Source organism: Micromonospora sp. NPDC047756 (assembly GCF_055587245.1).
The window spans coordinates 568,580-623,939 of sequence record NZ_JBVJGQ010000003.1 but is presented as its reverse complement, the minus strand read 5'-3'; the positions used below and the strand labels follow the sequence as shown (position 1 = coordinate 623,939).

The 55,360-nt window shown below is 69.7% G+C and carries 52 protein-coding genes (2 of these 52 cut by a window edge); 28 read left to right on the top strand and 24 right to left on the bottom strand.

From position 1 onward, the window contains the following. Positions 1-290, top strand: the final stretch of a protein-coding gene (locus ACZ6NZ_RS12205) for a hypothetical protein (RefSeq protein ID WP_465858217.1). It extends 391 nt beyond the left edge of the window; only the last 290 of its 681 coding nucleotides appear in the window; its start codon lies beyond the left edge, outside the window; the stop codon is at positions 288-290. After that, positions 287-694 carry a nitroreductase family deazaflavin-dependent oxidoreductase gene (locus ACZ6NZ_RS12200; protein WP_366607595.1) on the top strand — a complete coding sequence of 136 codons (408 nt, stop codon included), beginning with the start codon at positions 287-289 and terminating at the stop codon, positions 692-694. Before ACZ6NZ_RS12205 ends, ACZ6NZ_RS12200 begins: the two co-directional genes overlap by 4 nt. Before the next feature lie 87 nt (positions 695-781). Here ACZ6NZ_RS12200 and ACZ6NZ_RS12195 read toward each other — a convergent pair whose 3' ends face one another. Beyond that, positions 782-1,609, bottom strand: coding sequence for an SAM-dependent methyltransferase (locus ACZ6NZ_RS12195; protein ID WP_366607597.1), 828 nt, complete (start codon positions 1,607-1,609; stop codon positions 782-784). Positions 1,610-1,921: 312 nt separating this feature from the next. On the opposite strand from ACZ6NZ_RS12195, the gene ACZ6NZ_RS12190 reads away from it, so the two are divergent. Beyond that, positions 1,922-3,115 carry a cellulose binding domain-containing protein gene (locus tag ACZ6NZ_RS12190; RefSeq protein WP_465858214.1) on the top strand — a complete coding sequence of 398 codons (1,194 nt, stop codon included), beginning with the start codon at positions 1,922-1,924 and terminating at the stop codon, positions 3,113-3,115. 9 nt (positions 3,116-3,124) lie between these two features. Further along, positions 3,125-4,264, top strand: a complete 1,140-nt coding sequence (locus tag ACZ6NZ_RS12185) for a glycoside hydrolase family 53 protein (RefSeq protein WP_465858212.1) — start codon at positions 3,125-3,127, stop codon at positions 4,262-4,264. 72 nt (positions 4,265-4,336) lie between these two features. On the opposite strand, the gene ACZ6NZ_RS12180 is transcribed toward ACZ6NZ_RS12185, so the two are convergent. Continuing rightward, positions 4,337-4,723 carry a hypothetical protein gene (locus ACZ6NZ_RS12180; protein ID WP_465858210.1) on the bottom strand — a complete coding sequence of 129 codons (387 nt, stop codon included), beginning with the start codon at positions 4,721-4,723 and terminating at the stop codon, positions 4,337-4,339. Positions 4,724-4,823: 100 nt separating this feature from the next. Between ACZ6NZ_RS12180 and ACZ6NZ_RS12175 the strand changes: the two genes are divergently transcribed. Next, a complete protein-coding gene (locus ACZ6NZ_RS12175; protein ID WP_465858208.1) occupies positions 4,824-5,081 on the top strand; it encodes a DUF6221 family protein in 258 nt (85 codons plus the stop codon). Between the two features lie 52 nt (positions 5,082-5,133). On the opposite strand, the gene ACZ6NZ_RS12170 is transcribed toward ACZ6NZ_RS12175, so the two are convergent. Further along, complete coding sequence (locus ACZ6NZ_RS12170; RefSeq protein ID WP_465858206.1) at positions 5,134-6,429, bottom strand: GAF domain-containing protein; 1,296 nt, start codon at positions 6,427-6,429, stop codon at positions 5,134-5,136. A gap of 195 nt (positions 6,430-6,624) precedes the next feature. Next, complete coding sequence (locus ACZ6NZ_RS12165) at positions 6,625-7,137, bottom strand: MarR family winged helix-turn-helix transcriptional regulator (protein WP_465858204.1); 513 nt, start codon at positions 7,135-7,137, stop codon at positions 6,625-6,627. Positions 7,138-7,222: 85 nt separating this feature from the next. On the opposite strand from ACZ6NZ_RS12165, the gene ACZ6NZ_RS12160 reads away from it, so the two are divergent. Beyond that, positions 7,223-7,813, top strand: coding sequence for an NADPH-dependent FMN reductase (locus tag ACZ6NZ_RS12160; protein WP_465858202.1), 591 nt, complete (start codon positions 7,223-7,225; stop codon positions 7,811-7,813). A 106-nt stretch (positions 7,814-7,919) separates the two neighbouring features. Here the strand turns inward: ACZ6NZ_RS12160 and ACZ6NZ_RS12155 are convergent, their stop codons facing one another. From ACZ6NZ_RS12155 to ACZ6NZ_RS12140, 4 genes are all read right to left on the bottom strand, one after another. Continuing rightward, the gene (locus ACZ6NZ_RS12155) at positions 7,920-8,279 is read right to left on the bottom strand and encodes a hypothetical protein (RefSeq protein ID WP_366607613.1); all 360 of its coding nucleotides are present in this window, start codon (positions 8,277-8,279) and stop codon (positions 7,920-7,922) included. Positions 8,280-8,446: 167 nt separating this feature from the next. After that, positions 8,447-9,310 carry a TIGR03620 family F420-dependent LLM class oxidoreductase gene (locus ACZ6NZ_RS12150; protein WP_366607615.1) on the bottom strand — a complete coding sequence of 288 codons (864 nt, stop codon included), beginning with the start codon at positions 9,308-9,310 and terminating at the stop codon, positions 8,447-8,449. A gap of 87 nt (positions 9,311-9,397) precedes the next feature. After that, complete coding sequence (locus ACZ6NZ_RS12145) at positions 9,398-10,045, bottom strand: response regulator transcription factor (protein WP_366607617.1); 648 nt, start codon at positions 10,043-10,045, stop codon at positions 9,398-9,400. Then, a complete protein-coding gene (locus tag ACZ6NZ_RS12140) occupies positions 10,042-11,148 on the bottom strand; it encodes a sensor histidine kinase (RefSeq protein ID WP_465858199.1) in 1,107 nt (368 codons plus the stop codon). The genes ACZ6NZ_RS12145 and ACZ6NZ_RS12140 overlap by 4 nt, the downstream gene beginning before the upstream one ends. Positions 11,149-11,286: 138 nt before the next feature. On the opposite strand from ACZ6NZ_RS12140, the gene ACZ6NZ_RS12135 reads away from it, so the two are divergent. Together ACZ6NZ_RS12135 and ACZ6NZ_RS12130 are read left to right on the top strand one after the other, a co-directional pair. Then, positions 11,287-11,880, top strand: a complete 594-nt coding sequence (locus ACZ6NZ_RS12135; protein ID WP_465858197.1) for a CDP-alcohol phosphatidyltransferase family protein — start codon at positions 11,287-11,289, stop codon at positions 11,878-11,880. After that, positions 11,877-12,347 (top strand): hypothetical protein, encoded by a 471-nt coding sequence (locus tag ACZ6NZ_RS12130; protein ID WP_465858195.1) that lies wholly within the window; start codon positions 11,877-11,879, stop codon positions 12,345-12,347. The genes ACZ6NZ_RS12135 and ACZ6NZ_RS12130 overlap by 4 nt, the downstream gene beginning before the upstream one ends. Positions 12,348-12,416: 69 nt before the next feature. On the opposite strand, the gene ACZ6NZ_RS12125 is transcribed toward ACZ6NZ_RS12130, so the two are convergent. Then, positions 12,417-13,259 (bottom strand): LysR family transcriptional regulator, encoded by an 843-nt coding sequence (locus ACZ6NZ_RS12125; RefSeq protein WP_366607623.1) that lies wholly within the window; start codon positions 13,257-13,259, stop codon positions 12,417-12,419. 72 nt (positions 13,260-13,331) lie between these two features. Between ACZ6NZ_RS12125 and ACZ6NZ_RS12120 the strand changes: the two genes are divergently transcribed. Continuing rightward, positions 13,332-14,543 carry an MFS transporter gene (locus ACZ6NZ_RS12120; RefSeq protein WP_465858193.1) on the top strand — a complete coding sequence of 404 codons (1,212 nt, stop codon included), beginning with the start codon at positions 13,332-13,334 and terminating at the stop codon, positions 14,541-14,543. Here the strand turns inward: ACZ6NZ_RS12120 and ACZ6NZ_RS12115 are convergent. Beyond that, positions 14,540-15,742 carry an MFS transporter gene (locus ACZ6NZ_RS12115; RefSeq protein WP_465858191.1) on the bottom strand — a complete coding sequence of 401 codons (1,203 nt, stop codon included), beginning with the start codon at positions 15,740-15,742 and terminating at the stop codon, positions 14,540-14,542. The two genes, ACZ6NZ_RS12120 and ACZ6NZ_RS12115, sit on opposite strands and share 4 nt — an antisense overlap. 130 nt (positions 15,743-15,872) lie before the next feature. Next, complete coding sequence (locus ACZ6NZ_RS12110) at positions 15,873-16,742, bottom strand: fructosamine kinase family protein (RefSeq protein ID WP_465858189.1); 870 nt, start codon at positions 16,740-16,742, stop codon at positions 15,873-15,875. Between the two features lie 98 nt (positions 16,743-16,840). Here ACZ6NZ_RS12110 and ACZ6NZ_RS12105 point away from each other — a divergent pair, with 98 nt between their 5' ends. Further along, positions 16,841-17,887: a serine hydrolase domain-containing protein gene (locus ACZ6NZ_RS12105; RefSeq protein WP_465858187.1), complete on the top strand. Its 1,047-nt coding sequence runs from the start codon at positions 16,841-16,843 to the stop codon at positions 17,885-17,887. 21 nt (positions 17,888-17,908) lie between these two features. Here the strand turns inward: ACZ6NZ_RS12105 and ACZ6NZ_RS12100 are convergent, their stop codons facing one another. The 4 genes from ACZ6NZ_RS12100 to ACZ6NZ_RS12085 all read right to left on the bottom strand — a co-directional run bounded on the left by ACZ6NZ_RS12100 (position 17,909) and on the right by ACZ6NZ_RS12085 (position 21,891). After that, positions 17,909-18,763 carry a DUF4253 domain-containing protein gene (locus tag ACZ6NZ_RS12100; protein ID WP_465858185.1) on the bottom strand — a complete coding sequence of 285 codons (855 nt, stop codon included), beginning with the start codon at positions 18,761-18,763 and terminating at the stop codon, positions 17,909-17,911. 17 nt (positions 18,764-18,780) lie between these two features. Beyond that, a complete protein-coding gene (locus tag ACZ6NZ_RS12095; protein ID WP_465858183.1) occupies positions 18,781-19,371 on the bottom strand; it encodes a DinB family protein in 591 nt (196 codons plus the stop codon). 71 nt (positions 19,372-19,442) lie between these two features. Then, positions 19,443-20,648, bottom strand: a complete 1,206-nt coding sequence (locus ACZ6NZ_RS12090) for a cellulose binding domain-containing protein (protein ID WP_465858181.1) — start codon at positions 20,646-20,648, stop codon at positions 19,443-19,445. 280 nt (positions 20,649-20,928) lie between these two features. Continuing rightward, a complete protein-coding gene (locus tag ACZ6NZ_RS12085) occupies positions 20,929-21,891 on the bottom strand; it encodes a PaaX family transcriptional regulator (protein ID WP_465858179.1) in 963 nt (320 codons plus the stop codon). Between the two features lie 93 nt (positions 21,892-21,984). Between ACZ6NZ_RS12085 and ACZ6NZ_RS12080 the strand changes: the two genes are divergently transcribed. From ACZ6NZ_RS12080 to ACZ6NZ_RS12065, 4 genes are all read left to right on the top strand, one after another. Next, positions 21,985-22,482 carry a YcxB family protein gene (locus tag ACZ6NZ_RS12080; protein ID WP_366607638.1) on the top strand — a complete coding sequence of 166 codons (498 nt, stop codon included), beginning with the start codon at positions 21,985-21,987 and terminating at the stop codon, positions 22,480-22,482. A 120-nt stretch (positions 22,483-22,602) separates the two neighbouring features. Beyond that, positions 22,603-22,977, top strand: coding sequence for a cupin domain-containing protein (locus ACZ6NZ_RS12075; protein WP_355006953.1), 375 nt, complete (start codon positions 22,603-22,605; stop codon positions 22,975-22,977). Positions 22,978-23,042: 65 nt separating this feature from the next. Beyond that, entirely contained in the window at positions 23,043-23,255 is a 213-nt protein-coding gene (locus ACZ6NZ_RS12070; protein WP_465858176.1) for a hypothetical protein, read from the top strand. A 99-nt stretch (positions 23,256-23,354) separates the two neighbouring features. After that, complete coding sequence (locus tag ACZ6NZ_RS12065) at positions 23,355-23,771, top strand: VOC family protein (protein WP_465858174.1); 417 nt, start codon at positions 23,355-23,357, stop codon at positions 23,769-23,771. 84 nt (positions 23,772-23,855) lie between these two features. Here the strand turns inward: ACZ6NZ_RS12065 and ACZ6NZ_RS12060 are convergent, their stop codons facing one another. Both ACZ6NZ_RS12060 and ACZ6NZ_RS12055 read right to left on the bottom strand, forming a co-directional pair. Continuing rightward, positions 23,856-25,310, bottom strand: a complete 1,455-nt coding sequence (locus tag ACZ6NZ_RS12060) for an alkaline phosphatase PhoX (RefSeq protein WP_465858172.1) — start codon at positions 25,308-25,310, stop codon at positions 23,856-23,858. Between the two features lie 340 nt (positions 25,311-25,650). Continuing rightward, positions 25,651-27,129: an arabinofuranosidase catalytic domain-containing protein gene (locus ACZ6NZ_RS12055; RefSeq protein WP_465858170.1), complete on the bottom strand. Its 1,479-nt coding sequence runs from the start codon at positions 27,127-27,129 to the stop codon at positions 25,651-25,653. A 205-nt stretch (positions 27,130-27,334) separates the two neighbouring features. Between ACZ6NZ_RS12055 and ACZ6NZ_RS12050 the strand changes: the two genes are divergently transcribed. Continuing rightward, positions 27,335-28,348, top strand: coding sequence for a LacI family DNA-binding transcriptional regulator (locus ACZ6NZ_RS12050; RefSeq protein ID WP_366607650.1), 1,014 nt, complete (start codon positions 27,335-27,337; stop codon positions 28,346-28,348). A 10-nt stretch (positions 28,349-28,358) separates the two neighbouring features. On the opposite strand, the gene ACZ6NZ_RS12045 is transcribed toward ACZ6NZ_RS12050, so the two are convergent. The 4 genes from ACZ6NZ_RS12045 to ACZ6NZ_RS12030 all read right to left on the bottom strand — a co-directional run bounded on the left by ACZ6NZ_RS12045 (position 28,359) and on the right by ACZ6NZ_RS12030 (position 33,173). Beyond that, entirely contained in the window at positions 28,359-30,071 is a 1,713-nt protein-coding gene (locus tag ACZ6NZ_RS12045) for an amylo-alpha-1,6-glucosidase (RefSeq protein WP_465858168.1), read from the bottom strand. 56 nt (positions 30,072-30,127) lie between these two features. Beyond that, positions 30,128-30,952, bottom strand: a complete 825-nt coding sequence (locus ACZ6NZ_RS12040; protein ID WP_366607654.1) for a carbohydrate ABC transporter permease — start codon at positions 30,950-30,952, stop codon at positions 30,128-30,130. Next, positions 30,949-31,812, bottom strand: a complete 864-nt coding sequence (locus tag ACZ6NZ_RS12035; RefSeq protein ID WP_465858165.1) for a carbohydrate ABC transporter permease — start codon at positions 31,810-31,812, stop codon at positions 30,949-30,951. Before ACZ6NZ_RS12035 ends, ACZ6NZ_RS12040 begins: the two co-directional genes overlap by 4 nt. Positions 31,813-31,934: 122 nt before the next feature. Beyond that, the gene (locus ACZ6NZ_RS12030) at positions 31,935-33,173 is read right to left on the bottom strand and encodes a sugar ABC transporter substrate-binding protein (protein ID WP_465858163.1); all 1,239 of its coding nucleotides are present in this window, start codon (positions 33,171-33,173) and stop codon (positions 31,935-31,937) included. 338 nt (positions 33,174-33,511) lie between these two features. On the opposite strand from ACZ6NZ_RS12030, the gene ACZ6NZ_RS12025 reads away from it, so the two are divergent. Then, positions 33,512-35,308 carry an RICIN domain-containing protein gene (locus tag ACZ6NZ_RS12025; RefSeq protein ID WP_465858161.1) on the top strand — a complete coding sequence of 599 codons (1,797 nt, stop codon included), beginning with the start codon at positions 33,512-33,514 and terminating at the stop codon, positions 35,306-35,308. Positions 35,309-35,571: 263 nt separating this feature from the next. Beyond that, positions 35,572-37,077, top strand: a complete 1,506-nt coding sequence (locus ACZ6NZ_RS12020; protein WP_465858159.1) for an arabinofuranosidase catalytic domain-containing protein — start codon at positions 35,572-35,574, stop codon at positions 37,075-37,077. A gap of 82 nt (positions 37,078-37,159) precedes the next feature. Here ACZ6NZ_RS12020 and ACZ6NZ_RS12015 read toward each other — a convergent pair whose 3' ends face one another. Further along, on the bottom strand, positions 37,160-38,509 hold the full coding sequence (locus ACZ6NZ_RS12015) for an extracellular catalytic domain type 1 short-chain-length polyhydroxyalkanoate depolymerase (protein WP_465858157.1): 1,350 nt from the start codon (positions 38,507-38,509) through the stop codon (positions 37,160-37,162). A gap of 253 nt (positions 38,510-38,762) precedes the next feature. Here ACZ6NZ_RS12015 and ACZ6NZ_RS12010 point away from each other — a divergent pair, with 253 nt between their 5' ends. The 3 genes from ACZ6NZ_RS12010 to ACZ6NZ_RS12000 all read left to right on the top strand — a co-directional run bounded on the left by ACZ6NZ_RS12010 (position 38,763) and on the right by ACZ6NZ_RS12000 (position 43,499). Then, positions 38,763-39,770 (top strand): PaaX family transcriptional regulator, encoded by a 1,008-nt coding sequence (locus ACZ6NZ_RS12010; protein WP_465858155.1) that lies wholly within the window; start codon positions 38,763-38,765, stop codon positions 39,768-39,770. Between the two features lie 457 nt (positions 39,771-40,227). Beyond that, positions 40,228-41,685, top strand: a complete 1,458-nt coding sequence (locus ACZ6NZ_RS12005) for an endo-1,4-beta-xylanase (protein WP_465858418.1) — start codon at positions 40,228-40,230, stop codon at positions 41,683-41,685. 425 nt (positions 41,686-42,110) lie between these two features. Beyond that, positions 42,111-43,499: an RICIN domain-containing protein gene (locus ACZ6NZ_RS12000; RefSeq protein ID WP_465858153.1), complete on the top strand. Its 1,389-nt coding sequence runs from the start codon at positions 42,111-42,113 to the stop codon at positions 43,497-43,499. 60 nt (positions 43,500-43,559) lie between these two features. Here the strand turns inward: ACZ6NZ_RS12000 and ACZ6NZ_RS11995 are convergent, their stop codons facing one another. Continuing rightward, positions 43,560-44,330 carry a FadR/GntR family transcriptional regulator gene (locus tag ACZ6NZ_RS11995; RefSeq protein ID WP_366611339.1) on the bottom strand — a complete coding sequence of 257 codons (771 nt, stop codon included), beginning with the start codon at positions 44,328-44,330 and terminating at the stop codon, positions 43,560-43,562. A 146-nt stretch (positions 44,331-44,476) separates the two neighbouring features. Between ACZ6NZ_RS11995 and ACZ6NZ_RS11990 the strand changes: the two genes are divergently transcribed. From ACZ6NZ_RS11990 to ACZ6NZ_RS11955, 8 genes are all read left to right on the top strand, one after another. Continuing rightward, positions 44,477-45,739: an ABC transporter substrate-binding protein gene (locus tag ACZ6NZ_RS11990; protein ID WP_465858151.1), complete on the top strand. Its 1,263-nt coding sequence runs from the start codon at positions 44,477-44,479 to the stop codon at positions 45,737-45,739. A gap of 4 nt (positions 45,740-45,743) precedes the next feature. Further along, entirely contained in the window at positions 45,744-46,724 is a 981-nt protein-coding gene (locus tag ACZ6NZ_RS11985; RefSeq protein WP_465858149.1) for a carbohydrate ABC transporter permease, read from the top strand. Then, positions 46,724-47,551 (top strand): carbohydrate ABC transporter permease, encoded by an 828-nt coding sequence (locus ACZ6NZ_RS11980; RefSeq protein ID WP_366611345.1) that lies wholly within the window; start codon positions 46,724-46,726, stop codon positions 47,549-47,551. Before ACZ6NZ_RS11985 ends, ACZ6NZ_RS11980 begins: the two co-directional genes overlap by 1 nt. A 1-nt stretch (position 47,552) precedes the next feature. Further along, positions 47,553-48,776, top strand: coding sequence for a mandelate racemase/muconate lactonizing enzyme family protein (locus ACZ6NZ_RS11975; protein ID WP_465858146.1), 1,224 nt, complete (start codon positions 47,553-47,555; stop codon positions 48,774-48,776). Between the two features lie 106 nt (positions 48,777-48,882). Next, on the top strand, positions 48,883-49,908 hold the full coding sequence (locus ACZ6NZ_RS11970) for a zinc-dependent alcohol dehydrogenase (protein WP_465858144.1): 1,026 nt from the start codon (positions 48,883-48,885) through the stop codon (positions 49,906-49,908). Further along, on the top strand, positions 49,905-50,666 hold the full coding sequence (locus ACZ6NZ_RS11965) for an SDR family NAD(P)-dependent oxidoreductase (protein ID WP_465858142.1): 762 nt from the start codon (positions 49,905-49,907) through the stop codon (positions 50,664-50,666). The genes ACZ6NZ_RS11970 and ACZ6NZ_RS11965 overlap by 4 nt, the downstream gene beginning before the upstream one ends. Continuing rightward, complete coding sequence (locus ACZ6NZ_RS11960) at positions 50,663-51,541, top strand: amidohydrolase family protein (protein WP_465858140.1); 879 nt, start codon at positions 50,663-50,665, stop codon at positions 51,539-51,541. The genes ACZ6NZ_RS11965 and ACZ6NZ_RS11960 overlap by 4 nt, the downstream gene beginning before the upstream one ends. Continuing rightward, the gene (locus tag ACZ6NZ_RS11955) at positions 51,538-52,539 is read left to right on the top strand and encodes an aldo/keto reductase (RefSeq protein WP_465858138.1); all 1,002 of its coding nucleotides are present in this window, start codon (positions 51,538-51,540) and stop codon (positions 52,537-52,539) included. The genes ACZ6NZ_RS11960 and ACZ6NZ_RS11955 overlap by 4 nt, the downstream gene beginning before the upstream one ends. Positions 52,540-52,624: 85 nt before the next feature. Here the strand turns inward: ACZ6NZ_RS11955 and ACZ6NZ_RS11950 are convergent, their stop codons facing one another. Continuing rightward, positions 52,625-55,360, bottom strand: the 3' portion of a protein-coding gene (locus tag ACZ6NZ_RS11950) for a ThuA domain-containing protein (RefSeq protein WP_465858136.1). The gene runs 813 nt beyond the window's last position; the window shows 2,736 of its 3,549 coding nt (coding positions 814-3,549); the start codon falls outside the window, past its right edge; its stop codon occupies positions 52,625-52,627.

Below are 55,360 nucleotides of genomic sequence, written 5' to 3'. Positions count from 1 at the left end.
TCCGGTTGCTGGCGCGGGTCAGGAAGCTGCTGGGTGTGGATTGGCACTTCGGGGATCTCCTGGGCCTGCTCGCCACCCAACCGTTCCTGGCGGCGAGGTCAGCTCAGCTGTACGCGCTGCGCCGCGACCTGGAAGTCGCCCCCGAGTTGCGGCCATTCCTGCTCTACGCCACCGACCACGGACTGGAAGCGGTGTGGTCGACCGGCGACGCGTTCGCTGTGTCACGCCACTGTCGAAGCTGTGAGAATCTTGTCGACGAGGCCGGTACGCGGGGCGAGGAGAAGACATGAGCGACTTCAACGACAAGATCATCGCTGAGTTTCGTGCCAACGGGGGGCAGGTCGGTGGTCAGTTCGCTGGCGCTCCGCTGCTGCTGTTGCACACGCTCGGTGCCAAGAGCGGCCAGCCTCGGCTGAACCCGATGATGTACCAGAAGGTGGACGGCGGCTATGCCGTGTTCGCGTCCAAGGGCGGTGCGCCCAGCAATCCGGACTGGTACTACAACCTGCTCGCCCACCCCGAGGCCCAAGCCGAGATCGGTACGGACAAGGTCGAGTTGATCGCCAGAGTTGCCGTCGGGGACGAACGGGAACGGATCTGGAGCGCGCAGAAGACCGCATATCCAGGCTTCGCCGACTACGAGCGGAAGACGACCCGACAGATCCCCGTCGTCGTACTGGAACCCGCACCGTAGCCAGGGTCGGTCCAACCACGTTCAGATCTGACACGTGAGCACGTCGGCGGGGGCACCCCCGCCGACGTGCTCACGAGAAGACGGCCCCTACGGTTTGCGGGCGAGGAGCCCGACGAAGGTGTGATAGGTGTCGGTCTGCACCGTGGCCGGCGCGTCCGGCTCTGGGCGCCACTCGGCCAGCGGCACCAGCCCCGGCTCCAGCACCGTCAGCCCATCGGCGAACGAGAGGATTTCCTCGTCCGTGCGCCAGCGACCGGTGCCGAGCGACTCGTTGAAGACCCGCTCGACCTCGCGGGCCTTGCGGGAGCCCTCCGGATCTCGCTCACCCGGGTCGCGGAAGTGCGAGATCGCCACGTAGCTGCCGGAGGGCAGGGCGTCGATCAACGCGGCCGCCACCGCCTTCGGGTCCTCGTCGTCGCCGAGGTGATGCAGGATGGCGAAGAGCAGCAGGCCGACCGGCCGGTCGAAGTCGAGGAACCGGCGTACGTCCGGGTGGTTGAGAATGTCCTGCGGCTCCCGGATGTCCGCCTGGATCACCGTCGCGGTGCCCTCTGCGGCGAGCAGGGCCCGCCCGTGCGTCAGGACTATCGGGTCGTTGTCCACATAGACGACCTGAGCCTTCGGGTTGTGCTCGGTGGCGACCTCGTGCACGTTGCCCTGAGTGGGCAGCCCCGAGCCGATGTCGAGGAACTGGTCGATGCCCGCCTCACTGACCAGAAAGCGAATGACTCGACGCAGGAAGGCCCGGTTCGCCTGGCCGGCTGCCGGCCCGTCCGGTGTGATCCGCAGGGCGTGCTCGGCGACCTTCCGGTCGACCTCGAAGTTGTCCTTGCCGCCCAGGAAGAAGTCATAGACCCTGGCCACGCTGGGAATGTTGGGGTCGATGCCGGGGGGTGCCGCCTTGTCGCGGGTCACAGGCGTCTCCATTCGATCGGGATTGGCGCGGGCTCGGCTCTGCGGGCGGTGCCGGCGTTGCGGCGAGTGTAGCGATCGGAGGGATTGGATTTTGCCCCACTGGTATCGCTCCCAACGAATTGCCCGACCGCGACCTGTGGCGTCGGCCAAACACAGTGGATCGTCAGCGGCGCACGGCCACACCGTGCCGGAGTGACGCGACCCAAGCGGCGGGGGAGAGGAGCGGTGAGGGCGCACAGCGGGCCGGGTCGATCAGTGGCCGAGGCGTGAGACACGTTGGCGTTCATCGATACGTTGTCGCATCGTCGACCTATGACAGGTGCTCCCTCCTCCTCGCTCATCCGCCGTCTGCGGCCGGGCCTGCTGGCCGCCGTCGTGCTGTCGACGGCGGTGCTCGGCAGCGCCCTGAGCGCCGTGCCGGCGGCCGACGCCGGCACCGTGACGCCGGCCGCGTTCCCGGGGGTCGCCCCGGCGCCCGCTGGGGCCGCGGAGTCCGTCGCAGCGCCGGCCGGGACCGTCCCGCCACCGTCGACTTCGCCGTCCAGTACGCCGAGCACCTCGCCCGTCGCGCCGAGTGCGCCCGCGAACCTGACCGCCAGCGAGGTCCGCAGCGCGTCGGTCACCCTCACCTGGACGGCCGCCGCGTCCGGCTGCTGCGCCATCACCGGGTACGACATCACGTACTACCAGGAGTTCGGCGACATCGTCTTCAGCGCCACCGTCGGGGCCGTCACCAGCACCACGATCACCAACTACCTCGGGCCGGGTCAGCAGTACACGTTCCGATTGATCGCCCGGGACAGCCTCGGGCAACGCTCGAACTGGTCGAATGCGCTGACAGTGGTCACCCCGGTGACGGACACCGGCCCGGACACCACCCCGCCGAGCGCGCCGCAGAACCTGACCGTCGGCGAGGTGACCGCCTCGACCGGCACGTTGTCCTGGTCGCCGTCGACGGACGACGTCGGCGTGCTCGGCTACAACGTCTACCGGTTCGACGGCTGGTTCACCTCGCAACTGGTCGCCACCGTGCCGGGTACCACGTACACGGCGCCGCTACCCGCGTCGACGCCGCTGCGCAACCTGTACTACGTGCGCGCCCGGGACGCGGTGGGCAACGTGTCGATCGCGTCCAACACCGTCACCCTGCCCACGACGACGACTACTCCGACGCCCCCGCCGCCCTCGACCTGCCAGGTGACCTACCGGAACCAGTCTCAGTGGCAGGGCGGCTTCGTGGCCACTGCGACAGTCCACAACACCGGGACGGCAGCGATCGAGGGTTGGATCGTCACCTTCAGCTTCCCGGGAGACCAGCAGGTCACCTCGGGGTGGAACGCCACGATCGGCCAGACCGGGGCCGCCGTGACCGCTCGAAACGTCGACTGGAACCGCGTCCTCGCGCCAAACGGCTCTGCGACCTTCGGCATGCAGGGGCGGTGGGGTGTCAGCGACGCGCCGCCGACCGGCTTCTCGCTGAACGGCGCACCCTGCACGGTGAGCTGAAGGAGTCTCGTGAACACCAATCCGGCCACACCCCACCGCCGCGCCAGGGCTCTGCTCGGGGCCGTCGCGGTCGGCGTCCTCGCCGTCGCCGGCACGCTCGGCGGCGCGCCCGCGCCCGCCTCGGCCGCGAACACGCTCACCATGCGGGGTGCCGACGTCTCCTCGTTGCAACGCAGCCTGGATCTGGGTGCCAGGTACTACGACGCCGGCGGCGTCGTGCGCGACCCACTGGACATCTTGAAGTCCGTTGGCCTCAACTACGTCCGGTTGCGCGTCTGGAACAACCCGGTCAGCGGCTACAACAACAAGAACGCGGTGCTGGGTCAGGCGAGGGCGGCCAGGGCGAAGGGCCTCAAGGTGCTCATCGACTTCCACTACTCCGACACCTGGGCCGACCCGGGAAAGCAGTACAAGCCGGCCGCCTGGGTCGGGCACAGCCTGAGCCAACTGCGTACCGACGTCTACACCTTCACCTACGACGTCTGTTCCAGCCTGCGGGGGCAGGGCACCCCGCCGGACAGCGTGCAGATCGGCAACGAGATCAACGTCGGGATGCTGTGGAACGAGGGCAAGGTCGTCAACAACGACTTCGCTCCGCTGGCCGGCCTGCTGAAGCAGGGCTACAACGCGACGAAGGCGTGCGGCAGCGGCATCCCGGTGATGATCCATACCGCCAACGCGGACAGCAACGCCAACGCCCGGTGGTTCTACGACGGCATCCGAGCGCAGGGTGTGCAGTGGGACATCACCGCGCAGTCGTACTACTGCATGTGGCACGGCAGCCTGGCGAACCTCTACAACAACATCGTCGACCTGCGTGCGCGCTACGGCAAGCCGGTGGTGATCGTGGAGACCGCGTACCCCTTCACCCGGAACAACGCGGACAGCGAGCCGAACGCCATCGGCGACGCGACCTGTGACGGCATCAGCGCGACCTGGTCCGGGCAGGCCCAGGAGTTCGACTGGGTGCAGAACACCGCCCGCAACGCGGGGGCCATCGGGGTCTTCTACTGGGAACCGACCTGGTACGCCGTCCGCGGCAACGGCTGGGACCCGGCCAACATCAACGGCACCGGAAACCAGTGGGACAACATGGCGGTCTTCGACTGGTCGGGGCGGGTGAACCCGGGCGTACGGTGGACGCCCTGACCTCCTCGGAGGTGCGGCGACGGCTCCCGGCCACTGCCACGATCCGTCGCCGAAATCCGCCGCGGGCAGTGATCAGCAGGTGCGCGGCTGCCAACTCACCTTCGTCACGAACATGGGCACGTACAGATCCCCGCCGCCGGGGCGGGCGCAGATCGCGCCGGAGAGCTGCGTCCCGAGATAGTTGTAGGACCAGGTGATCTCGGCGTTGCGGGAGGTGCGGTTGTAGTAGTTGAAGGCCGGGACGTTGCCGGACCATTCAGTGGTGGTCACCAGGGACGGAGTCGAAATGGGGCCCTCCGCCGGATGATCCCAGTTGGGCCAGATGCAGAACGTGCCCTGCGGGCAATTCCCGGGTGACCAGTAGTCGGCCGAGGCATTGGGGGTTGCCGCCGAGGCGGCGGGGACGGTGGCCAGCACGCCGGCGACGGACGCGGCGAGGGCGATGGATTTCCACAGCATGGTTCACCTACTTAAATAGATGAGCATGGATGCCTGCCGAAAGGCTACCGGTGGAAATTTGAAGGGTCAAGCACTTATGGTCGTGGGCGAGAATCGGCGGATGGAAGATCTCCTGCGATTCCTTCATCGCCGGTACGAGGCGGACTGCCACGCGTACACCGACGTGTTTCACCGGTTCGGCAGCGATGCGCTCCTCGACAGCCACCTGCCGATGCTCGACCTGGTCGACAGCCTGGCGAAGGAGTACGAGGCCATGGCCCCCGGCGACGAGCGCTCCGTTGGTCTCGCCTACGCGCTGCGGGTGCTCGGGCAGTCGTACAACGAGCATCCCGACTACCGCAAGAAGTGGCGGCCCTAGCTGCTCGGGGAGCCGCCCCTGTAGCCGAACCCGATCGCGGCATCGGAAACCGTCAGCGGTTGAGGTAGGCGGTCAGGCCGCCGAGTTCCTCGCTGGCGATGAACACCGACCGCACGTTGAGGATGGCCTCCTCGACGTGGGCGGGGCAGCCCCACGCCGCATCACCCCACGAGTCGGCGACCTTGACCTCGGCGGGCGCCGTGCATCCGGCGGCGCCGCCGAGCTGGCAGTGCTCGGGGTGCGGCGCGGCGGCCTGCGCGGCCGCGGCGGCGCGCATCCGGGTGGCGAGTTCCGCCGCGACGGTGGCGCGCTGCTCAGCCTCGGCGCGTAGCTCACGCTCCACGCGCAGTACCTTGGCCAGCTCGTCACTGGCGGATTTGGCGCGTGCCTCAGCGGCGAGTTTCGCCTGCTCGATGTGGTGGCGTTCGATGGCCAGGGCGGCGGTGCCGGCGAAGAGCCGGGTGAGGGCGAGGTCGGTGTCCTGCGGGACACGCGGGCTGCGGTGATACATCGCGAAGGTGCCCAACAGGCCGCCGTCGCGGGCCAGGATCGGCGTGGACCAGCAGGCCGCCAACCCGGCCTGCTCGGCCAGCCCCCGGAAGTCGTCCCAGAACGGGTCGGTGGCGATGTCGGTGACGATCACCGGTTCCCGTCGGTGGGCGGCGGTGCCGCACGAACCGACACCTTCGCCGGTCGCGATGCCGTCGATGGCCTGGTTGTAGAAGTCCGGCAGGCTCGGCGCGGCGCCGTGGCGCAGGTGCCGGGCGTCGGGATCGGCCAGGAGTACGGAGACGAGCACCTCCTGCGGTGCGAGGTTCTCGATGCAGCGGGCCATCCCGTCGAGCACCTCGGTCAGGGGCGCCTGGCGGGCGATCTGCTCCAGCAGGGCGCGGTGTTCGGCCATCAGCCGTTGAGCATGCTTGACCTGTGTGGTCTCCACGCCCAGCACACGGACGCCGGTCACGTTGCCGTCGGCGCTCCGGCGCGGCTCGTAGGTGAAGTCGAAGAACGCCTCCCGCGCCTGCGGGCCGCTGCCCAGCACCACCCGGACGTCACGGCCGGTGTAGGGCTCGCCCGTGCGGAGGACCTGGTCCAGGAGCGCGATGAATCCCTGACCGGCCAGTTCAGGCATCAGCTCGGCGATCGCCACACCGACCCGGGCCCGCTCCTCGCCGATGGTGGCGAAGAACGCGGGATTCGCCGTCTCCAGCAGGTGCTCTGGCCCGGCCAGAGCGGCGAAGACGGCGATGGACTGCCCGAACAACGCACGCAGGTCGTCCTCCGCCGCTTGTTCGGCAGCGGCCGGACGCGCAGCGGCGGTAGACCGTTGGCCTGGTACCGCGGTCATGGTGGGGGTTCGCCTCTCGTCTGCGGGATACGGGCAACGTGTCACCGGTCGGTGCGGGTCGCCACCGCCGCCCGGAAGGGGTCACCGCCGGTGCAGCGTACCCATGTGCCCGAAATTCGGGTCTTACCCCACCAGCCACCCACCGTAACCGGGAGCCCGACCGGTGGCGTGATCCGGTCAGGCGGAGTGGTCGGGTTACTCCGACGGGCGAAGAGCCTTGCGAATCGTCGGCGCGAGAGGCAGATCCGTCGTGCTGAGCGCGGCGACGATCCGGTCCGCCGCGCTTTGGAGTTCCCGCAGGCCAGTAGCGTCGAGGCCGTCGAAGAGCAGCTTGCGTACGGTCGCCACGTGGGCCGGCGCGGCCAGTTGGACCTTCTCCCAGCCCTGCTCGGTGAGGACGGCGTTGGTGTACCGGGCGTCGTCGGGGTCTGGACGACGTAGCACCAGGCCGCGCTTCTCCAACCGGGCGATCAGGTGGGAGATCCGGGACAACTCTGCCCCGGTCAGGATCGCGAGGTCACTGAGGCGCAACGTGCGATCCGGCCGATCGGAGAGGCCGGCCAGCGCGTAGTACTCCAGGTGGCTGATCTGGGCGTCACGCTGCAACTGCACGTCCAGCGCGACCGGCAGCACGACAGCGACCGCGTGCAGAGCGCGCCAGGCGCGCATCTCGTCGGCGGTCAGCCAGGTCGGACCTTCGGTCGTCACGGCGTCGAGTCTAACGTCACATGAACGTTCACGTATCAGGCTGTTAGTGTCTTACATGAAAGTTCACGTAACCAGAGGAGCAGGCATGTCCGCCCTGAAGATCGCCGTCATCCTTGGCAGCACGCGCCCCGGCCGCAACGGCAAGGTGGTGGCCGACTGGGTGCTGGCCCAGGCTGCCGGTCGTACCGCCGCCGAGTACGAGCTGCTCGACCTGGCCGACTATCCGCTGCCGCACCTGGACGAGCCGGTCTCGGCGAAGGCGGGCCCCAGCCTGTACTCGAAGGAGCACACCAAGGCGTGGGCCACGAAGATCGCTGAGTACGACGGCTACGTGTTCGTCACCCCCGAGTACAACCACTCCACCTCAGGCGTCCTCAAGAACGCGATCGACTACCTCTACAACGAGTGGACGAACAAGGCGGCCGGGTTCGTCAGCTACGGTGCCGTCGGCGGAGCCCGGGCCATCGAGCACCTGCGCGGAGTGTTGAGCGAGTTGCAGGTGGCGCACGTTCAGCAGCAGCTGAGCTTCTCGCTGTACACCGACTTCGAGAACTTCGCCGACTTCACGCCAGCGGACATGCACGCCGGCAGCGCCCGGCTGCTGTTCGACCAGTTGGAAAGCTGGGCCGGCGCGATGCGGGCCGTCCGTGCGGTCAGCCTCGTGACGGCTGCCTGATCGGGCGAGCGGCGGACGGCGTCCAGTTCGGCACACCGCGAGCTGCCGCCGTTCGCCGACGGCGGCTCACACCACAGGCCGGCCAGCCGTCCGCTCGGGTCAGGGGTCAGTTCGTGGTCTGGTTGCGCTCGGCGAGTTGCTTCAGGTTGAGCAACTGCCGTCGCGCCATGATCAGGTCGCCGACGGACAGCCCGGGCGCGGCCCAGCGGGGCGACTGCATGACGACCTTGAGGAGCAGACGCGTGGTGTTCCGCTCCCAGGGCACCAGGACGTAGGACATGAAGGCGCCCATGATGGTGCTCGTGAGCTGCCTGCCGGGGTCGACCGAGACGATCCTTCCCAGCTTCCGCCAACCCGCGGTGGTGAACGCCTCGCCGACGTGCGGCTCCGGTAGGCCTCGCAACTGTCGAGGTGAGCGGCGACCCAGGTTGTCGATCCAGTCATATGAGTACGGGGCAAGCCTCACCTGGGTCACCCACGGCCACACCGCTGCGGGGGGTGCCGCTATCGACACTCCTCGCCATGCCTGGAGAGCGGGTGAGACGACGAACTCGTCGCAGGGATAGGGCCGTGTCGTCTCGTTCCTGGTCACCCCCCACCGGTCACCGATCACGCGTTCGTCCCTCCCGGAGGTCAGATCAGGGCTGCGCCGAGGGCGCGGAACGCGTCGGCGGGGAACGCCGTGTCGTCGCCTCCGTTGAGCACCTGGATCGCCACCTCGTCCGCGCCGGCCTGGTAGTGCTTCTCCAACCCGGCCACCACCTCTTCGACGGTGCCCCACGGGATCAGGGCGTCGACGAGGCGGTCACTGCCGCCGTCGGCGAAGTCCTCGTCGGTCCAGCCGAATCGCCGCAGGTTGTTGGTGTAGTTCGGTAGCGCGAGATACCCCCTCGTGTACTGGCGGGCGGTGGCGCGGGCCGTGGTGGCGTCCGCGTCGAGGACCACGGCGACCTCGGGGGCGAGCAGCCGGTCGGGCCCGATTGCCGCCCGGGCCTGCGCGGTGTGCTCGGCAGGGACGAAGTACGGGTGCGCGCCGGTCGAGCGGTCGCGGGAGAGTTCGAGCATCCGGGGGCCCAGCGCCGCCAGGATGCGCCGCTCGGGCGTAAGCCCGGCCGCGTCGAGGCCGTCGAGGTAATCGACCATCCGTGAGTACGGCTTGCGGTAGTCGGTGCCGCCGCTCTCCACGACCACCGCGTGGCTGGCGCCGAGACCGAGCAGGAACCTGCCGGGATGCGCCTGCTCAGCGTCCTGGGCGAACGCCGCCGCCTCGGGCGGCGACGAGTGCCAGATGCTGACGATCCCGGTCGCGACCCCGATGCGCGTGGTCCCGTCCAGGATCTCCCGGAAGCGGGGGGCGACGTTCTCGCCGAAACCACCGGAGAACCAGATTCGGGAATACCCCAGGCCCTCCAACTCGGTCGCGGCGTCGATGGCCGCGCTCCGACTCTCGCTAGCAAGGAAGAACGGTTGCCATACGCTCACGAGTCGTTGTGCCATACCGCAACCCTACGACCCTCAGCCGCTGACCGGGTGGCGGCAGACAGGCCAGCCCGGGAAGCCGGCTGGCACGCGCCGGCTCCTGAGTCACGGTGTGAGGCCAGCCTGGATCGCCAGGATGGCGGCTCCCACACGATCACGGCTGCCGGTCTTGGCCAGCACGTTTGTCACGTGGGTCTTGACGGTGCTCATCGACAGGTAGAGGCGCTCGGCGATCTCGTTGTTGTTGAGCCCGGCGCCGATCAGGGCGAGCACGTCGGTCTCCCGAGCGGTCAGCTGGTAGGCCGTCAACTCCACCCGGGTGGCCGGCCCGGTGGCGCGGACCCGGTCGAGTACGGCGCCGGTGACCTCGGCGGAGAGGACCGCCTCGCCGGCCGCGACGGTGCGCACGGCGGCGATGAGGTCGCGGGCGCTGGACCGCTTGAGCAGGAATCCGCGGGCGCCGGCGGCGATGGCGTCCAGGACGTAGGCGTCGTCGTCGAAGGTGGTGACGACGATGACGGCCGGCGCGTGTGGGATTCTGGCCAGCTCGCGAGTGGCTTGCAGGCCGTCGAGTACCGGCATGCGGATGTCGACGAGTGCGACGTCGATGCGGGAGTCGCGACGTACGGCGTCGAGGAACTGCCGCCCGTCGGCCGCCTCGGCCGCGACCTGGATGTCGGGTTGAGATCGCAGGATCAGGCTGAAGCCGTCCCGAACCAGTTCCTGGTCGTCGGCGATCGCGACCCGGATCACGGGTTCGCCACCGGCAGGTTGGCCTGGAGCATGGTGCCGCCACCGGGGCGCTGGCTCAGCTCCCAGCTTCCGCCGCGTGCGGACACGCGTTCGCCGATGCCGAGCAGGCCCGAGCGGTTGGTGGGGGCATGGGGGAGCCCGATTCCGTCGTCGCTGACCCGCAGGCGGGCGTGGTCGCCGACGCGGACCAGCTCCACCCAGGCCGCTGTGGCTTTCGCGTGCCGGGCGATGTTGGTGAGGGCTTCCTGGGCGATGCGGTAGGCGGTCAACACCCCGATCTCGTCCAGGCCCGGGTCGGCGTCCAGCTCGACCCGCACCGCCACGCCCTGCTGGCGCAGTGGCTGCGCCAGCAGCTCGTCGATGTCGGACAGGCGCGGCGGCGCGCTCACCGCGATAGCCGCGTCGGGATCGCGCAGGTGCACGACGAGCGCATCGAGCTCGCTCAGTGCGGTGCGTCCGCTGTCCGCGACCGCGCGCAGCGCCGCGCCCGGGTCGTCACCGAGCTGACCCGCCTCCGCCTGCACCACCATGGCGGTGACGTGGTGACCGACCACGTCGTGCAGCTCACGGGCAAGGTTGGTGCGCTGCTCGAGCCAGGCCGCCTGGCCGCGTAGCTGGTCCGTCTCCTGCGTGAGGGCATAGCTGTGCGACCACGATCGCAACAGGGTCGCCAGGAGATAGCCGGCCGCCACGAAGACGAACGGCTGCTCGTACAGCCCGCGCTGGTTCATCAGCGCGACAGCGAGGGCGCCGGCCGCGCCGATCAGGCCACCCACCCAGCCCATCCATGGCCGTCGTGCCGGGTCTTCACAGGTCGAGACGAACACGAGGGCGGCGGCCACGAGGCCCAACTGCACCGATTCTCCGGTGCTGACCAGCGCCGCGAACCCGGCGCAGACCGCGAACACCAGTGCCCGGTAGCGGGGGCGCAGCGTTATCGCGCCGAGGCCGACCGGCAGCACCAGCCACGCCCAACCCGCCGCAACGGCGAGACCTCCGTCGACAGTGGTGACCACAGCGGCGATGATCAAGGCCGTCGCAGCGTACGCGAGCCGGCGCACCCGCCCGGGGTCGCGCAGCCGTTCGCGGATTCCAGTCAGCACCAGCACAGTCTCCGTGACGGGCCGGAAGACCGGCCAGTACCCGGGTACCGGATCGTCCGGCACCCCGGTACCGCCCTCGGAGCTGGAACGGCACCACGGCTCGTTCCGCGAGAACGCTTACCGGACGAGTCTGCGGAGGTGACTCTCGTCGACTCCCGCATCGCCATCACCGTCGGCCCGCTTCGTACGGTTCCCAACTACATCACCGCCGTTCGCACGGTCGCCGCTGTCACCGTCGGGATCCTGGCCCTCGTCTCCGGGTCGGTGGCATTGATGGCGGTATCGTACGGTATCTACTGGCTCGGTGACGTGCTCGACGGCTGGGCCGCCCGCCAACTCGGCCAGGAGACCCGGGCGGGGGCCGTCTTCGACATCGTGAGCGACCGGGCCTGCACCGCCGTACTCTGCGTGGGCCTGGTTTCCCTGGTGCCGGACGTCGCGGTCGTGGCCCTGGTCTTCCTGCTCTCGTTCCTGGTGCTGGACACCATGCTGTCGCTGGCGTTCCTGTGCTGGCCGGTGCTCAGCCCCAATTACTTCCACCTGGTCGACCGACGGGTCTGGGCGTTGAACTGGTCGCCGCTGGCCAAGGTCGCCAACACCGCCGGCGTCATCGGCGCCATCGCGTTCGGGCAGTACCTGCTCGCGCTGGGCGTCGCCGTCGCCGTCGTGGCGGTCAAGCTGTGGTCGGTCGCAGCGGTGGCCCGGCTGCTCGAACGGGACGGCCGGGCATGAGCAGCCTCGCCGAGGCCGTGGTGGCGCTCGGCTACGGTGTCGCGTCGGCGCTCGTCCCGATCGTCAACGCCGAGGCCTACGCCGTGGTCGCCGGGCAGCGTGGCGGCCACGCACTCGTCGCCGTGCTCGCCCTGGCGCTCGGGCAGACCGCCGGCAAGCTGCTGCTGTTCGAGTCGGCGCGTCGTGGTTCGGGGCGGCTGGCCCTGAAGGTCGCGAAGCGGGCACAGTCACCTCGCGCGGCGACTCGGGCCGCGCGGTGGACCGAGCCGATCCGACGCTGGCTATCCCGCCGCCGCACGGCCCTGCCGACAGTGCTGGCCTCCGCCGCGGTCGGGGTTCCGCCGCTGGCCGTCGTCAGCCTCGCCGCCGGCACCGTGGGCCTTCGACGCTGGGAGTTCGCCGTCGCCTGCCTCTCCGGGCGGGTGATCCGCTTCGCCCTGCTGGTGCTGCCAGCGGTGCTGGCCTGACCTCGGCTTCCCGTCAGAGGAGCCGACCGTCGTGGGTGAGCAGGGCGGCCGGGCCGCCCAGGCGCGTACTCAGACGAGGCGACGGAGCACGGTCTCCACGGCGTCGATCAGCGGATCACCATCGGTGCGGGGGTGCCGGGCGAGACCGAACTCGACGTCCGGCAGGACGGGCAGGGCATCGGTGTCCCGGCAGATCATGGCCGGTTCGAGGTTCGCGGGCATGAGCGCCGCCACGCCGAGCCCGGCCCGTACCGCGGCGAGCACCCCGACCAGGCTGTTGCTCTCGAAGGCCACCCGCCAGCGCCGATCGGCGCGCTCCAGGGCGTCCAGCACCGACGTACGCCAGGAGCACGGGTTGGAGAAGAGCACCACCGGCAGCGGGTCGGCGGACACGTCCACACCCTGCCCGGTCGCCCAGACCAGCGGGGCGCGCACCGTCCAGCGCGGCGGCCCGGGGATGTCCGGTACCGCGTCGAGCACGAGTTGGACGCGCCCCGCGTCGTACGCCTCCCGCATGGCGGCGTTGGAGCAGCTGAGCACCTCCAGCGTCGCGCCGGGATGCAGCCGGGCGAGGTCGGCGAGGGCCTGCGGAAGGTGGGACGCGGCCAGGTCTTCGAGCAACCCGACGCCACAGTGGCCGGTGAGCGCCCGGCCGGTCTCGGCGAGTGCCTGTGCGGAGAGCGAGAGGATGCGTTCGGCGTACGGCAGGATCTCTTCGCCCGCCCGGGTCGGCGAGACACCGGTCGACGACCGGTGCAGCAGCGGTCGACCGACGACGGTCTCGAGCTTGCGCAGCTGTTGACTGAGACCGGGCTGGGTCTGCCCCAGGGCGGTCGCGGCACGGCTGATGCTGCCTTCCCGTACGGCGGCGACGAACGACCGCAGCAATGCGGTCTCCAGGTCCCTTGCCATAAGCAGTCATTATGCCAGCCTCAACAAGATGGCGTCTTCTTATGGCGTGCGGACGGGGCTAGCGTCGGGCGGGTGACCAGTTACCGGCAGGTGCTCGCCGTGCCAGGGATGGCACCTCTGCTGGGTGTCTCGCTGCTCGCCCGTACCGCGATAACCGCCGACGTGATGGCGCTCACCCTCTTCGTCGTCCTCGGCCTGGAGCTGAGTTATGCGGCAGCGGGTGGGGTCGCGGCGGCCCTGACCGCCGGAGTGGCACTGGGCGGGCCGCTGCTCGGCCGCATGATCGACTCGCGGGGGCTGCGTCCCGTCCTGCTGGTGACCGCCGGCGCGCAGGTCGTGTTCTGGCTGGCCGTGCCGGTCCTGCCGTACGGGTTCCTGCTGGTCGCCAGCTTCGTGGCGGGCCTGCTGATGGTGCCGGCCCAGGCGGTGAGCAGGCAGGCGATCGCCGCGATGACGACGTCGAAGCAACGCCGGGCCGCGTTCGCGCTGGAAGCCGTGCAGGGCGAGCTGTCGTACATCGTGGGGCCGGCGGTGGTGATCCTCGGCGCGGCGACGGTGTCCCCCGACGTGGTGGCCTGGGGGGTCGGCGCCGCGATCCTGGCCGGCGGCGTCGGCATCGCCCTGCTCAACCCACCGATGCACGCCCGGGACGAGGCGGAGGCCGCCGCGGCGGAACGACCACCACGGCGGCAGTGGTTGAGCGCGAGGATGATCGCCGCGCTGACAATGGCCTTCGGGACGACGACGCTGCTCAGCGGCGTCGACCTCGCCATCGTCGCCACGCTGCGAGAGGTGGGTCAGGTGTCCTGGGCCGCCGTGGTCGTCGTGGTGTTCGGCCTGTCGTCGGTCATCGGCGGGCTGGTCTACGGCGCGCTGCCCCGGCCCCTGCCCACCTGGCTGCTGCTCGCCCTGCTCGGGCTCGTGACGATTCCCGCCGGGCTGGCTTACGACTGGCCCTGGCTGTGCGTGGCCGTCGTGGGAAGCGGTCTCCTCACCGCGCCGACCCTCGGCTCGGTCGCCGACGCGGTGAGCCGCCTGGCGCCGCCCGGCGCACGCGGCGAGGTGACGGGTCTGCAGTCGTCGGCGCAGAGCGCCGGTTTCGCGCTCGGATCCCCGCTGGTCGGTGTGGCGATCGACCTCTCCGCGCCGGCGGCCGGTTTCGCGGCGGCCGGTCTCGCCGGCCTGGCCGCCGCCGGGACCGGCTACCTGGTGTCCCGCCGATCACCCGCCCGACGACGCCGCCGGGCGATGCCGGGTACCACCGCGGGCCGGCCGGCGCTCTAGGTGCTCCGCCCAGAGGGGTCGGAGACACGGCTGGCGGGTGCGGTGTGGTGGCGACGGGTGTCCACGGCGAGCAGAGTGAGGGCGGCCAGCGTCAGCAGTCCGCCGGCGAGCGCCAGCGGGCGTGCCCCCGAGGTGGGCAGGAGCGCGCCGCCGAGCAGTGACCCACCGGCGATGCCGGCGTTGAAGGCGACGCTCACCCCGGCCGACGCGATGTCGGTGCTGCCCGGGGCCAGGTGCAGCATCCGGTTCTGTACGGCGGAGCCGAACGCCGCGTACGCGAGGCCGATCCCGGCGAGAAGCGCGACCACGCCCGGCTTGAGCGCGCCGAGCACGTGCAGCCCGAGCAGCGAGGCCGTGCCGATACCGAGCGGCGTCAGCAGCGAAGCGATCGGTCGGGTGTCCAGAGTGCGGGCCGCGACCAGGGTGCCGACGACGCCGGCCGCGCCGGAGACGAACAGCAACGGCGCCAGCACCGCGTCGGCGAAGCCACTGACGTCGAGCAGGAACGGTGTCACGTAGGTCTGCAGGGTCATGAAGCCGCCGATGCCGAGGGCCGTGGCGGTCAGCAGGACCGCAAAGCGACGGCCGTCCGGGGCGCTGCCCCGGGCGGCGCCGCCGGCGGCCGGGGGATAGGAGGGCAGAAGGAACAGCACCGCGGCGGCGATCGCCACCCCGATCCCGGCCAGCACCGCGAACGCCGCCCGCCAGCCGGCCTGCTGCCCGAGCCAGGTGCCGAGAGGTACGCCGAGCACCGGGGCGAGCGTCGCCCCGGTCGCGAACAGCGCCACCGCCCGACCGCGCACCGCGACCGGGAACGGTCCGATCACGGTCGCCGTGGCGACGGACCAGAACAGCGCCTGGGCGAGGGCGGTCACCAGGCGGGTGCCGGCCAGTGCGGCGTACGTCGGCGCGAGCGCGGCGCCGGCGTTGGCGGCGGCGAACAGGAGCATCGTGACGCCGAGCAGGTGCCGCCGGGGGACCCGCTGGGTCAGTCGGGTCAGCGGCACGGACGCCAGCACCACCACGACTGCGTACCCACTGACCAGCAGGCCCACCTGTGAGCGGGACCGGTCCAGATCGGGTGCGATGCGGGTCAGCAGACCGACGGGCAGCAGCTCGGTCGTGATGAACGCGAACGCGGCCAGGGAGAGCGTGACGAGCACGGCCCTGGCCCTTCGTGGCGACATCTCCGGTGCCATGATCCACCCCCCATTCCAGTGGGTCACCGTAAACGAGGGCCCGGCCCCGCTCCGCTCGCGGGTCTCGGCGGCCGTCGGGCGACATCGGCTGGCCGGGCCGGTCTCCGTGGTCGGCCGCCGGGCACTTCGATCAGGATCGCGTCCGGAACGGGGCAAGGACGCCGCGGATCTGGTCGGCCGCGCCCCAGTCGTCGTCGAACTGGGCCAGCACGGCGAGGTGTTGTCGCAGCTGGATGACCGGCATCCGGGCTTCCCAGTCGGCGTCGAGCGAGGTCAGCTCCGCGTAGACGTCGAACATCCGTCGTGCCTCGGGCGGAGGCGAGGTGGACCAGACGTGCGCGAGGTCGACCTCGGCCCAGACGTACGACACGGCCGGGTCGATCAGCGCCGGCTCTCCGTGCGCGGTGGCGAGGACGTTCTGCGCCCACAGGTCGCCGTGCGTCAGGCACGCCGGGCGCTCGGGAAGCAGGTCGGGCAGCCGGTCGCAGAGCCGTTCCAACGCCGACCGGTCCTCCGCGTCGAGCGCGGCCTCGACGCGGGGCTCGTCGAGCCAACGCAGCAGCCGGTGCTCGGCGAAGAAGGCGAAGCCGTCGTCGTTCCACGTGTTGACCTGACGGCGTCGGCCCAGCCAGTTGTCCTGGTGCCAGCCGAAACGGGGATGGGTGGTGTTCAGGTGCAGGCGGGCGAGCAGGTGGGCGAACTGCTCCCAGAAAGCCTCGCTGCGCGGCCTCTCGCTCAACACCGACAACACCAGCACGTCCCGATCCGCCAGGATGACCTCGGGTGTCGCCACGCCGCCCAGGTCGCGCAGTGCGGCCAGCCCCTCGGCCTCGGCGGCGAAGACGTCGTCGGCCGGCGGGTCGGCGAATGCCTTGACGAACACCGGCGGGGCATCGCGGCGGGTGGCGATGCCGGCGAGAGCCGCGAGCCCACCGGTCACCGGTCGCACGGCGACGACCTCGCGCATACCGGCCAGGTGCAGACGTTCCAGCAGGGTCACGGGGACGCTCCTCATTCCCGGCGTACGAGGTCGCCCGATCCTATGTGGCTGATCACGGCCCGCTCGGCCGGCGGCGGGGGTGGTGGACACTGCTGGGCATGGGTGACGTGGCGGTGGATAGGCAACGGCTGGAGCGGATCCTCCAGGAGTTCGGTGCCCGGTGGACCAGAGACGCCGCCGACATCAGGGCCTACCTGGCCGCACAGGTCGCCGACGCGAGCCACCGCGAGGTCGTCGGCCCGCTGCGTGCCGCCAGCGGAGCCAGTGGTGTCGTCCGGGTCGGCGGTCGGGAGGTCGCGGCCTGGGGCGACCCGGACGTCCCGGAGATGGCGTTCAGCGTCACCAAGTCGGTCGTGTCGGTGGTGGCCGGCCTGGCCTTCGACGACGGGCTGCTGGTGCCGGACCAACCGGTGCACCAGGTCGTCGACGTACCTGAGTTCCGGGGGCCGCACAACGAGCAGATCACCTGGCGTCATCTGCTGCAGCAGTCGAGCCAGTGGGAGGGCGAGCTGTGGGGCAAGCCGACGAGCGTCGACGCGCAGAGCTTCCGCGAGCGGACCGAGGTGCACGGCACACCCCCGGGCCAGGGGTGGGCGTACAACGACGTACGGATGAACCTGCTCGCCTACGCGCTGACGCTGCTGTTTCGCAGGGCGCTGCCGGAGGTGCTGCGGGAGCGGGTCATGGACCCGATGGGCGCGTCGGACCGGTGGTCGTGGCACGGGTACTCGACGAGCGTCGTCGACCTCGACGGACACCGGGTCGAGGTGGTCTCCGGCGGCGCGCACTGGGGCGGGGGACTGATCGTCCCGGCCCGGGACCTGGCCCTGATCGGTCAGCTCTTCCTGGACCGCGGCACCCATGAGGGGACCCGGCTGCTCAGCGCCGGATGGGTCGACCAGTCCTGGGCCCCGTGCCCGGTCAAACAGGAGTACGGCTACCTGTGGTGGCTCAACGACGAGCAGGTGCCGTGGCCCGGCGCTCCGGCGACCGGCCGCAGCGCCCGGGGCAACGGCGGACGACACCTGCTGTGGGTCGACCCGGCCCGGGAACTCGTCCTCGCCTCCCACTGGACCGAGGAACCGCTCGATCTGATCCGGGAAGTCTCCCGTACCGTCACGGTCGCGGGGGTTGACGAGGGCTGAGCCGCGTGGGGACCGTGTCGATCAGGGTCGGTTGTGGACGAACCAGGCGTCACCGGCCGGCAGGGCGACGGCGACCTCCCATCGGCTCAGTTCGAGGTTCGGAGCGAGCGCCATGAGCTGACCGGCGGCAGCCCACGCCTCGTCACCGGGCGTGGGGCGACGCCCCACCTGGAACTGCAGCATGGTGTCCCACGAGGCGACCAGGCGGGCGTCCCACCGGTGCCGCCACCGCGCCAGCACCTCGGCGAGCCGCTGGCGGTCCTCCTCGGTGAGCGCACCGTGGAAGTCCACCCAGTACGCCGAGCCGCGGACGTCGGTGGTGGGTAGCAACATGAGCAGGACGCTGTCCGGCGTGTACCAGTACTCGGTCTGCGTCACGAGCCGCACGTTGCCCAGCACCTCGGCGTGCAGGTCGGCGTCGGCGAGCAGCCGGTCGTACAGCGCCCGCTCCAGCACCGGCAGCGGTGTCGGCACCACCACGTCCGGCACCAGGGCGGTCAGGTCGACGCCGGTCGTGCCCCGCGCGTAGAACCCGATCTCGTCCTCGTCGACGTGTTGGTCCTCGCTGTAGTGCCGGAACGTCAGCCAGGGTTCGGAAGACGCCGCCGCCTCGACGAACGCCCGCAGCTCCGACTCCGACGGACCCTGCTCGGGCTCGGACCGGATCGTCAGCGCGTCGTCGAAGTCGTCGGTGACCATGACGGGCCGGCGTCCGGTGACCGGGACCAGCGCCTCGGCGGCCTGCCAGACCTCGTACAGGCGGTCGGGGTCGACGTCGGCGACGAGGATCGTGCCCGACGGGCCGTGCCCGATCGGCAGGCCGGCCAGTGGCGTGCCCCGGAGAGCCGCTTCGATCTGGTTGAGGTCGTCTTGCACGTCGACAGCTTCGCCGATCACCCGAAGCGGTCCGCGAGCTTCGTCAGCTTGCTGACATACGCCGGCCAGTCGTAGTCGTCGGGGATGCTGCTGCTGTCCTCCCGGAGGCCGACCGCCGTGTCGTGCTGTTCGCGCATGATGTCGGCGTGCCCGGCGTGCCGGGCGAGATCGCAGGTCACGTGGAGGATGATCCGCTGTAGCGTCACGTCCTGCCGACCTGGCTGCCACCACGGCACCTGCCCCGGCGCGTCGAGCGGGAGCTGGTCGATCGTTTGGTCGGCGAACGCGCCGACCCGGCGGTACAGGTCGATCAGCCCGTCCTTCGTCTCGTCCTCGCGGGCGTACCAGTCGGCCTGCGGGTCCTCGTCGAACGCCGACAGGGGGACCAGCTCGTCGGGCGTCGCGAACTCGCGGCCGAAGGTGACCCCGAAGTAGCCGGCCTCGACGTTGAGGCAGTGCTTGACCGCACCCAGCAGGTTGTTGCCGGTCGCCGTGCGGGGCAACCTGACCTCCCGTTCGCTGAGCCCGTCGAGCTTCCAGACGAGGCCTTCGCGCTGCCGCCGGAGGTAGTAGTGCAGGGCGGCCTTCGCATCACTCAGTTCAGCCATGCGCGCCAGTCTTCCCCATCCGGCGGGGTTCGGCGGGCCGGTGCCGGGGCGCCCGCCCGCCGAACCACTCGTCAGCTTGCGGCGCAACTCGCTGTGGTTCCGCTGCCGCTGCCGGTGCCCTGGAAGCCGAAACTGGTGGCCTGACCTGCGGCCAGTCGTCCGTTGTAGCTCTGGTTCGCGACGGTGATGGTCCCGCTGGTGCCGCTGCTGACCCCGTTCCACAGCGAGCTGACCGATGCGCCGCTCGGCAGGGTGAGGGTGACCCGCCAGCCGGTCAGCGCGGCGTTCCCCGCGGTGACGCTGACGTTGGCGACGAAGCCGCCGTTCCACTGGTCCTGGACCGCGAAGACCGCTGCGCAGCCAGGCGTGCCGGTCGGCGGGGGCGTGGTCGGTGGCGGTGTGGTGGGCGGGGGCGTGGTGGGTGGCGTGCCGTCGTCGAGCGTCAGGTTCTTCTGCTGGACGCTCCACTGAGTACGGCACAGACCGCAGTCGGCGCCGACGAAGTTGCGGCCGGCGGTGGTGTCGCCCTTCAATCGCCACTTGAAGTAAAGGGTCGCGACGCGGCCGAACTCACCGCCGTTGGTCTGGTCGTAGGTGCCGCCATGACCGACGTTCAGGTTGCCCATGAAGGCGGGCAGGCCGGCGGGCAGCTTGCCCCAGTCGTCGATCGCGTTCGGGTAGGCGATGTCGCTGGGCCCGCCGACGAAGTAGGCGATCGGCTTGGTCAGCCGCCGGAGCTGGTAGTCGTCGGCGTCGTTTAGCAGACCGCTGCTGAAGATGCCGGTCGTGGTGACGCGCGGGTCGTTCGAGACGGCGTACGCCTCCAGGCCCCCGCAGGAGAAGCCCGCGACCGCGACCTTGCTCGTGTCGATCTTGTTGTAGTACTTGCTGCCCTGCCGGGAGTTCTCCGCGATCGCCCAGTCGATGGACTGGGTGAGCATCTGGGAGTTGGTGGAGCCGGAGGCGTTCGGGCCGCCGTTGGCGATGGCGAGGAAACCGTGGGAGGCGATCTCGCGCAGGAAGTTGCCCTGGGAAAGCCCGTTGGCCGAGCAGCCACCGTTGCCCCACACGACGATCGGGAGGCGCTCGGACGGGAGGGTCTGCGGCCGGAAGATGGTGTGGTTGGCCAGGGTCGCCGAGGTTTCGTAGTCCGCGGGATAGGGGCCGGAGCCGCCGATGGCCGCGGACGCCGGGGTCCCGCTCAGCGCCATGATCACGGAGGTCACCGGGACGATGGCGGCTGCCAGCCCCGCGTAGATCTTGGTTCGCCTTCTCATTGAATCCTCCAGGAACAGTCACGGTGGCGCTCCCTGCGGCGGCGGGTGTGTCACTCGCGCCCCGACGAGAGGTGGTCAGCGCTGGCCACGGATCCGGTCGACGTGAACGCGTCGCGGCCCGCGCGGCGGCCGTGCCCTCGGTCGCCACTGCCCGCTCATTCAGCGCCGGCGACCGCCCGGCCGCGGTCCCTGCAGGCGCTCCGATGGGAGCTGTATGCAGTTACTATCACTGTCGCAATGAAAAGTGTCAATGTCTGGTTGACTCTGACCGGCCGCGACGTCATCCACCGGCGAGTGGGCCGCCGCCGTGCTTTCCGCCGGTCGGCTCCGGCCGCGAAGAATCCCTCGACGCCTGAAAGTGGGTGATCCACGAGGCGGCATCCGGCCAGTGCGGAGTTGCCACCTCGATCAGACGCGCCTGAGCGAGCGAGCCGAGCGTGGTGTGGATGTCGAGGAAGGTCTCCCTGGCCTCCTGGCGGGGCCAGGGCTGCGGCAGCAGATGCGGGGGGAGGTCCGGGTCGACGTCGGCGAACTTCCGCCAGGAATCCATCGCGGAGGTCCGGGCCACCAACGCCCGGGCCGGGTCCACCTCCCCGTTGCGCGCGGCCGCTCGCAGCTCCGCGTACTGCTCGACGAAGATCGAGTACGCGGACGCGAGGCTCGTCAGGTCGTACGCGGAAGCCGGCCCGTGCAGCCCCGCCTCCTCGTCGAACCGGGCGTGCAGGACCGACCACCGGGCACCCTCGACGTGGTGCAGCAGCGCGTGCAGCGCCTCCCGCGCTGGCGCGGCGTCGGATCCCGGCCGGATCCACACGCTGTCGTACAGGCCCACGAAACCCAGTGCGGTCAACGACCTGCGGAGCGCGTGACGGGACGCCTGGCCGGCGTTCGGAACGGAGAAGGAGGCCAGCACCCATTCGCCGGTCCAGGGCGTCGGGTGGGAGCCGAAGTTCAGGAAGTGCCGCATCCGGGAGCGGTGCTTGGCGATCGCCTGCGGTGTGAGGTGGTAGACCGGCGACCGGCCCTTCCTCCGCGTCGCGATGAGACCACGCTTGACCAGCCGGGACAGCGCGGCACGGGCACTGGACTCGCTGATCCCGAACTCCCGCAGAATCGCGATGACCGCGGCCGATGGCAGGTCGGCGTCGGAGGAGTCGAGGTACTCGCCGAGCACTGTCGTCAGCAGATGCTGCGGGCTCGACCCCGCCTGGGCCCGGGGCACTCTGACGTCGTCGGCGTTCACCTCATCAGACTGCCGCACCCGGATGACCGAAGCCGGCCAGGTAGGGCGGGGCAAGGCGCTCTCCCGGGCGGGCGGAGGCACTATCGTTCTGGCGTGCACATCCGTTTCGACGTCCCCGCCGATCCCGCCTACCCGAGCCGGGTGGCCGCGGCGCTCGGCAACGTCCGGCTCCGCAGATTCGGCTACATCGGGGCGGTCCTGACCGCGGTCGGGGTCATCGGTCTCGTCGTCTCGCGAGGGCTCGGGTGGGGCGAGCGGAGTTCACCGCTATGGACCGCGCTGGTCGTGGGCGGCGTGCTGTCGATGCTGTACCGGCCGTGGGTGCTGGCCCGCGCCCGACGCCGTTCCGGTAACTACGCCGTCGAGGGCGCCTACGACATCACCGATGACAACATCATGATGCGCAGCGGCTCGGAGTCCGGCGGCATCGCCTGGGACGGGGTTGCCCAGGTGCGCGACGCCGGAGACTTCTGGGTCGTGTACGTCGGCCGGATGCCGGCGACCGTGATCCCCCGTTGGCTGATGTCCCCCGGGGATGCCGAGACGCTGCGCGCGTACATGACCGAACGAGGGCTGTTGCCCCGTCGGTGAACCCGGCTGCCGCCTCCGTGTCGGCATCCCCGCCCCTGATCGCCTGCGGCTACCTATTCTCGACTGGAATGCACCAGTTCGAGCAGCGGCCGTCGGCCTGACGGCTCACAGGAGGCTGTCATGAGCACCAAGGATCGACCCGCGGGGATCAGCCCCACAGCGGTGGAGTCGGCACCAGGGCTGTGGCGGATCGATCTGCAACGGCACGACCTCAGCATCCCCGGGCGGGAGGTCATTCAGACTCGGGTGGAGTTCACTCCGGATTCGCCGCCGTTCAAGCATTTCCACCCCGGCGAGGAGATCATCTGCGTTCTCCAGGGAACGCTGGAATACCGGCTGGACGGGCAACCGCCCATGGTGTGCAATCCCGGCGACGCGCTGACGGTCCCGTACGGCGTGCACCACCAGGCCCGCAACGTCGGCGACGGCATCGCCGTCGAACTGGCCACGTACGTCGTCGAGAAGGGGAAACCACTGCTCACCAAGGTGGAGTGAGCACCTGCGGCCGGTCATCGATCACCGCCGTTTGCCCGATCGGCGCGCTGGGCAGAAGGCACACCATGACGAATGAACGGGCGAAGTCTGTCGGTCGGTACACGATGCGGGTCCTCGGCGTACTGGCGATCGTCGTGGGCGTGCTGGGGGTCGTCTCCAGCCTGGCCCAGAACAACCTCGTCGGGGTGATCCTCGGCGTCATCTTCGTCGCCGGCGGAGCGATCCTGGTCAAGCGCTCGGGCGTGGCGGCGACACCGAGAGCGCAGAGCACGCACTGACGTCTGCGGGGCCGTCGTCGGTGCCCTGGGTGCGGTGCGCGTCCCCTGCCGCCCGGGGTGAGAGGGCAGCGGCGGCAGCGCGACTCATAGGGTGAACGGATGTCGGTCAAGCAGGTTCAAGTGACATTCGACTGCGCCGAGCCGGTGCGCGTCGGCCGTTTCTGGTGTGAGGTGCTGGGTTACGTCCCGCCGCCGGTCCCGGAGGGGTTCGCCTCCTGGGCGGACGTCAATTCCGAGCAGGGTTCGTGGTTTGCGTGCAGTGACCCGTCGGGGGTGGGCCCGCGCCTGTACTTCCAGCGGGTGCCCGAGGGCAAGATCGTCAAGAACCGGGTGCACCTCGACGTGCGGGTCGGCACCGGGCTGGTGGGGGAGGAGCGCCTGGCCGCCCTCGAGGCCGAATGCGCGCGGCTGATCCCGCTCGGCGCGGTCCGCGGGCAGTTGTTGCTCGCCGACGGCGAGAACGAGTCGTGCCTCAACATGCAGGACGTCGAGGGCAACGAGTTCTGTCTCGACTAGGGCCGCCCGCCGCCCGTCTCGTGAGCGCGGCCGAGTCTGTGGGGGGCCGGGCGGGGTCGCCCGGCCCCCCACACTCGGGCTCGCTCAGCCCAGGTACTTCTCCCAGGGGCCGGTGATGGCCAGGGTGAGGCCCGGGTCCTGCATGTTGACGAAGAGCACCTTGCCGTCCGCGCTGAAGGTCGGCCCGCAGAACTCCGAGTCGTTGAGCTGGTTGCGGGCGATCGCGTACGTGGGCCCGCCCGGGATCGTGCTGAGTACGTGCGAGGCGCCGGACCCGTCCTCGGCGAGCACGAGGCTTCCCCACGGGGTGACCGTGACGTTGTCCGGGCCGTCGAAGGTGATGTCGGTGTACTTGACCGGCGTGCCCTCCTCGGACTGCGTCTGGTGCGGGAAGTACGTCACCAGCTGGATGGTCTGGTCCTTGAAGTTGTAGAACCAGACCATGCCGTCGTGCGGTGCCGCGTCCGCCGGCAGGTCACCCTCGTCCCAGGCGTACGAGTTGACCACGTACACGCCCTCGTCGGTGGCCCACACGCCCTCGAACTTGCGTCCGCGGGTGACCTGGCCGTCGGCGAACTGCTCGCGTACCGGCGTGGTGCGCGCGTCGCGGTCGGGCACCTCGATCCAGCGCACCGGGAAGGGGCGGCCCAACTGGGCGGAGGTCAGGTAGGCGACGTCCGGCAGCACCGAACCGTCATCCATGATGATCTGCATCGCGGCGAGGACGCCGGCGTTCGGTGCGAGGCGGGTCAGCACGCCCGGGCCCAGCTTGACGCCGTGGGGTGCCGTCCAGCGGTAGAAGAGGCCGTTGGGCTCGTCGGCGTCCTCGGAGAGGTAGACCCGGGTGCGGTCCTTGTCGACGGCCACTGCCTCGTGGGAGTAGCGGCCCAGGCACTTGATCGGCTTCGGGTCGGCGCTGCCGTCGGCCCACACCTCGAAGACGTAGCCGTGGTCCTTCTGGTAGACGCCGGACCGGCTGCCCTCCTCCCACGTGTCGCCGGCCCGGTCCTCGGCCTCCTCGCAGGTCAGCCAGGTGCCCCAGGGGGTCGGCCCGCCGGCGCAGTTGGAGATGGTGCCGGAGAGCGCGACGAACTCACCGAGGTTGCGGCCCGCGAGGTCCGTCTTGATCACGGTGCAACCGCCGGCGTCGACGGCGCCCGCGTCGTAGACAGTGCCCTTGACGTGCGGTACGCCGAACTCGGCGCCCGGGTCGATCTCGTGGTTCTGGATCAGCGTGTACCGGCCGTGGCCGGCGTCGTAGACGGCCATGCCGTCGTGGTCCGACGGGGTGGTGCCCTGACCGCGGTCGAGCCGGGTGACGCCGGTCCGGGTGACCACCGTGTACCGGAAGCCCTTGGGCAGGGCCAGAATTCCCTTGGGGTCGTCCACGAGCGGCGGGAAGGGCACAGTGCCGGGCTTCACGGGCGGGTGCGGCCGGGCCGGGCTGGCCTGGGCCAGGGACGGCAGGCCGCCCGCGACGGCAATGCCGACGCCGGCGGCGGCGCCACTGGCGAGAAAGGTACGGCGAGACGAAGGCACGTGGATCAACTCCTGGTCAGGGCAAGTGCGACGACTGGCAGCCAACTCCTTCGGGTGGACAGCGACACGTCACCAGTGGGATCGGGTGGTGACATCGGCGTTAAGAATCAGGGTCACGCACGCGTCGCCAGGCCATCCGGATTGACCGACGGCCGAGCCGCCACCTGATCGCGGCAGTCGGCGTGCTCGGTCCTGGCGGGGCTGGTGACGAGTTCGAACTGCCGAACGACCTCGGCGCGAGGTTGCCGTGGCGCGGGTGATCCGGCGCGATTGAGTCGTCGGTGGTGCCGCCCCCGGCGGTTGTGCCGGGGGCGGCACCACCGATCGATCATGCGGTGGGTCAGCTACGGGTGGACCACTGCTGGTTGGCGCCGCCGTTGCACGCCCACAAGATGATCTTGGTGCCGTTGGCGGTGCCGGCGGCGTTGGCATCGAGACACAACCCGGACAGCACACTGGTGATGGTGCCGTTGCTGTTGACGTTCCACTGCTGGTTGTTCTGACCGTTGCAGTCCCAGATGATCACCTGGGTGCCGTTGGCCGTGCCCCGGCCGGAGGCGTCCAGGCACTTGTTGCCGTACACCTGGAGTTGTTTGCCAGCGGTGTAGGTCCAGCGCTGGGCGGTGCTGTTGCTGATGCAGTCCCAGAGCTGGACCTGGGTGCCGTTCGTGGTGCTGGCGTTCGGCACGTCGACGCAGCGGCTGGACTGGCCACCCACGACCTGGACGTTCTGTTGCGGGTTGCCGCCGCCGGCCGGCGCGTAGGCAGCGGCGTTGATGTTGGCCTGGACGGCGTTCTCGGTGGCCGCCGTCGGGTAGCCGGAGGTCAGCACGCCCTCGAAGAAGGTGCCGCGACCGGTGATGCTGTTGTCACCGCCGATGCCGAGCAGGATGGCGCCCTCCTTCTTCATCGGGTGGTAGCCGCTGGGGCGTGGCCCGTCGAAGTAGGTCGTCAGACTGCCGGCCTGGGCGTTGCCGCCCCGGATCGCCCAGTGGTTCGGCTCGCCCTTGACCATGGCGGTGACGAAACGGTGGTTGATCGACGCGATGTTGTTGTAGCCCGCGTTGACGCCGGAGAACAGTCCCCACTCCAGGTCGGCCATGATCCAGGGACCGGCGCCAGCCCCGTAGCCCCACTGCTTGTTGGCGCCGAAGTAGACGGTCTCCATGATGGCGCGTTCGTCGGCGAGGTTGTTGGTCTGCGCGTTGCCGTAGTCGAAGCAGCACCACTGGTTGTAGTGCGTGCCGTCGACGACCGCGTAGATGCCCTCGGGCTGGTCGCCGGTGGCGACACCGTTGGTGTTGTTGTTGCGGTAGCCGGTGCCGGGGGCGATGTAGACGCCGTACGCCTTCTGCCCGCCGACGGTGACCGGGGCCGCCTTCGCGTCGGCGAGGTTGTCCCATCCGCCGGGGGCGGGGCCGGCGAAGCCGCCGGGTGGTGCCTGGGTGAGACGGTTGTTGCGGCCGGACTGGTCGTAGATGATCGTGATGACGCAGGTGGTGTTGGCGCAGAACGTGTCCTGGGTGGCGGCGTTGGCGTAGCCGCCCTCGCTGAGCACGCCGACGTCCCGGGTGGTGTTGTCCGACGATCGTCGGACCTGGTAGAGGGGGCCGTTGTACGCGCCGTACAGCGCGCGGGTGGTGCTGTGCGCGGCCACGCACGGCGTGCCGCCGGAGGCGTAGATGTCGCACGGACCGGTGCCGGCGGCGTGGGCGACGCCCGGGGCGTCCGAGACCACGTAGGCGCCGGCGCCGACGACGAGGACGAAGAGGGTCCCGGCGGCGGCCATCAGGCGACCCAGCTTTCTCTGCACGTTCATCGGGTCCTTTCGGGTGCGTGGTGGGGGTGGGTTGCGGCGACGGAATTGACGTCACACGTCATACCTGTGACATTAATGGTCGTCCATCTATTGACGCTAGTTGGCACACGTTGGTCATCGATCGATGAGCCTGAGGACGGATATGCTGGTCGGCGGAGGAAGGTGCGTCCCCGTGTCGGGGCAAAAATCGATTCGAGGGCGATTGATGAACATCGGGGAGATCGCTCGCCGGGCGGGGGTGTCCCGCAGCACCGTTTCCTACGTGCTCAGCGGAAAACGCAGCGTGTCGGCAGCGACCCGGCAACGGATCCAGTCGGTCATCGACGAGTTGGACTACCGGCCGAACGCCAGCGCCCGTGCACTCAAGGAGGGGCGCACCCGCACCCTCGGGCTGGTCATCCCGCCGGCGAGCCAGCGGCTGACCGACATGCAACTCGGCTTCGTCGCCAGCGTCGTCGAAGCCGCCGCCCGCCACGACCTCGACGTGCTGCTGTCCCCCTCCGGTGGCGACCATGACCGGTCGTTCGAGCGGATCGTCACCGGGCGACGGGTGGACGGTGTGGTCCTCATGGAGATCCGGCTGGCCGACGACCGGGTGACCCGGCTGACCAAGGCCGGGCTGCCGTTCGTCACCATCGGGCGGACGGCCGAGCCGCACGGGATGAGCTGGATCGACATCGACTACGCCGGGCTGATCGCCCGATGTGTGCAGCACCTGGCCGACCTGGGGCACCGGCACGTGGCACTCGTGAACCGGTCCGCCGAGTTGGTGGCCGCCGGGTACGGCCCCAGTCATCGCGCGCTGACCGGCTTCCGCACGGCGGCGGCCGAGCGGGGGTTGACGGGCGTGGAGGTGTGCAGCGGCGACGACACCGCCTCCGGTGAGGCGTGTATGGAGCACCTGCTCGCGACGCACCCGGAGGTCACGGCGGTGGCCACCATCAACGAGGCCGCACTGCCCGGAATACAGCGGGCGTTGACCGGTGCCGGGCTGTCCGTGCCACGCGACTTCTCCGTCACCGGAGTCGCCGCGCAGCACTGGGCGGAGGATTTCCGCCCGCCGCTGACCGCCGCCGACGTGCCGATGGTCGAGATGGGCGCCGAGGCGGTGTCGCTCCTTCTGGAGATCATCGCGGCTCCCGGCGCCGTGCCACGACACCGCCTCTACAGCCCGCCCATCTCGTTGCGATCCAGCACCGGCCCGGTCCGGGGCCGCTGATCCGACCCGACTATCCGCCCCGGACCCGCCGCTGCTCCTGGGCGGCGGCGAGGATGAGATAGCTGCTGGCGGTCCAGGTGTAGGCGCGGTCCCGCAGCCCGGTGCCGGTCTCGGCGTCGAAGTTCTCCGCGAAGCCGGACTTCTCACACAGCGCGAGGAACCGCCGGCTGATGTCGTCGGCGATCCTGGTCTGCCCGGCCCGGCGCAGGCCGTCCTCGACCAGGACGGTGGAGGGCGCCCAGATCGGGCCGCGCCAGTAGCCGTCAGCGAGGTAGTGGGCCGAGTCGGTCGGCTCGGTGGCCAGCCCGTGCGTGGTCAGGTGGGTCTCGACGCCGCGCGCCAGCGCGGCGGCGACCGGGGCCGGAAGGTCGGCCCCGAGCGCGACCGGCATCAGGTCGAGCAGGCTGCGGCTGGCTCGCCGGTGCCCGGTGTGGGGGTCCCGGGCGTGGAAGCGTTCGCCGTCCCACAGGTCGCGCAGCATGGCTCCGTGGATCCGGTCGGCCTCCCGGGACCAGCGGGTGCCGGGCTCACCCAGCTCGGTGGCGAGGTCGGCGAGACAGCGAAGCTGCGAGACCAGGAACGCGGCGAGGTCAGCCGTCTCGAGGACCCGGTTGTCGTCGAAGGTGGTGGCGTTGTCCCAGCCACTGTCGTTGCCGTGCTGGTAGTGCGGCAGGTCGTGGCCGGGGGCGCGTCGCGCGTCGAGCCAGAACCCGGTCCAGCGGGCGAGCCGGTCGTACGTCTGCGCCAGCGCCGCCCGGTCCGGCGGCTGGGGAAGGCGTCGACGCAGGTGCCGCAGGGCCCAGCCGTGGATGGGGGGCTTGACGTAGTTGTGCAGTACCTCGGAGTGGGTGACCGAGTCGGGGAGGGCGCCGGTCTCGTCCTGGTGGTCGAAGGGCAGCTGGAACTGGTGCCAGGCCAGCTCCGGCTCGCCGGCCGCCAGGGCGATCGCGTTGAAGCAGTGGTCCCAGCTCCACACCTTGTCCATCCAGTGCTTGGACATCAGGACGGCGGGTCGGGTGACGAAGCCCGCCGGGGCGACGGTGGCCGACCACAGGACGTACGCGGCCAACTCGGCGGCCGGTGTCTCCGGGCCGCGCCAGGGCGCGATCGCGTCGACGAACGCGGTGAACTCCGCGAACCGGTCGCGGCACAACTGCTCGAAGGTGACGGATCCGCGGTACGGGCGGCGAGCGGTGGCGTACTCCTCGATCGCGATCTCCCAGGGCTGGTCGCCGGGAAGGTCCAGGGAGCGGTCGGCGGTGCCGAGCGCCTGCGTGCCCCGGGTGCGCAGCGCAGCGCCGGAGAGCACGGTGACCCGGTAGCGGCGACCGGTCTCGTACGAGGTGAACACATGTGATCCGTCGACCGGGTCGGCGTACAGGTAGCTGCCGCTGAAGGGGGTGAGGGTCTGTGCGGCGGCGGCCACCCGCAGGCCGAGCCGGTGCCCCCGGATCCGCAGGGTGTCCGGCCCGTCGTAGACGGCCTCGATCCGGTCGTTCCCGTTGCGCCAGGTCAGCAGCGCGGGCGTGGCGACGACAGTGGTGCCGGCGACCGTGGGGGTGAGCCGCAGTACGGGGTGCATCCCGGTCTGGTGCGAGACCAGGTGCAGGTCGTCGGCGTACGTCTTCTCGGCTACCACCGGGGAGATGTTGAACCAGGATCCGCGGTAGCTGAACGGGATGTCCTGGATTCCGAACTCCGGACCGGACGGGGCGACGGTCATGGGTGGCGGGTGCCTCTCTGTGGTGCGGGTGGTCGGTCCTGGACCGCCCCGGTTGGTCAGTCCTTGACGGCGCCGGCGGTCACGCCCATCGAGACGTAGCGCTGGGCCAGGACCAGCAGCACGGCGGCGGGGATCGAGGCGACGACGGCGGTGGCCATGATGGCGTTCCACTGCTGGTTGTTGTTGCCGATGTAGTGGTAGATGCCGAGGGTGATCGGCTGGTGGTCGCCGCCCCCGGCCAGGGTCGAGGCGAAGATGAAGTCCGACCAGGACCACAGGAACGCGAAGAGCGACACCGTGACGATCGAGTTGCGGCTGACCGGCAGCACGACCGACCAGAAGGTCCGCAATCGACCGGCGCCGTCGACCACGGCGGCCTGGAGCAGCTCGTCGGGGATGCCGGACATGAAGGCCGTGAAGATCAGGACAGCGAACGGCACCGCGAGCGTCGTGTCGGCCAGGATCAGGCCGGGCAGCGTGTTGAGGACGCCGAGGGTGAGGAAGATGGCGTAGAAGCCCATCGCCATGATGATTCCCGGGATCATCTGCGCGATCAGCAGCAGGAAACTCAGCGCCGGGCCGCCGGGTGGCCGGAGCTTCGCCAGCGCGTATCCGGCGGGGGCGGCCAGCGCCACGGTCAGGGCCACAGTGCCGAGGCCGACCAGGAAGCTGGTGCCGAGGTACGGCAGTTGCTGGTCGAGCACCGCCCGGTAGCCGTCCAGGGTGCCGTTGGTGGGGAACAGGTGCGGGGGACTGGCTCGCATGTCCTGGTCCCGGGTGAAGGACACGTTGATCATCCAGTAGACGGGGAAGAGCATCAGCCCGGTCAGCACCAGGCCGACGCCGGTCTTCCACCAGGCCCGCGGCGTGGAGGTGGTCATCGCAGCTGCTGCCTCCGTTCGATCCGGATGTAGACGAGCCCGGCGATCAGGGCCAGCACGATGAGCAGGTTGCCGACGGCCGCGCCCGGCCCGAACTCGGGCAGCAGGTTGCCGAAGCCGAGCCGGTACGACCAGGTGGCCAGCGTTGCCGAGGAGTCGGTTGGACCACCCTTCGTCATGATCCAGATGATGTCGAAGACCTTCAGCGTGTAGATCAGCCCCAGCAGCAGCGTGATCAGGGAGACGGGACGCAGCAACGGGAAGGTGATCCCCCAGAACCGCTGCCACCCCGTCGCGCCGTCGAGCGCGGACGCCTCGTACATCTCGGTCGGTATCGCCTGCAGGCCGCTGTAGAGCACCACCAGGTTGAACGGGATGCCGATCCAGACGTTCGCGATGATCACCGAGGTGAGTGACCAGCCCGGCGAGGTGAGCCAGTTGACCGGGTCGACCCCGACGACGCCGAGCGCCGCGTTGACCAGTCCCGAGTCGCTGTTGAGCAGCCACGACCAGGTCGACGCCGAGACGATCAGGGGCAGCAGCCACGGTACGAGGATCAACGCCCGCAGCGTGCGCGACAGCGGAAAGTGCTGGTGGAAGAAGAGGGCCAGGGCCATGCCGATGGTGAACTGGAAGGCGAGCGAGGCCGCCGTGAAGACCACGGTGTGGGTCAGCGTCGGCCCGAAGGCCGGGTCGGTCAGGACCGTCCGGTAGTTGTCGAGGCCGGCGAACGGCGCCCCGCCCTGCACGAACGAGCGGACCGTGTACTCGCGCAGGCTCAACTCGACGTTGCGGTAGAGCGGGTAGGCGTAGAAGGCCGCCAGGTAGATGGTGACGGGTGCCAGAAAGCCCCACGCCATCCATCGATTGGGCCGGCGGGCGCGGGACGGGGGAGGCCCGGATGGGGCGGCGGCAGCCGCCCCATCCTGGTCTCGTACGGCAGTGGTCTCGGTCGTGGAGGGCATGGTGTCGGTTGGGCTCGCTACCTTGATGCGGCGGCGGTCTGCGCGGCGGCCAGTGCCTCCTGTGGCGACTTCCCGCCACTGAGGGACGACTGCACCGCGGTCCACAGCGCCTCGGAGATCTTCGGGTACTTCGTGCCGAGGTTGTCACCGGTGCGGCCCTTGGCTGCCCGGACCGCCTCCACCCAGACCTTGAGCTTGGGGTCCGCTGTGGCCTGTCGATCCTGCACGGCGGCGACGGGTGCGACGTAGGACAGCGTGGTGTCCGTGGTGAGGAGGTTGTCGGCGTTGGTCAGGCAGGTCACGAGCTTCTGCGACGTCTCGTACCGGCCGGTCTTCTTCTGCACCGGAATGGAGACGAACTCACCGCCGGTGGGCGCCGGGGCCGGGCCGCCCGCGCTGGCCGGGATCGGGATCGTGCCGTACGAGAAGCCGAGCTTCTCCGCGTTGGCCAGCTGCCAGGTGCCGTTCTCGGCGAACGCGTAGTCGCCGGTGGCGAACTCCTGCCAACTCGTGGTCTGGGTGTTGTTGATGACGGAGTTCGGGGCGTGGCCCTGCTTGAGCCAGTCGGTCCAGAGCGTCAGCGCGGACACCGCCTGCGGTGAGTCCAGACTCGTCAGTTGGGCGCCCGACCCCCAGAACCAGGGCAGGAACTGGAAGCTGCCCTCCTCGGTGCCGATCGCGGAGAAGGTGATGCCCTTCTTTCCCTTGGCCTTGACCGTGGTCAGTGCCGCGGTCAGCGAGACCCAGTCCTTGACGGCGGCGGGATCGACGCCGGCGGCGGTGAGCAGGTCCTTGTTGTAGTAGAGGGCGAGGGTGTTCGCCCCGATCGGCACGCCGTAGGTCTTTCCGTCGCTCTGGCCGGCGCCGAGCAGGTTCTTCTCCATTGCCGAGACGTCGAGCTTGTTGTCGTCGGTGGTGGTGAGCGCACCGGCTTCGGCGAGGGTGGAGATGACCGGGTTGTCGACGATCAGGACGTCCGGCGAGTTTCCCTGCTGGGCGGCGAGCAGCGCCTTGTTGGTCAGGTCGGTGGTGTCGTATCCGGTCCGCTCGACGGTCACCCCCGCGTCGGTGCCGCACTTCTTGAGCAGTGCCACCCACTCGGAGTCGTCGGCGAACTGTGGATACGGGTCCCAGACGAGGTAGGCGCCGCTGTCCGCGGGGCCGTCGTCGGACGACGAGCAGGCGCTGCCTGTCACTGCGGCGAGAGCTATCACGGCGACGGCGGCCAGGCGCCGCCGACGACTGAATCCGGTCATGTGGTGCCTCACTTCAATCGATCGTCAGGTGGGGTTCGTCGGTTGATCGTCGCGGGTTGGAGCAGCCCAACCATGAGGCGAACCGATTCGACGAATCGGTTCGCCCGAAGATAGGTCTGGCCGTGCCCGGAGGTCAAGGGTCAGTTGGTCGCGCCGGGAGGATGGCTGGGCAACATGGGCGTTACCGCGCCGTCATTTCATTGACATCGTTCAGTCTCCGGTCCTACGATCCGTGCGAATCGATTCGCAAGCGCTGCCCTCTCGGAGAGCGTCCCCCGCGCCCCACCAAGGAGCCGCCCGTGAAAACCCCGTCCCCCGGCCGGTCAGGACGAGGCCGCGTGTTCGTGGCCCGACTCGTCGTCGGCCTGCTCGCCGCCGCTGCCGCCGTCACCGTCGTCCCGTCCCCCGCCCAGGCTGCCGACGAGTCGATCAGCGTCAACTTCGCCACCACGAATGGTGCGCCGACCTACCGCGCCTCCGGCTGGATCTACGGCATGACCGAGAACGCCAGCGGTCCGGCCGACCACTTCTACCGGGACGTCAAGTTCCAGTACATGCGCGCCGGCGGCGCGCAGTTGCCGGGCAGTGGCTGGGTCGGAGGCACCTACGACCGTCGCTGGAACTCCACCCTCGCCCAGGCGCGTCGCACCACAGCCCTCGGCGGAAAGTTCATCATCCTGCCGCACGACCTCTGGGGTGCCGACGGCGCCGGGATCTCCCGCTTCCCCGGTGACAACGGCAACTGGACCGACTACGACAACTTCCTGACCCGGCTGATCAGCGACGTCCGGGCGTCCGGGCTGTCGGTGCAGTGGGACATCTGGAACGAGCCCAACATCACCATCTTCTGGAACCGGCCGATCTCCCAGTACCTGGAGCTGTGGCGGCGCACCTACCAGCGCATCCGCGCGGAGTTCCCCAGCCAGCTCATCGTCGGGCCGAGCTGTGCCTGCGTACCGTCGACCAACCACGCCTTCTGGAACCAGTACCTGGACTTCGTCCGCTCGACGAACACGGTGCCGGACATCATCAGCTGGCACTCGCTGCCCGGTGACCCGGTCGCCAACGTCGCCGCCGCCAACGCCACCCTCGACCCGCGCGGCATCGCCCACCCGCGTCCCTACCAGATCAACGAGTACGGCGCGCCCGACGAGCAGAACCCGGCCGACGGCGCGTGGTACATCGCGCGCCTGGAACGGGCCCGGGCCGACGGCCTGCGGGCGAACTGGGCCAGCGGCGGCAGCTTGCACAACGACCTCGGCAACCTGCTGATTCGCAACTCGGCCGGCCAGCACCAGCCCAAGGGGGAGTGGTGGAACTACCGCTACTACGCCTCCCAGGTCGGGGAGATCGTCGCCGTGACCCCCAGCCAGTCGTACGACGCCTACGCCACGAAGACGGCCGGAGTGGCGAAGGTCCTGGTCGGTGGTGGTCGTACCACCGGGAACCTGACCGTGAACCTGCAACGCCTGGACACCACCAGTGGGATCGTGCAGAACAACCAGGTCCGGGTCCTCACCCAACGCATCCCGCACAACGGTGGCGGTGCGGTGGCGGGGCCGGTCACCGTCTCGAACAGCGTGGTCGGGGTGTCCAACAACAACGCCACGGTGACCCTGCCGTACACCAACCAGACCGACACGTACACCGTCACGCTGCTGCCGCCGTCCGACGGTGGCTTCCAGTCGGTGGCGGTGGCCCAGCACTCCCAGCAGTGCCTCAACAACCCCGGCGTGGGCACCGCCGACGGCAACGTCCAGCAGCAGAACTACTGCGACGGTGGTGACCAGCAGCTCTGGAACTTCGTCCCGGTCGCCGGTGTGGCCAACACCTACACCGTGGTCAACCAGCAGAGTGGCAAGTGCCTCGACGTCAGCGGCGTGTCCACCGCCGACGGCGCGGCGGTGCACCAGTGGACCTGCCTCAACAGCTCCAACCAGCAGTTCGCTCTGCGTAAGGTGACCTACTCGGGCAACGACTCGCACGACTACCAGCTCGTCGCCCGGCACAGTGGCAAGTGCGTCGATGTCAACGCGGTCTCCACGGCGGCCGGCGCGCTGGTCCACCAGTGGACGTGCAGGGCCGTGAACCAGGGCAGCCCGTTGAACCAGACGTGGCGGCTCCTGGGGCGGTAGGCGTTTCGAGGAGGTGACGCGCCGGCTGATCGACCAGCGGTCGGCGCGTCACCCCTCCGTTACCGCATTCATTGACATAAATAAAACAAAGGTCATACGATTCGCTGCGAATCGATTCGCCACCGCCACCACCCTCCCCGTGGCGCGTCGACACATCCCCCCGCGCTTCCACGACTCCGAGGAGCCGCCTCGTGCGAAATCCGTCCCCCGTCGGGCCCGGAAAGGCCCCTCACCTCATTCCGAGGCGTCAGCGCGCCCGCCGTATGAGCGCCCTGGCGGGTGCTCTCGTCGCCGCTCTCGTCGGCATCGGCGCCGCCCCCGGTGCCCCGTCGCCGTCCGCCGAGGCCGCCGCCGCCCCGATGGCCGCCGCGATCGAGCCGGGGCAGAGCACCCGGATCATCGGGACGCCGTCCGGACGCTGCCTCGAAGTGCCGAACTCCAGCACCACGAACGGCACCCAGACACAACTCTGGGACTGCAACGGCGCTGCCGGCCAGACCTGGACGTGGACGTCGAGCAGGCAGCTCCAGGTGTACGGCAACAAGTGCCTGGACGCCTCCGGCCGGGGCACCGCCAACGGCACCCAGGCGATCATCTGGGACTGCAACGGCCAGAACAACCAGCAGTGGAACGTCAACAGCAACGGCACCATCACTGGCGTGCAGTCCGGGTTGTGTCTCGATGCCAACGCCGCCGCCACCGCCAACGGCACCAAGATCATCCTCTGGGCGTGCAACGGCGGCGCCAACCAGCAGTGGACCTCGCCGACCACCACCACCCCGCCGCCGACCAACCCGCCGACCGGCGCGCGCCCGTGCGACATCTACGCCTCCGGTGGCACCCCGTGCATCGCGGCGCACAGCACCACCCGGGCGCTCTACGAGGCGTACGCCGGCAACCTCTACCAGGTCCGACGCTCGTCGGACAACACGACCCGCAACATCGGGCTCACGGGCATCGGCGGCACCGCCAACGCCTCGACGCAGGACTCGTTCTGCACCGGCACGACCTGCGTGGTCACCGTGGTCTTCGACCAGTCCGGGCGCGGCAACGACCTCTGGTACCAGGGGTCGAGCGTCGTTCCGGGCTCCCCGCAGAGCAGGCCGGCGATCGCCACCTCGGAGTCGCTGACCGTGGGCGGCGCGAAGGCGTACTCGCTCTACATCAACCCGGGCAACAGCTACTGGCGCGACGGGCACCTCACCGGAGTGCCGACCGGCGCGGCGCCCGAGGGCATGTACATGGTCACCAGCGGCACCCACGTCAACAGCGGATGCTGCTTCGACTACGGCAACAGCGAGACCACCCGTAAGGCCGACGCCGCCGGGGCGATGGACGCCATCAACTTCAGCAAGCAGTGCTGGTTCGGCGGCTGCTCCGGCAGTGGCCCGTGGGTGCAGGCGGACCTGGAGTGGGGTCTCTTCCCGGGCGGCAGCAGCTCCTGGAACCCGAACCAACGCTCGTTCACCAGCAAGTTCGTCACCGCGACGCTGAAGAACAACGGCACCACCCGATTCGCCATCAAGGGCAGTGACGCGCAGGCTGGCAACCTCTACACGCTGTACGACGGCTCGCTCCCGCCGGGATACAGCCCGATGAAGAAGCAGGGCGCGATCATCCTGGGCAGCGGCGGTGACTGCTGCAAGCCCGACGGCGGCGCCAACCTGAGCGCCGGCACCTTCTACGAGGGGGCGATGGTCGCCGGCTACCCGTCCGACGCGGTCGAGAACGCCGTACAGGCCAGTGTGGTGAACGCCGGCTACCGCTGATCCTGACCACGCCGAACGAGTCGTGCGCCGGTCACCACCTCGTGGTGACCGGCGCACGCTCGTGTGGACGTCGACCCCGCTCTCAGGCGACGGTGCAGGACGCGCCGTTGAGGGTGAACGAGGACGGCCGGGCGTTGTTACCGCTGTGGCTGGCCTGGAAGCCGAAGCTCACCGAGCCGTTGGCGGGGATGCCGCCGTTGTAGGCGACGTTGCGGGCTGTCACCTGCCCCGAGTTGGGCGAGTAGGTGGCGTTCCAGCCCGAGGTGATGGTCTGCCCGCTGGGCAGAGTGAAGACCACGGACCAGCCGTTGACGGCACTGGTGCTGGTGTTCGTGACGGTGATGTTCTCGGTCAGACCGGTGTTCCAGGCGTTGATGGCGACCGTCACCCGGCAGGCGCCGGAGGTCGGCGGCGGCGTGGTCGGGGGCGGCGTGGTCGGGGGCGGGGTGGTCGGGGGCGGGGTGGTCGGCGGCGGGGTGGTCGGGGGCGGGGTCGTGGTGTTGGTCAGTCCGAAGAACGCGATGGCGGACGCGGCCATCCCACCGGAGGGCAGGCTGTGCCCGGCGCCCTGGATGCTGTACGCCTCGACCTGGACGGTGCCGCTGCTGTCGGCGTACCGGCGCCGGTTCCAGTTGGCCTGGGGCGTGTCGGTGGAGGTGGGTGTCTGGCTCAGCCCGAACACGTTGGTCCACTGCTCGATCGTCTCCTGCAACAGCGAGTACGGCACGAGCGTGTCGTTGGTGCCGTGCCACAGCTGCACCCGCGGCCGGGGCCCGGAGTAGCCGGGGTACGCCTGGCGCACCGCGTCGCCCCACTGCTGAGGGGTCCGGTTCATGTTCCCGCCGGTGCACTGGCTGCTGCCGGGCGGGTAGTCCGCCGCGTTGGCGAAGCAGTTGTACGGCACCCCCATGAACGCGGCGCCAGCCTTGAACACGTCGGGATAGAGGGCCAGCATGTGGTTTGTCATCATGCCGCCGGATGAGCTGCCGGTGGCGTAGACCCGCTCCGGGTCGGCCGAGTACTGCTGTTGTGCGTACCGGATCATGCTGATGATCGACACCGGATCGCTGCCCCCACCACGCCGCTTGGCGGCGTCCGACCAGGTGTCGAAGCAGTTGCCGAAGCCGGCCTGCTGGGTCGCGGACGGGTAGATCACGATGTATCCGTACCGGTCGGCCTGGCTGGCGAACTCGCTTCCGGAGTAGAACCCGGGGCCGGACCCGCCGCAGCCGTGCATCGCCACCACGACCGCCGGCCGGGCCGGGCGGTTGTCCGGCACGTAGACGTGCATGCGCATCCGGCCCGGGTTGTCGCCGAAGCTGGTCACCTCGGTCAGTGACGCCGCGTACGCGGGCCCGACCGTGGGGGCCACCAGGCCGGCCGCGACCAGTGACGCGGCCAGCGCGAGTAGCAGTTTCCTTCTGATTTTCACCGCACGACTCCTTCGATTGCCTGTGCAGGCTGGATTGGTCGGGCGATCCGGTCGCGGGTCTGCCCGACTCCCGCGGTGATCGCACACAATGCCCGCTACCTGTTGACTCGCCCAGCCCTGCTCCGGATGGCGTCGCGTGGCAATTAGTGTTCCGCTCGGACCAGCAAGTGTCAATCGAGGAATGTCTATTTGCAGCACGGCGCGCCCGTCCGTCTACAGTCGTCATACCGTCCCCGAGGAGCACGGAGCGCCTGTGGCAAGCCTCTTCGACATCGACGAGATCTATCCGGACGACGGCGACCACACCCTCCGCCTGCCCCGCCGGCAGGTCGGCAACTCACCCCAGGGTGTCGCGGTGACCCTGCTGGCCGACTACACGCTGCGGACCCGGGTCGCCCTCCCGTCCGCCGCCATCGTCGCGTTGCTCGGGGAGACCGGCGTGACGACGGCCGGAGCGCGGACCGCGATCAGCCGGCTGGCCCGCCGTGGCGTGTTGGAGGGCAGTCGACTGGGGCGACGCAGCTCCTACCGGCTCAGCCGCGCCGCGGCCGCCAACCTCTCCGCCGGAGGGCGCTGGATTCTCGCCTCCACCGCCTCGACGGGCCGGTGGGACGGTAGCTGGACGATCGTCGCCTTCTCGCTGCCGCAGGACCGCAGTACTCAGCGCCGGGCGCTGCGGGCGCAACTTCGGTGGCTCGGTTACGCGCCGCTGTACGACGGGCTGTGGATCTCGCCGCAGACGTTGACCCCCGCGGCTCGGGCCCAGCTCGACCAGCTCACCCTCGGCGCGGTCACGGTGTTTCGTGGGCGGCAGACCGCGCTCGCCTCGACCATCCACCGTGCGCCGATCGAGGCCTGGGACATCGAGGCGATCAGCCGGAGCTACGACGTGTTCCTGCGTCGCTGGACGCCACTGTTGCCCGCCGTGGCGTCCGGGCAGGTCGACGGCGCCGCGGCGGTGCGGGCCCGGACCGAGGTCATGGACACCTTCCGACGTTTCCCCGTCCTCGACCCGCAGTTGCCGGTGGAACTTCTTCCCCGGGAGTGGCTCAGGCAGCCGGCGCGGGAGCTGTTCGCAGCCGTCTACGACGGCCTCGCCGCCCCCGCCGAACGACACGTCCGGGCGGTCGTCGAGCGGTTCGCCGACGCCGCGCAGCCCGGCATCAGTGCGCACACCACCGCCGATCTCGTCGCCGGCGTACGCGTCGATGCCGAACCGGCGCACCCATCGGCGAGTGGCACGACCGCCGGGTGTTCGTGAGCTGCTCGGCAGCCGCTGCCGGGTGACGACTGTGAGCGATAACAGGATTGCCCTCTGAAGTGATCCCGACGGCCCGGCGGTGCGGCTCGTCCGCTGGTCGCGCGGCGTTGAGCACTGTCACCTCGCGCGTTTCGGCCCGGGCGAAACGCGGCGTTCCGGGAGATCGGCGTGAACGGCCCGTTACGTCTTGACGAACGGCATGTTATCGCTCACTCTCGATATAGAGGACGATCGCTGTCTTGGCTCACCGGGCGAGCCGTACGGATCGTGCCTCCGATAACGACGTCCGCAAGGGCATGCGGCCGTCACCTCGGGATCCGGCAGATGCCGGCGACAGCCCTCGCAGACCTGCGTGCTGATGTCGGACGCCAGGAAGACCGTCCCGACCGGTCGCCCCGAGCGAAGTGGCACATCACCACCACCGATGCAACCACTGAAAAGGAACGCCATGAAACCCATGAGAACGATGCTGGCGGCGGCGACCATGGCCGTCGCCCTCACCACCGGCATGACGGTGGCGCTGACCCCCGCATCCGGTGCCGGCACGACCCTGAAGGCGGCCGCCGCCGAGAAGGGCCGCTACTTCGGCGCTGCTGTCGCCGTCAACAAGCTGTCGACCAGCGCCTACACGACGATCCTGAACCGTGAGTTCAACGACGTCGTGGCCGAGAACGAGATGAAGTGGAGCTCCACCGAGCCGCAGCAGAACAACTTCACCTACTCCAGTGGTGACCGCCTGGTCAGCCACGCGCAGGCCAACGGCATGGGCGTGCGGGGCCACACGCTGTTGTGGCACGCGCAGCAGCCGGGCTGGGCGCAGGGCATGTCGGGCAGCGCGTTGCGCAACGCGATGATCAACCACGTCACCCAGGTCGCCACGCACTACCGCGGCAAGATCCACTCGTGGGACGTGGTGAACGAGGCGTTCGCCGACGGCGGTTCGGGTGGCCGGCGCGACTCGAACATGCAGCGCACCGGCAACGACTGGATCGAGGCGGCGTTCCGGGCGGCGAAGGCTGCGGACCCGGGCGCGAAGATGTGTTACAACGACTACAACACCGACGGGATCAACGCGAAGTCGACGGGCATCTACAACATGGTGCGCGACTTCAAGTCCCGTGGCGTGCCGATCGACTGCGTGGGCTTCCAGTCGCACCTGGGCACCTCGCTGGCCGGTGACTACCAGGCCAACCTGCAGCGCTTCGCCGACCTCGGCGTGGACGTCCAGATCACCGAGCTGGACGTGATGACCGGCGGCAACCAGGCCAACATCTACGGCGCCGTCACCCGCGCCTGCCTGGCCGTCTCGCGCTGCACCGGGATCACCACCTGGGGCGTGCGGGACTGTGACTCGTGGCGTGGCTCGGACAACGCGCTGCTGTTCGACTGCAACGGCAACAAGAAGGCCGCGTACACCGCCGTCCTGGACGCCCTCAACGGCGGCTCGACCCCGCCCACCACGCCCCCGCCGGGCTCCGGCGTGGACACCAGCGCCTGGTACGTGTTGTTGAACCGCAACAGCGGCAAGGCACTGGACGTGTACGCCTCGGCCACCACCGACGGGGCGCGGATCAGCCAGTGGGCGCGCAACAACGGCGTCAACCAGCAGTGGCAGTTCGTCGACTCGGGGAGTGGCTACTACCGGGTGAAGTCCCGCAACTCCAGCAAGGTGCTCGACGTCAGCGGCTTCTCCACCGCTGACGGCGGCGCGATCGTGCAGTGGTCCGACCTCAACGGCACGAACCAGCAGTTCCGCATCGCGAACTCGGCCGACGGCTACGTTCGGCTGATCAACCGCAACAGCAACAAGGCGGTCGAGGTGCAGGGCGCGTCCACCGCCGACGGCGGAAACATCGTCCAGTACGCCGACTGGGGCGGCACCAACCAGCAGTGGCAACTGGTCCGGATCGGCTGACGACCGGCGTCATCAACCAGGTGAGCGGGAGCTGCCGGCCGCTCGGGATCCGGCCGGTGCCCGCCCCCGGCGAGGTGTGACCAGTGGCGGCCCGCCCCCATCCGGGGCGGGCCGCCGTGGCCGTCAGGCGACCCGTGGCGGGATCCTGCGGATCGATGGCAATCGTTTGACGTATGACGTATCACCCGCTAATTTTCTCCCCGCGGGCCACCCGGCCACCGGGAGCCAGGACGTCGAGCCGCGCCCCTCGTGCGGCCTGCCACGAAGCCCGGATCGTGGCATCGCCATCGACGTACGCCGTTTGTCGTGGGTTGCCCGCACACCCCACCCAGACGTGCTGACGCCACCACCATGACGCCGGTACGCACGCCACGGCACGCGCGGGCGCCCCCGCTCGTGGGTGACCCCGATCGAAGGAGTGGACCATGAAAGCCCTCGCTGAGGCTCGTCCCGCCTCTCGGCACAGATCTCGCTGGCGCTCAGGGTTGGCCGCGGCGGCGGCCACGGCCATGGCAGCCAGCGCACTCGTCGCGGTCAACGCGGCGCCCGCGGCGGCAGCGACAGTGGACACCAACGCCTCGTACGTGCTGGTGAACCGCAACAGCGGCAAGGCGTTGGACCTGTACGCCTCCGCCACCAACGACGGCGCGCGGATCAGCCAGTGGACGCGTAACAACGGCGTCAACCAGCAGTGGCAGTTCGTCGACTCCGGGGGTGGCTACTACCGGATCAAGTCGCGGCTCTCGGGCAAGGTGCTCGACGTCAGTGGTTTCTCCACCGCTGACGGCGGCGCGATCGTGCAGTGGTCCGACCTCAACGGGACGAACCAGCAGTTCCGGCTGGCCGACTCGGACGGCGGCTACGTTCGGCTGATCAACCGCAACAGCAACAAGGCGGTCGAGGTGCAGGGCGCGTCCACCGCCGACGGTGGAAACGTCGTCCAGTACGCCGACTGGGGCGGCACCAACCAGCAGTGGCAGCTCGTCGCCGTCGGCGGTGGCACCACCCCTCCACCGTCGGGTGGTAGCGGGTGCGGCAAGGCACCGACGCTGGCCAGCGGCACGCACACGATCCAGAGCAACGGCAAGAGCCGGACCTTCATCCTCCGGGTGCCCGCCAACTACAACAACAGCAACCCCTACCGGCTGATCTTCGCCTTCCACTGGCGGGGCGGCACCATGCAGGAGATCTCCTCCGGCGGCACCAGCGGGACGGCCTGGTCCTACTACGGGCAACAGGAGCAGTCGAACAACAGCGCCATCCTGGTGGCGCCCCAGGGATTCGGTAACGGCTGGGGCAACTCCGGCGGTGAGGACATCACCTTCGTCGACGACATGATCACCCGGATCGAGAGCAGCCTCTGCGTCAACCCGAGGCAGCGGTTCGCGCTCGGCTTCAGTTGGGGTGGCGGCATGAGTTACGCCGTCGCCTGCGCCCGAGCCAACGTCTTCCGGGCCGTCGCGGTCATCTCCGGCGCGCAGATCAGCGGGTGCAGTGGTGGAACGCAGCCGATCGCGTACTTCGGGCTGCACGGCATCTCGGACAATGTCCTGAGCATCTCCCAGGGCAGGGCGCTGCGCGACACCTTCGTCCGCAACAACGGTTGCACCGCCCAGAACCCGCCCGAGCCGGCCGGCGGCAGCCGCGCCCACATCACCACCGTCTACTCCGGCTGCAGGTCCGGGTACCCGGTGCAATGGGCCGCGTACGACAACGGCCACATGCCCGGTCCGGTGGATGGCACCTACTCCGAGAGCGGCGTCACGACCTGGACCAAGGGTGAGATCTGGAGGTTCTTCGCCCAGTTCTCCTGACCTGTTCGGCGGCGTCCGCTCCCGTACACGGGGGTGGGCGCCGTCGGTCGTCCGGGACGATCAGCGTTCGAGGCGGCCGGGGCTCCCCGAGCCACTGCGGCGGACCAGCCAGGCCTCGGTGATGTGGGTGAACATCGCCTCGGCGGCGCCGTTGGAGTCGTGGGCGGCGATGCGCTCGTAGATGCGTCGGTGACCCTGGTTGGACGCCACGCACAGCGCGCGCTCGGTCCGGCCCATGTAGCGGGCGGTGTTGATGACCTGGCTCTCCAGCGCGCGGACGACGCCACGGGCGATGCGGTTGCCGGATGCCTGCATGATCGTGTCGTGGAAGGCCCGGTCGTGGTCGTGGTAGGTGACGTGGTCGTCGACGAGTTCGTCCATCCGGTCCACCATGGCGCGCAGTCGATCAACGGTCTCGGCGTCGGCATGGCGGGCGGCGACGTTCGCCATGTCGGACTCCAGCACCCGACGGGTGACGACCAGGTCGTCGAGGATGGCGAGGCTGTCGTCAACCGCGATGGTCGCCGCGAGGACCAGCTCGTCGAGCATGTCCCAGTGCGCCGGCGGGGTCACCATCGTGCCGGCGCCCTGGCGGACCTGCACCAGCCCCTTCTCCTGAAGGATCTTGACGGCTTCCCGGACGACGGTCCGGCTCACGCCGAAGGTCTCGCAGAGGATCGGCTCGGGGGGTAGGGACGACCCGGACGGATGTACGCCGCGGACGATTCGCTCCACCAGTTCGGCCGTGACCGCCCTGGCGAGGTTGGTCGGCCGACGCACCCATGCCGGGGTCCCCGGGCTGTTCAGGGCTGTGTCCTGCGGTGGCGTCATGTCCCCCTCCGATGGCTCGCCGTGGCACGACGTCCGGATCAGTGTACGGCCGACCGTTGACGTAACACGTCATACGAGTTACCTTCCGGTCAACATTTGGCTAGCGGGGCGCCCGCCGGCCACCCCCCATATAGAGGTGACAACTGATGAGACAGCGCGCAATATGGTCGGCCGTCCTCGTTGTGGGCCTGGCCCTGGCCGGTTGTGGAAGTGCTAGCGATTCGGGCAAGTCGACCAGCTCCGATGGCAAGTTGGTCGTGTGGGACTGGAAATCCGGCGAGCCATTCGCCAAATCCTATCTGGACAAGGCCAAGGCCGACTTCAAGAAGAAGCACGCCGACGTCGAGGTCGAGTTCGTCGCGCAGCCGTTCGACCAGTACTACACCCTGCTCGGCGCGGCGATTCAGTCCGGCAAGGGCCCCGACGTCATGATGTTCAACGGTGGTGGCCAGATCCGCGACCGGGTGGACGCGTTGGTGCCCATCACCGACTACGTGGCCGAGGACAAGCAGCGGCTGGCCGGATGGGACGCGTTCACCAAGGACAGCAAGGTCTACGGCAGCCCGGTGACGCTGCAGGGCTACCCGATCTACTACAACAAGGAGATCTACCGGAAGGCCGGCCTCGACCCGGCCAGCCCGGCCACCACCTGGGACAAGTTCGTCGCGGACTGCGCCGCCATCGCCAAGGCCAGCTCCAGGTGCTTCGCCCTCGGCAACAAGGAGGGCGTCGGCATCCAGTTCTGGCTCTCCAGCATGGGGTCGGTCACCCTCACCGCCGCGGAGTACGACGCCTGGATCACCGGCAAGCGTGACTGGACCTCGCCCAACGTGAAGCGGGTCTTCGAAACGTGGAAGGAGACCGGCGACAAGAAGATGAACACGGACGGGGCCAACTCGACCGCGATGTTCAACGACTCCTTCGCCGCCTTCCAGTCCGGCAAGGCCGCCCACGTCATGGGCCTCATGTCCGACGTCGGGCACTGGAAGTCCTTCAACGAGTTCCTCACCGCGGAGAAGCTCGGCGTCATGAAGCCCCCGGTCGTCACCGCCGGCACCACCCCGAGCCTGCCGTACGACGGTGGCATCGGCTACGCCGTGGCCAAGTGGACGAAGGACCCGAAGGTGGCCGCCGACCTGGTGCGCTCCCTGACCTCGGCCGACGCGTTGAAGGCGTTCTACGCCGACGCCGGCGCGATCGCCGCCGACATCACGATCGACGTCTCGCAGGCCGGCCCGGCTGCCTCCACCATCGTCGCCGAGCTCAAGACCGGCAAGCCGGCTCTGCACGTCGCGCTCTCCTCGAAGACGATCGACCTGATGGGGCGCCTCTCCCAGCAGCTGCTCAGCGGTTCGATCACCGTCGACGAGGTGGTGAAGCAGTTGGCCGCTTCCGACCAGGCGGGCTGACCTCGTGCCGATCGGAAACACGCAACCGTCGGTCCGCCTGGCTTCGGCCGGGCGGGCCGGCGGCCCGGCGGCCACCTCTCCCGCGCACCGCGGTGGCACCCGTCCCCGTCGCACCCGTGGCGGCCTGGGAGCCGAGCGCTACGCCCCCTACATCCTGATCGCCCCGGCCGTCCTGATCATCGTGGCGCTGCGGCTCTACCCGCTGATCCTCGGGGTCAACTTCTCCTTCACCGGCGACGGTGACCGGAACGGAGAAGCGGTCGGGTTCGGCAACTACCAGGAACTGTTCGCCGATCCGCTGTTCCGCACCGCGCTGGGCAACGTCGGCCTGCTGGTGTTGCTGCTGCCGGTGGCGGTGGCGATCCCCGGCCTCCTCGCCACGTTCATCTTCCTCCGCGTGCCGGGCCACCGCTTCTACCGCAGCGTCTACTTCTTTCCGGCGGTGCTCTCACCGGTCATCGTCGGGGCGATCTTCAACCTGCTGCTCGCCTTCGACGGCCCTCTCAACGCCGTCCTCGGGGCCATCGGCGTCGGTCCGGTGGACTGGCTCGGGAACCCGGACGTGGCGATGTTCATGGTGGTGGGCGTGCACATCTGGGCCACCTTCGGGATGGCGCTGGTGGTGTTCCTCGCCGGCTTCGCCACGCTGGACGCCGCGCTGCTGGACGCCGCCCGGGTGGACGGCGCGTCGCTGCGCCAGGTCGTCTGGCACGTGATCATCCCGAGCCTCGCCCGGACCATCCAGTTCGTCTTCGTGACCACGATGATCGGGATGCTGACCTCGATGTTCGGGCTGCTCTTCGTGATGACCAGCGGCGGCCCGGAGGGCTCGACGTACCTGCCGGAGTACTACATCTGGATTCAGCAGGGCCAGATGAATCGCCCGGCTCTCGCGTCCGCCGCGTCCACGATCCTCTTCGCGATCATGCTCGTGGTGGGAATGTTGCAGATCAAACTGCTCGAACGATCGGGAAAGGTGGACTGATGTCCCGCGTCCGACTGGGACGGTGGATGATCGCCATCCCGATGTCACTGCTCGCGGTGGCGACGATCTACCCCCTGATCTTCACCGCGAACGTCGCGTTGAAGACCCGCCGGGACTACATCCTGGACCGGTTCGGCCTGACCAGCACTCTGCAGTGGGAGAACATCAGCACGGCGTGGACCAGCGTCGGCATGGGCCGCTACTTCGTCAACTCGCTGGTCGTGGTGACGTCGTCGGTGTTGCTGCTGCTCCTGCTCGGGTCGATGGCCGGCTTCGCGCTGAGCCAGTTGCGGTTCCGTGGCTCGTCGGCGTTGTTCCTGGGCTGCCTCGCGGGACTCTTCATCCCGTTCCAGGTGATCATGGTGCCGCTCGCCCGGATCATGGCCGACACCGCGCTGATCGACACGTACCCGGGTCTGATCCTCGTCTACGTGGCCCAGTTCCTGCCCTTCACCGTCTTCCTGATGACGAGCTACTACAAGGGCATCCCACCGGAGATCGTCGACGCCGCCCGGATCGACGGCAACACGGTGTACGGCGTGTATCGCCGGATCATGCTGCCACTGGGCACTCCGGCGCTGCTGTCGGTCGGCATCCTCAATGCCCTGTTCTGCTGGAACGACGTCCTCATGGCGTTGGTGATGATGCCCTCGGCCGAGAACCGGACGCTGATGATCGGGGTGACCTCGTTGCGAGGGCAGTACTCCGACAACATCCCCACCTTCGCGTCCGGGGTGCTGATCGCCGCCATCCCCGTCCTACTGGTCTACCTGTTCCTCCAGCGCCAAATTGCCGACGGCGTCGCCGCCGGTTCCACGAAGGGTTGACATGCGGATCACGGGATATCGGACGCTCACCACGGTCCAGGAATGGGGGCGCCCCGTCGGCGACGCCAACGGCGTGTTCGCCGACGGGGTGGTCCCGGTCTCGATCGTCCTCGTCGACACCGACGAGGGCATCACCGGCGTCGGCCTCGGGCCGCACGTCGAGATCGAGCGGATCTTTCCAGCCATCGAGGGCGAAGACCCCCGTGCCGTGACGTCCCTGTACGACCGCATGTTGCGGCACACCTTCAAGGCCGGCCACGCCGGCCCGGTGTTCGGCACCATCGGCGCTCTGGACACCGCGCTGTGGGACATCAAGGCGCAGGCCGCCGGCGAGCCGCTGTGGCGACTGCTGGGCGGACGCGACCGGCGGGTCACCGCCTACGCCTCCGGCCTGGACATCGGTCTCACCGACGACGAACTCGTCGCCGAGTACGAGGTCTACGCGAGCCACGGCCTTCGGGCGGCGAAACTCAAGGGCGGCCTCGACATCGAGCGCGATCGACACCGCCTGAGCCTGGTCAGGGAGGTTCTGACCGAGGCCGGGCACGGCCGGCGGCCGGGCCTGATGCTCGACGTCAACGAGGCGTGGACCCGTAAGCAGGCCGTCCGACACGTCTGCGAGCTGGAACGCACCCTGGACCTCATCTGGATCGAGGAGCCGGTCCGGCGCTGGGACGCCGAGGGTCTCGCCGCGGTCAGTCGAGGCGTGTCCGCGTCGGTCGCCACCGGTGAGAACCTGACCGGGCTCGAACAGTACCGTCCCCTGATCGCCGCCGGCGCGGTCGACATCGTCCAGATGGCGGCCGTCTGGGGGGTCACCCACTTCCTGCGGGCGTCCGCCCTGGCGCATGCCCACGATCTGCCGGTCAGCCCGATCGGCAACAGCCCGGTCGGGTTGCTGCACGCCGCGACCTCGGTGCCGAACCACCTGACCAGCGAGTTGCAGGACCTGCACACACCCGTTGGTGTCTCCATCGACCTGCACGTCGAGGATGGTGCCTTCATCCTCGGCGACGCACCCGGGCTCGGGGTCCGGGTGGACGAGGAGCGGATCCGGGCGGTCAACCGCCGTCCGCAGGCGCCGACGGCCGACAGCCCCAACGTCCGGCCGGAGCGGGCCGGTCGACGGCTGCTGGCCGGAGTCGACGGGGTGATCCCCACCCGCCAGGTGCCCGTCGTGTCGCTGAACTCCCGCAACGAGGTGTCGCCGACCGTACGGCACTGAGCTGAGCACCAGACAAGGAAGGGCGTGGGTGCATCGCGACGGCGGTGCACCCACGACCATGCCCGATCGGCACGACCGACGTACCGACCGTCGAGACGGAGGAACGATGAAGGCAGTCGTCTACCGGGGAGCGCGACACCTCGGGATCGAGAACCGCGACCCGGAGCCACCCGGCCCCGGACAGGTACGGATCGAGGTGGCGTACACCGGCATCTGCGGTACGGATCTGCACATCTACCACGGGGACATGGACGCCCGGGTTGGCGACTCCGCGATCATCGGGCACGAGATGTCCGGACGGATCGCGGCCGTCGGCGAGGGCGTGACCGGCTGGACCATCGGTCAGGCCGTCACCGTGATGCCGACCCGGCCCTGCGGACGCTGCGCCGCCTGCCAGCGGGGCAACTCACACGTCTGCCACGCGATGAACTTCCTCGGCATCGACTCACCGGGTGCCATGCAGTCCTCCTGGACGGTGCCGGTGGACCTGGTCCTGCCGCTTCCGGAGGAGCTGCCCCTCGACCACGCGGCGCTCGTCGAGCCGGTGGCGGTCGCCGTGCACGACGTACGCCGGGGGAACGTGACCGCCGACGACCAGGTGGTCGTGGTCGGTGGTGGGCCGGTCGGCGTCCTCATCGCCACCGTCGCCCGGGGCCGTGGCGCGCGGGTGCTCCTCGTCGAGCCGGACCCGTTCCGGCGCGAGGTGGCGGAGGGGGTCGGGATCGAGGCCGTCGACCCGCGGGCGACCGACGTCGTGGCCCTGGTCAACGACCGCACCGATGGCGCGGGGGCCGACATCGCCTTCGAGGTGTCCGGCGCGCCGGCCGGCGTCACCACCGCTGTCGACGTTCTCACCACCCGTGGGCGGCTGGTCATGGTGGCGATCCATCCGCAGCCCCGCGAGGTCAACCTGCACCGGTTCTTCTGGCGTGAGCTGGAACTCCTGGGTGCCCGGCTGTATCAGCGCGACGACATGGTCGAGGCGATCCGGTTGGTCGCCTCGGGTGCCATCCCGGCACAGCGGCTGATCTCCCGGGTCGAGCCGGTCGAGGCGGCCGGCGCGGCCTTCGAGGCGTTGGAGGGCGGCGGCGTCATGAAGGTGCTGCTCGATGTGCGGGAGGACAACCAGTGACGGCGTTGTTCGACCTGTCCGGCCAGACCGCCGTCGTGACCGGGGCGCGGCGGGGTATCGGTCTTGCCATGGCCGAGGCGCTGGCCCTGGCCGGCGCCGACATCGTGGGGGTCTCCGCCCAGCTCGAAGCCGAGGGCAGCGAGGTGGAACGCCGGGTGCGCGCCACCGGCCGCCGGTTCACCGGACTGCGGGCGGACCTCGGCGACCGGGCGGCCGTGCACCGGTTGGCCCGCGACATCACCGCTCTCGGGCCGGTCGACATCCTGGTGAACAACGGCGGCACGATCGCCCGGACCCCGGCCGCGGAGCACCCGGACGAGATGTGGGACCAGGTGATCGAGGTCAACCTCAGCAGCCAGTTCATCCTCAGCCGGGAGCTCGGCCGGACGATGGTCGAGCGGGGCCGAGGGAAGATCATCTTCACCGCGTCACTGTTGAGTTTCCAGGGCGGCATCACCGTCCCCGGTTACGCCGCCTCGAAGTCGGGCGTGGCCGGCCTCACCAAGGCGCTGGCGAACGAGTGGGCGGCCCACGGGGTGAACGTCAACGCCATCGCGCCCGGCTACATCGCCACCGACAACACCCGGGCGCTACGCGACGACCCCGACCGCAACCAGGCGATCCTCGGCCGGATTCCGGCCGGGCGGTGGGGCCGGGCCGACGATCTCGGCGGTGCCACCGTGTTCCTGGCGTCGACGGCGTCGGACTATGTCAACGGCGTGGTGCTGCCCGTCGACGGCGGCTGGTTGGGCCGATGACGGGCGCGCAGCAACACCGGCAGACCGGCATCGTCGACGCACACCACCACCTCTGGGTCCGGGCACGGCACCCGCAGCCGTGGATCGACCCGGTGACCATGGCGGCCATCGACGCCGACTTCGAACCCGCCGATCTCGCGCCACCGGCCCGGGCCGCCGGGGTCACCGCGACAGTGGTGGTGCAGTCCATCGCCTCCGACACGGAGACGGTGGACCTGCTGTCCATCGCCGCCGAGGACACCCTCGTCCGTGGGGTCGTCGGCTGGGTGGACCTGACCGCCGACGACGTCACGCAGCGACTTGAGCGGCTGCGGGCCGGACGGGGCGGGGAGCGCCTCGTCGGCATCCGCCACCTCGTGCAGTCCGAGACCGACCCGGCGTACCTGGACCGTCCCGACGTCCGTCGGGGGATCGCGGCGGTGGGCGCCGCCGGTCTCGTCTTCGACCTGCTGGTACGCCAACACCAGCTCCCCATGGCCGTGCGTCTCACCCGCGACCTGCCCGAGGTGCGCTTCGTCCTCGACCACCTCGGCAAGCCCGCGCTCGGCAGCCCGGAGATGGCCGGGTGGAGCCGGGACCTGCGGTCGTTGGCGGCCTCGCCCAACACCACCGCGAAGCTCTCCGGGCTGGTGACCGAGGTGCCGCACCCGCACTGGACGCCGGCTGACCTTCGACCCGCCGTCGAGGACGCCCTCGACGCGTTCGGGCCGGACCGACTGATGTTCGGCTCGGACTGGCCGGTCTGCCTGTTGGCCAGCTCGTACCAGCGCTGGGTCGACACCCTCGCGGAGCTGCTGGACGGCCAGGACGACGCCGACCCGGCGTCGATCTGGGGTGGGACGGCGCGCCGCGTCTACCGGCTGGAGGCGTCATGATGGCCCGCGCGCTGCCGCGCCGCCCGGGGGTACGCCTCAGCGAGCTGGGCTTCGGCGCGGCCCAGGGGGGCAACCTGTACCGGACGACGACGGACGAGGAGTTCGCCTCGGCGGTCGACGCCGCGTGGGAGGCGGGCGTCCGGTACTTCGACACCGCACCGCACTACGGTCTCGGGCTGTCCGAACGCCGCCTCGGCGTCGCGTTGCGCCAACGGCCGCGCGACGAGTACGTGGTGTCGACGAAGGTCGGGCGACTCCTGGTGCCGTCGCAGCAGGACGCGCACCTGCGGGACTCCGACGGCTTCGACGTGCCCGCCACCCACCGGCGGGTGTGGGACTTCAGCCGCGACGGCGTGCTGCGCTCCATCGAGGCCAGCCTGGAGCGGACCGGGCTGGACCGGATCGACGTCGTCTACCTGCACGACCCGGACGACCACTGGGAGCAGGCCGCGCACGAGGCCGTGCCCGCCCTGGTCGATCTGCGCGATCAGGGCGTCGTGGGCGCGATCGGCGCCGGGATGAACCAGTCGGCGATGCTGGCCCGGTTCGTCCGGGAGACCGACGTGGACGTGATGATGTGCGCCGGGCGGTACACCCTGCTCGAACAGGGCGCCGCCGCCGACCTGCTGCCGGCCGCCGAGAGCCGGGGGGTGGGCGTCGTCATCGCGGGCGTCTACAACTCGGGCCTGCTGTCCCGCGACCGGCCGCCGGCCGATGCCGTCTACAACTACGAGCAGGCCCCGGCGGCGGTGATCGAGCGGGCGCGGCGGATCGCCACCGTCTGCGAGACGTACGGGGTGACACTGCCGCAGGCGGCACTCGCCTTCGTCCGCCAACACCCGGCCGTGGTGTCGACGGTGGTCGGTGTCCGCACCGAGGCGCAGGTGACCGAGACGGTACGACGTTGCGATGTCGCCGTACCCGAGGAGCTGTGGGGCGCCCTGGCGGCGGCGGGGCTGCTGGCCGGTACGCCCGGCGCTGCCGGGCAGCCGAACTGACAAAAGACGTCCCGGCCGGGACCGGCTCCGACTCTCGGATACCGGTCCCGACCGGGACGTCATCTGTTACCGCGACAGCCGCAGGTCAGAGCGCGGTGAAGCGCCACTGCTGGTTGGTCGCGTTGCTGCAGGTCCACTGCAACACCCGGGCGCCGTCGGCCGTGGAAGCGCCGTTGACGTCCATGCAGAGCCCGCTCAGCGAACTCTTCACCGTGTAGACGCCGGAGGTGCCCGTCGCGGTGGCGGTGAACTTCTGCTGGTTGCCGTTGTTGCAGGTGGCCTGCTGGAGGAAGGCACCCGCCGCGGTCGAGCTGCCAGTGACCTCGACGCACTTGCCGCTGTGGACCGCCTTCAGGTAGAGCGCGCCGTTACCGGCGTCGACCGCCTGCCACCTCTGGTTGTTGCCACCGGTGTTCGCCCACTGGGTGATCTGGGCGCCGTCGGCGGTGGAGACACCGCTGACGTCCAGCAGCTTGTTGCTGTGCTGCGCCGTGACCGTGTAGGTCTTGCCGGCCAGGCCGGTGCCGGTGCCGGTGCCGGGTGTCCCGACGCCGTTGCCGCCGAAGGTGTGCGAGTCCAGATCGAACGAGTTGTTGGCGTTCTTGAACACCATGTAGAGCGTGTGCGTACCGCCGAGGGCGGCGACGCTCACCGGTGTCGTGGACTGGTAGTTGTCCCAGCCACCCGTGCTGGGCACCGTGGTGGTGGCCAGCAGGGTGCCCGTCGGCGAGTCGGCCCGCAGCTCGATCGAGCCGCCGCCGGAGGGCGACGACAGCCGGTAGCTGACCGTCGAGATCCCCGACAGGTTCATCGGGCTGAACGCGATCCAGTCGTTCGAGGAGATGTCACCGATGCGCTTGGTGCTCTCCGCGGCAGCCTGGTCGACGACCCGGATGCCCGACTGGCTGCTGAAGTACTCGGACTGCTTGTGCTTCGGTTGCAGGATCGCCTGCGCGGTCCCGGTGAGCGGGGCTCCGCCGCTCGAGCCGCCGTTGTCGGTGTACCGGGCGTTCAGCACGTAGAACAGGTTGGCGCCATCGGGGTGCCCACCGAGCAGGTCGGTGGAGATGGTGCCCGAGCAGCCCGGGTACTCGGTGGTCTCGTGGGCGTGGTCGTCGTGACCCAGCGCCGGGTTGAGGAACACCTTCGAGCAGTCGACCGTTCCGCCGTCCGGATCGGTCACGGTGATCTGGTACGACACCTTGTCACCGAAGGTCAGCATGCCGCCGTTGCCCGGTGTGGTGATGGTGACCACCGGGGCGCTGTTGCCGACGGTGATCGGGACGTTGGCGAAGCCGGTCTTGCCGGTGCTGTCGGTGACCTTCAACTGGGCGGTGTAGTTGCCGTTGGAGGTGTACACCTTCGACGGGTTGGCCGCCGTCGAGGTGGTGCCGTCGCCGAACGTCCACAGGTAGCTCAGCGTGTTGCCGTCCGGGTCGGACGTGCCAGCGCTGCTGAACTGGACGGTGAGCGGGGCGCTGCCGCTGGTGGGCGTGCCGGTGGCCTTGGCGATCGGTGACCGGCCGCCCTGGTTGTAGTCGATCCGGTAGAGCCCGGAGTCGCTGTTGCCGCCGCCGAAGTTGGTGCCCCACTCCAACATGTAGAGCGAGCCGTCCTTGCCGAACTCCATGTCCATCGGCTTGTTGAACCGCACGTTGGGCAGGAACGGGTTGGTGCGGGTCACCGCCGAGGAGGAGTCGAAGTGCACCTCCTTGACGTAGTTGCGCGCCCACTCGTAGAAGAAGTGCACGCCGTCGTAGTAGGGCGGGAACTTCGTCTCGGAGGGGTTCGCCGCGTCGTACCGGTAGATCGGCCCACCCATCGGAGCGGAGCCGCCGGAGCCGAGCTCGGGGAAGGTCGTCGAGGCGGGGTAGCCATACCAGATGTTGGGCATGACGACCGGCTTCAGGCTGGTCAGACCGGTGTTGTTCGGCGAGTTGTTGACCGGCGCGGAGCAGTTGAACTTCGATCCGACGACGCCGGTGTCCGGGTTGAACGGGGCATACGGCTGGTTGTTGCCGTGGCAGAACGGCCAGCCGTAGTTGCCGGGCGTCTTGATCACGTTGAGCTCGACCAGGCCCTCCGGGCCACGGTTGGTGGTGGGCGGGTTCCGGTCCGGGCCGTAGTCGGCCAGGTAGACCCAGCCGTTGGCCGGGTCGATGGAGAAGCGGAACGGGTTGCGGAAGCCCATCGCGTAGACCTCGGGCTTGGTCTGCGCGGTGCCCTGGGGGTAGAGGTTGCCCGACGGGATGGTGTAGCCACCGTTGGTCGAGGGCCGGATGCGCAGCAGCTTGCCGCGCAGGTCGTTGGTGTTGCCGGCGCTGCGGGCGGCATCCAGGTTGGACTTGCCCGACCGCCAGTCCAGTGGGGCGTAGCCCTGCCAGTTCGGGTCCAGGTTCGGCGGCGTGTCGTCGCCGGTGCCGATGAAGAGGTTGCCGTCGGGACCGAACTTGATGTAGCCGCCGGTGTGGCCGGGCTCGGCGAACGTCCGGTCCCGGTACGCCGGGATGTCGATGATCGTCACGCCGCTGGAGGTGTTCAGCGTGTCACCGCTGACCGTGTAGCGGGAGACCCGGTTGACGTCGGTGCTGCTGTTGGCCGGCGAGTGGTACAGGTAGATGTAGCCGTTGGTGGCGAAGTTGGGGTCCAGCGCCATGCCGGTCAGGCCGTCCTCGCCGCCGGTGTAGACGCTGAGCGTGCCGGCGGTGACGGTGCTGTTGGTGGAGGGCTTGAAGATCTTCACCTGGCCGCCGCGCTGGACGTAGAAGACCCGGCCGTCCGGTGCCACACCCAGCGCCATCGGGTCGACGGTGTTGTCGTC

What these genes read in the sequence shown, in the direction of transcription:
- ACZ6NZ_RS12200 (WP_366607595.1), top strand. Translation starts at nt 287, where the DNA reads ATGAGCGACTTCAACGACAAGATCATCGCTGAGTTTCGTGCCAACGGG.
- ACZ6NZ_RS12190 (WP_465858214.1), top strand. Translation starts at nt 1,922, where the DNA reads ATGACAGGTGCTCCCTCCTCCTCGCTCATCCGCCGTCTGCGGCCGGGC.
- ACZ6NZ_RS12180 (WP_465858210.1), bottom strand. Translation starts at nt 4,723, where the DNA reads ATGCTGTGGAAATCCATCGCCCTCGCCGCGTCCGTCGCCGGCGTGCTG.
- ACZ6NZ_RS12175 (WP_465858208.1), top strand. Translation starts at nt 4,824, where the DNA reads ATGGAAGATCTCCTGCGATTCCTTCATCGCCGGTACGAGGCGGACTGC.
- ACZ6NZ_RS12170 (WP_465858206.1), bottom strand. Translation starts at nt 6,429, where the DNA reads ATGACCGCGGTACCAGGCCAACGGTCTACCGCCGCTGCGCGTCCGGCC.
- ACZ6NZ_RS12160 (WP_465858202.1), top strand. Translation starts at nt 7,223, where the DNA reads ATGTCCGCCCTGAAGATCGCCGTCATCCTTGGCAGCACGCGCCCCGGC.
- ACZ6NZ_RS12150 (WP_366607615.1), bottom strand. Translation starts at nt 9,310, where the DNA reads ATGGCACAACGACTCGTGAGCGTATGGCAACCGTTCTTCCTTGCTAGC.
- ACZ6NZ_RS12130 (WP_465858195.1), top strand. Translation starts at nt 11,877, where the DNA reads ATGAGCAGCCTCGCCGAGGCCGTGGTGGCGCTCGGCTACGGTGTCGCG.
- ACZ6NZ_RS12125 (WP_366607623.1), bottom strand. Translation starts at nt 13,259, where the DNA reads ATGGCAAGGGACCTGGAGACCGCATTGCTGCGGTCGTTCGTCGCCGCC.
- ACZ6NZ_RS12115 (WP_465858191.1), bottom strand. Translation starts at nt 15,742, where the DNA reads ATGGCACCGGAGATGTCGCCACGAAGGGCCAGGGCCGTGCTCGTCACG.
- ACZ6NZ_RS12105 (WP_465858187.1), top strand. Translation starts at nt 16,841, where the DNA reads ATGGGTGACGTGGCGGTGGATAGGCAACGGCTGGAGCGGATCCTCCAG.
- ACZ6NZ_RS12095 (WP_465858183.1), bottom strand. Translation starts at nt 19,371, where the DNA reads ATGGCTGAACTGAGTGATGCGAAGGCCGCCCTGCACTACTACCTCCGG.
- ACZ6NZ_RS12090 (WP_465858181.1), bottom strand. Translation starts at nt 20,648, where the DNA reads ATGAGAAGGCGAACCAAGATCTACGCGGGGCTGGCAGCCGCCATCGTC.
- ACZ6NZ_RS12075 (WP_355006953.1), top strand. Translation starts at nt 22,603, where the DNA reads ATGAGCACCAAGGATCGACCCGCGGGGATCAGCCCCACAGCGGTGGAG.
- ACZ6NZ_RS12070 (WP_465858176.1), top strand. Translation starts at nt 23,043, where the DNA reads ATGACGAATGAACGGGCGAAGTCTGTCGGTCGGTACACGATGCGGGTC.
- ACZ6NZ_RS12065 (WP_465858174.1), top strand. Translation starts at nt 23,355, where the DNA reads ATGTCGGTCAAGCAGGTTCAAGTGACATTCGACTGCGCCGAGCCGGTG.
- ACZ6NZ_RS12055 (WP_465858170.1), bottom strand. Translation starts at nt 27,129, where the DNA reads ATGAACGTGCAGAGAAAGCTGGGTCGCCTGATGGCCGCCGCCGGGACC.
- ACZ6NZ_RS12050 (WP_366607650.1), top strand. Translation starts at nt 27,335, where the DNA reads ATGAACATCGGGGAGATCGCTCGCCGGGCGGGGGTGTCCCGCAGCACC.
- ACZ6NZ_RS12045 (WP_465858168.1), bottom strand. Translation starts at nt 30,071, where the DNA reads ATGACCGTCGCCCCGTCCGGTCCGGAGTTCGGAATCCAGGACATCCCG.
- ACZ6NZ_RS12040 (WP_366607654.1), bottom strand. Translation starts at nt 30,952, where the DNA reads ATGACCACCTCCACGCCGCGGGCCTGGTGGAAGACCGGCGTCGGCCTG.
- ACZ6NZ_RS12035 (WP_465858165.1), bottom strand. Translation starts at nt 31,812, where the DNA reads ATGGCGTGGGGCTTTCTGGCACCCGTCACCATCTACCTGGCGGCCTTC.
- ACZ6NZ_RS12030 (WP_465858163.1), bottom strand. Translation starts at nt 33,173, where the DNA reads ATGACCGGATTCAGTCGTCGGCGGCGCCTGGCCGCCGTCGCCGTGATA.
- ACZ6NZ_RS12020 (WP_465858159.1), top strand. Translation starts at nt 35,572, where the DNA reads ATGAGCGCCCTGGCGGGTGCTCTCGTCGCCGCTCTCGTCGGCATCGGC.
- ACZ6NZ_RS12005 (WP_465858418.1), top strand. Translation starts at nt 40,228, where the DNA reads ATGAGAACGATGCTGGCGGCGGCGACCATGGCCGTCGCCCTCACCACC.
- ACZ6NZ_RS12000 (WP_465858153.1), top strand. Translation starts at nt 42,111, where the DNA reads ATGAAAGCCCTCGCTGAGGCTCGTCCCGCCTCTCGGCACAGATCTCGC.
- ACZ6NZ_RS11995 (WP_366611339.1), bottom strand. Translation starts at nt 44,330, where the DNA reads ATGACGCCACCGCAGGACACAGCCCTGAACAGCCCGGGGACCCCGGCA.
- ACZ6NZ_RS11990 (WP_465858151.1), top strand. Translation starts at nt 44,477, where the DNA reads ATGAGACAGCGCGCAATATGGTCGGCCGTCCTCGTTGTGGGCCTGGCC.
- ACZ6NZ_RS11980 (WP_366611345.1), top strand. Translation starts at nt 46,724, where the DNA reads ATGTCCCGCGTCCGACTGGGACGGTGGATGATCGCCATCCCGATGTCA.
- ACZ6NZ_RS11975 (WP_465858146.1), top strand. Translation starts at nt 47,553, where the DNA reads ATGCGGATCACGGGATATCGGACGCTCACCACGGTCCAGGAATGGGGG.
- ACZ6NZ_RS11970 (WP_465858144.1), top strand. Translation starts at nt 48,883, where the DNA reads ATGAAGGCAGTCGTCTACCGGGGAGCGCGACACCTCGGGATCGAGAAC.
- ACZ6NZ_RS11960 (WP_465858140.1), top strand. Translation starts at nt 50,663, where the DNA reads ATGACGGGCGCGCAGCAACACCGGCAGACCGGCATCGTCGACGCACAC.
- ACZ6NZ_RS11955 (WP_465858138.1), top strand. Translation starts at nt 51,538, where the DNA reads ATGATGGCCCGCGCGCTGCCGCGCCGCCCGGGGGTACGCCTCAGCGAG.